The organism is Desulfatibacillum alkenivorans DSM 16219, assembly GCF_900142135.1.
Lineage (GTDB): Bacteria > Desulfobacterota > Desulfobacteria > Desulfobacterales > Desulfatibacillaceae > Desulfatibacillum > Desulfatibacillum alkenivorans.
In genome coordinates, this window is sequence record NZ_FQZU01000001.1 from 450,009 (window position 1) to 504,904 (window position 54,896).

At 56.1% G+C, this 54,896-nt stretch carries 44 protein-coding genes (1 of these 44 only partly in view); 35 read left to right on the plus strand and 9 right to left on the minus strand.

Features of this window, described 5'->3' with window-relative positions; translation table 11 throughout:
- Window positions 1–2,967 carry the 3' portion of a choice-of-anchor I family protein gene (locus BUE18_RS01800; protein WP_073472243.1) on the plus strand. 804 nt of this gene lie to the left of the window's left edge, so only the last 2,967 of its 3,771 coding nucleotides appear in the window; its start codon lies off the left edge, out of view; its stop codon occupies window positions 2,965–2,967.
- Window positions 2,968–3,232: 265 nt separating this feature from the next.
- Window positions 3,233–5,278, plus strand: coding sequence for an acyltransferase family protein (locus BUE18_RS01805; RefSeq protein WP_073472245.1), 2,046 nt, complete (start codon window positions 3,233–3,235; stop codon window positions 5,276–5,278).
- Window positions 5,279–5,935: 657 nt separating this feature from the next.
- Here BUE18_RS01805 and BUE18_RS01815 read toward each other — a convergent pair.
- The 5 genes from BUE18_RS01815 to BUE18_RS01835 all read right to left on the minus strand — a co-directional run bounded on the left by BUE18_RS01815 (window position 5,936) and on the right by BUE18_RS01835 (window position 10,314).
- On the minus strand, window positions 5,936–6,757 hold the full coding sequence (locus BUE18_RS01815) for a crotonase/enoyl-CoA hydratase family protein (RefSeq protein WP_073472248.1): 822 nt from the start codon (window positions 6,755–6,757) through the stop codon (window positions 5,936–5,938).
- Between the two features lie 8 nt (window positions 6,758–6,765).
- A complete protein-coding gene (locus BUE18_RS01820) occupies window positions 6,766–7,440 on the minus strand; it encodes a DUF3617 domain-containing protein (protein WP_073472250.1) in 675 nt (224 codons plus the stop codon).
- A gap of 162 nt (window positions 7,441–7,602) precedes the next feature.
- The gene (gpmI, locus tag BUE18_RS01825; RefSeq protein WP_073472252.1) at window positions 7,603–9,279 is read right to left on the minus strand and encodes a 2,3-bisphosphoglycerate-independent phosphoglycerate mutase; all 1,677 of its coding nucleotides are present in this window, start codon (window positions 9,277–9,279) and stop codon (window positions 7,603–7,605) included.
- Between the two features lie 52 nt (window positions 9,280–9,331).
- Window positions 9,332–9,931, minus strand: a complete 600-nt coding sequence (locus BUE18_RS01830) for a DUF3786 domain-containing protein (RefSeq protein WP_073472254.1) — start codon at window positions 9,929–9,931, stop codon at window positions 9,332–9,334.
- The gene (locus BUE18_RS01835) at window positions 9,928–10,314 is read right to left on the minus strand and encodes an inorganic pyrophosphatase Ppa (protein WP_073472350.1); all 387 of its coding nucleotides are present in this window, start codon (window positions 10,312–10,314) and stop codon (window positions 9,928–9,930) included. Before BUE18_RS01835 ends, BUE18_RS01830 begins: the two co-directional genes overlap by 4 nt.
- 428 nt (window positions 10,315–10,742) lie before the next feature.
- On the opposite strand from BUE18_RS01835, the gene BUE18_RS01840 reads away from it, so the two are divergent.
- From BUE18_RS01840 to BUE18_RS27410, 21 genes are all read left to right on the plus strand, one after another.
- Entirely contained in the window at window positions 10,743–12,044 is a 1,302-nt protein-coding gene (locus tag BUE18_RS01840; protein ID WP_073472256.1) for a phenylacetate--CoA ligase family protein, read from the plus strand.
- A 15-nt stretch (window positions 12,045–12,059) separates the two neighbouring features.
- Window positions 12,060–12,491 (plus strand): ACT domain-containing protein, encoded by a 432-nt coding sequence (locus tag BUE18_RS01845; RefSeq protein WP_073472258.1) that lies wholly within the window; start codon window positions 12,060–12,062, stop codon window positions 12,489–12,491.
- Between the two features lie 45 nt (window positions 12,492–12,536).
- Window positions 12,537–13,694, plus strand: coding sequence for an ABC transporter substrate-binding protein (locus tag BUE18_RS01850; RefSeq protein WP_139264580.1), 1,158 nt, complete (start codon window positions 12,537–12,539; stop codon window positions 13,692–13,694).
- 156 nt (window positions 13,695–13,850) lie between these two features.
- On the plus strand, window positions 13,851–14,729 hold the full coding sequence (locus tag BUE18_RS01855) for a branched-chain amino acid ABC transporter permease (RefSeq protein WP_244549261.1): 879 nt from the start codon (window positions 13,851–13,853) through the stop codon (window positions 14,727–14,729).
- Between the two features lie 25 nt (window positions 14,730–14,754).
- On the plus strand, window positions 14,755–15,747 hold the full coding sequence (locus tag BUE18_RS01860) for a branched-chain amino acid ABC transporter permease (protein WP_083610698.1): 993 nt from the start codon (window positions 14,755–14,757) through the stop codon (window positions 15,745–15,747).
- Window positions 15,704–16,483, plus strand: coding sequence for an ABC transporter ATP-binding protein (locus BUE18_RS01865; RefSeq protein ID WP_073472259.1), 780 nt, complete (start codon window positions 15,704–15,706; stop codon window positions 16,481–16,483). Before BUE18_RS01860 ends, BUE18_RS01865 begins: the two co-directional genes overlap by 44 nt.
- A 471-nt stretch (window positions 16,484–16,954) precedes the next feature.
- The gene (locus BUE18_RS01870; protein WP_073472261.1) at window positions 16,955–17,698 is read left to right on the plus strand and encodes an ABC transporter ATP-binding protein; all 744 of its coding nucleotides are present in this window, start codon (window positions 16,955–16,957) and stop codon (window positions 17,696–17,698) included.
- Window position 17,699: 1 nt separating this feature from the next.
- Window positions 17,700–18,986 (plus strand): phenylacetate--CoA ligase family protein, encoded by a 1,287-nt coding sequence (locus BUE18_RS01875; RefSeq protein ID WP_073472263.1) that lies wholly within the window; start codon window positions 17,700–17,702, stop codon window positions 18,984–18,986.
- Window positions 18,987–19,028: 42 nt separating this feature from the next.
- Window positions 19,029–19,460, plus strand: a complete 432-nt coding sequence (locus BUE18_RS01880; protein ID WP_012610834.1) for an ACT domain-containing protein — start codon at window positions 19,029–19,031, stop codon at window positions 19,458–19,460.
- Between the two features lie 90 nt (window positions 19,461–19,550).
- Window positions 19,551–19,925, plus strand: coding sequence for a PilZ domain-containing protein (locus BUE18_RS01885; RefSeq protein WP_073472264.1), 375 nt, complete (start codon window positions 19,551–19,553; stop codon window positions 19,923–19,925).
- Window positions 19,926–19,998: 73 nt separating this feature from the next.
- Window positions 19,999–21,396, plus strand: a complete 1,398-nt coding sequence (locus tag BUE18_RS01890; protein ID WP_073472266.1) for a nucleotide sugar dehydrogenase — start codon at window positions 19,999–20,001, stop codon at window positions 21,394–21,396.
- Entirely contained in the window at window positions 21,393–23,111 is a 1,719-nt protein-coding gene (locus BUE18_RS01895; protein ID WP_073472268.1) for a bifunctional sulfate adenylyltransferase/adenylylsulfate kinase, read from the plus strand. The genes BUE18_RS01890 and BUE18_RS01895 overlap by 4 nt, the downstream gene beginning before the upstream one ends.
- A gap of 62 nt (window positions 23,112–23,173) precedes the next feature.
- Window positions 23,174–24,181: an NAD-dependent epimerase gene (locus tag BUE18_RS01900; protein ID WP_073472270.1), complete on the plus strand. Its 1,008-nt coding sequence runs from the start codon at window positions 23,174–23,176 to the stop codon at window positions 24,179–24,181.
- Window positions 24,182–24,260: 79 nt separating this feature from the next.
- Window positions 24,261–25,934 carry a nucleotide sugar dehydrogenase gene (locus BUE18_RS01905; RefSeq protein WP_211482774.1) on the plus strand — a complete coding sequence of 558 codons (1,674 nt, stop codon included), beginning with the start codon at window positions 24,261–24,263 and terminating at the stop codon, window positions 25,932–25,934.
- Window positions 25,935–26,256: 322 nt separating this feature from the next.
- A complete protein-coding gene (locus BUE18_RS01910) occupies window positions 26,257–27,252 on the plus strand; it encodes a GHMP family kinase ATP-binding protein (RefSeq protein ID WP_073472271.1) in 996 nt (331 codons plus the stop codon).
- A gap of 22 nt (window positions 27,253–27,274) precedes the next feature.
- Window positions 27,275–28,405 carry an NAD-dependent epimerase/dehydratase family protein gene (locus tag BUE18_RS01915; RefSeq protein ID WP_073472273.1) on the plus strand — a complete coding sequence of 377 codons (1,131 nt, stop codon included), beginning with the start codon at window positions 27,275–27,277 and terminating at the stop codon, window positions 28,403–28,405.
- 28 nt (window positions 28,406–28,433) lie between these two features.
- Window positions 28,434–29,012 (plus strand): D-sedoheptulose-7-phosphate isomerase, encoded by a 579-nt coding sequence (locus BUE18_RS01920; protein WP_073472275.1) that lies wholly within the window; start codon window positions 28,434–28,436, stop codon window positions 29,010–29,012.
- A gap of 24 nt (window positions 29,013–29,036) precedes the next feature.
- Complete coding sequence (locus BUE18_RS01925; RefSeq protein WP_073472276.1) at window positions 29,037–29,939, plus strand: nucleotidyltransferase family protein; 903 nt, start codon at window positions 29,037–29,039, stop codon at window positions 29,937–29,939.
- A gap of 22 nt (window positions 29,940–29,961) precedes the next feature.
- Window positions 29,962–30,882, plus strand: coding sequence for an SDR family oxidoreductase (locus BUE18_RS01930; protein WP_073472278.1), 921 nt, complete (start codon window positions 29,962–29,964; stop codon window positions 30,880–30,882).
- 198 nt (window positions 30,883–31,080) lie between these two features.
- Window positions 31,081–32,118, plus strand: coding sequence for an alkane 1-monooxygenase (locus tag BUE18_RS01935; RefSeq protein ID WP_073472280.1), 1,038 nt, complete (start codon window positions 31,081–31,083; stop codon window positions 32,116–32,118).
- Window positions 32,119–32,325: 207 nt separating this feature from the next.
- Window positions 32,326–32,625 (plus strand): hypothetical protein, encoded by a 300-nt coding sequence (locus tag BUE18_RS27410; RefSeq protein ID WP_139264581.1) that lies wholly within the window; start codon window positions 32,326–32,328, stop codon window positions 32,623–32,625.
- Window positions 32,626–32,679: 54 nt separating this feature from the next.
- On the opposite strand, the gene BUE18_RS01945 is transcribed toward BUE18_RS27410, so the two are convergent.
- Window positions 32,680–34,923: a hybrid sensor histidine kinase/response regulator gene (locus BUE18_RS01945; RefSeq protein ID WP_073472284.1), complete on the minus strand. Its 2,244-nt coding sequence runs from the start codon at window positions 34,921–34,923 to the stop codon at window positions 32,680–32,682.
- A 126-nt stretch (window positions 34,924–35,049) separates the two neighbouring features.
- Between BUE18_RS01945 and BUE18_RS01950 the strand changes: the two genes are divergently transcribed.
- The 8 genes from BUE18_RS01950 (at window position 35,050) to BUE18_RS01985 (ending at window position 47,251) form a co-directional block, all read left to right on the plus strand.
- Entirely contained in the window at window positions 35,050–36,441 is a 1,392-nt protein-coding gene (locus BUE18_RS01950; protein ID WP_073472285.1) for a CoA-binding protein, read from the plus strand.
- Window positions 36,442–36,493: 52 nt separating this feature from the next.
- On the plus strand, window positions 36,494–37,591 hold the full coding sequence (locus tag BUE18_RS01955; protein WP_073472287.1) for a tRNA-queuosine alpha-mannosyltransferase domain-containing protein: 1,098 nt from the start codon (window positions 36,494–36,496) through the stop codon (window positions 37,589–37,591).
- 137 nt (window positions 37,592–37,728) lie between these two features.
- Entirely contained in the window at window positions 37,729–40,755 is a 3,027-nt protein-coding gene (locus BUE18_RS01960; protein ID WP_073472289.1) for a PAS domain S-box protein, read from the plus strand.
- Between the two features lie 7 nt (window positions 40,756–40,762).
- A complete protein-coding gene (locus BUE18_RS01965) occupies window positions 40,763–43,051 on the plus strand; it encodes an efflux RND transporter permease subunit (protein WP_073472291.1) in 2,289 nt (762 codons plus the stop codon).
- A 41-nt stretch (window positions 43,052–43,092) separates the two neighbouring features.
- Window positions 43,093–45,438 (plus strand): PAS domain-containing hybrid sensor histidine kinase/response regulator, encoded by a 2,346-nt coding sequence (locus BUE18_RS01970; protein ID WP_139264582.1) that lies wholly within the window; start codon window positions 43,093–43,095, stop codon window positions 45,436–45,438.
- Between the two features lie 132 nt (window positions 45,439–45,570).
- A complete protein-coding gene (locus BUE18_RS01975; RefSeq protein ID WP_073472295.1) occupies window positions 45,571–46,092 on the plus strand; it encodes a gamma carbonic anhydrase family protein in 522 nt (173 codons plus the stop codon).
- Window positions 46,093–46,106: 14 nt separating this feature from the next.
- Window positions 46,107–46,592 (plus strand): YchJ family protein, encoded by a 486-nt coding sequence (locus BUE18_RS01980; protein WP_073472296.1) that lies wholly within the window; start codon window positions 46,107–46,109, stop codon window positions 46,590–46,592.
- A gap of 299 nt (window positions 46,593–46,891) precedes the next feature.
- Window positions 46,892–47,251 carry a YyaL domain-containing protein gene (locus BUE18_RS01985; protein WP_073472298.1) on the plus strand — a complete coding sequence of 120 codons (360 nt, stop codon included), beginning with the start codon at window positions 46,892–46,894 and terminating at the stop codon, window positions 47,249–47,251.
- On the opposite strand, the gene BUE18_RS01990 is transcribed toward BUE18_RS01985, so the two are convergent.
- Together BUE18_RS01990 and BUE18_RS01995 are read right to left on the minus strand one after the other, a co-directional pair.
- The gene (locus BUE18_RS01990; protein ID WP_211482775.1) at window positions 47,252–48,388 is read right to left on the minus strand and encodes a YibE/F family protein; all 1,137 of its coding nucleotides are present in this window, start codon (window positions 48,386–48,388) and stop codon (window positions 47,252–47,254) included.
- A 153-nt stretch (window positions 48,389–48,541) separates the two neighbouring features.
- On the minus strand, window positions 48,542–50,026 hold the full coding sequence (locus BUE18_RS01995; protein ID WP_073472300.1) for an alkaline phosphatase: 1,485 nt from the start codon (window positions 50,024–50,026) through the stop codon (window positions 48,542–48,544).
- A gap of 579 nt (window positions 50,027–50,605) precedes the next feature.
- Here BUE18_RS01995 and BUE18_RS02005 point away from each other — a divergent pair.
- Window positions 50,606–51,763 (plus strand): MFS transporter, encoded by a 1,158-nt coding sequence (locus BUE18_RS02005; RefSeq protein ID WP_073472360.1) that lies wholly within the window; start codon window positions 50,606–50,608, stop codon window positions 51,761–51,763.
- 98 nt (window positions 51,764–51,861) lie between these two features.
- On the opposite strand, the gene BUE18_RS02010 is transcribed toward BUE18_RS02005, so the two are convergent.
- Window positions 51,862–53,274, minus strand: coding sequence for a GGDEF domain-containing protein (locus BUE18_RS02010; protein WP_073472303.1), 1,413 nt, complete (start codon window positions 53,272–53,274; stop codon window positions 51,862–51,864).
- Between the two features lie 102 nt (window positions 53,275–53,376).
- Between BUE18_RS02010 and BUE18_RS02015 the strand changes: the two genes are divergently transcribed.
- The 3 genes from BUE18_RS02015 to tnpA all read left to right on the plus strand — a co-directional run.
- On the plus strand, window positions 53,377–53,649 hold the full coding sequence (locus BUE18_RS02015; RefSeq protein WP_073472305.1) for a Smr/MutS family protein: 273 nt from the start codon (window positions 53,377–53,379) through the stop codon (window positions 53,647–53,649).
- Window positions 53,646–54,317 (plus strand): 16S rRNA (guanine(527)-N(7))-methyltransferase RsmG, encoded by a 672-nt coding sequence (gene rsmG / locus BUE18_RS02020; RefSeq protein ID WP_073472307.1) that lies wholly within the window; start codon window positions 53,646–53,648, stop codon window positions 54,315–54,317. Before BUE18_RS02015 ends, rsmG begins: the two co-directional genes overlap by 4 nt.
- Before the next feature lie 307 nt (window positions 54,318–54,624).
- Window positions 54,625–54,896 (plus strand): IS200/IS605 family transposase (gene tnpA, locus BUE18_RS02025; RefSeq protein WP_139264584.1); only part of this gene is annotated, 272 nt, incomplete at its 3' end.

Sequence of the window (54,896 nt, forward strand, 5' to 3'; positions counted from 1 at the left end):
CTGAACGCATTGGACGACCCCGCCGCCCTGGAAGCGGCTCTGCAGGCCGCCGCCGCCAAACTCGCCAATGAGGATGCGGACGGCGCCATCGGAGAAGGCATGGGCGCCGCCGCCGTGGCCAACCTGGGCGCGGAAGCCGATACCTCCGGCGCCAAAGCCCGCTTGGCGACCTCTTCTCCAGTAGCCGTGCAACTGGCGGTTTTGGGAACTTACGATCCCGATCCGAATGCGGATATCTCGGAAGCCTATGCTGAAATCGTTGCTTACGATCCCGCGACCCAGCAGGTTTACGTCACCAACGCCGGCGAAATGCCGGACCGCAAAGACGATTACGTGAAGGTGGATATTATTGACGTGTCTGATCCCACGGCCCCGGCTTACGTTGACAGCATCGACGTTTCCGGCATGGGCGCCGGGGTCAACTCCTGCGCGGTGAAAAACGGCGTGGTGGCCATCGCCATCGAGTCCGACCCCAAGCAGAATCCCGGCGTGGTCGCCTTTTACCAGACCGACGGAACTTACATCAATCATGTGACGGTGGGCGCCTTGCCCGACATGGTCACGTTTACCCCGGACGGCGCCAAGGTCCTGGTCGCCAACGAAGGCGAGCCTAACGGCGACTACACCACGGACCCTGAAGGCTCCGTCTCAATCATCGACATTTCCGGCGGGGCCGCCTCCGCCAGCGTATCCACTGCCGGATTCGCCGGCTTCAACGGCGACAAGGAAGCCCTCATAGCTTCCGGCGTTCGCATCTTCGGCCCCAACGCCGCCGTGGCTCAGGACCTGGAGCCCGAGTACATCGCCGTCAACGCCGATTCCACCACGGCTTACGTCACTTTGCAGGAAAACAACGCCATTGCGGAAATCGACCTGGCTACCGCAACGGTCACCGGTATTTTTCCCCTGGGATACAAGGATCACAGCCTGGAAGGAAACGGCCTGGACGCCAGCAACAAGGACGACGCCATCAATATTGCAACCTGGCCTGTCCTGGGCATGTACATGCCCGACTCCATCGCTGCGTATAATCTGGGCGGAGAAATCTTTCTGGTTACGGCCAACGAAGGCGACGCCAGGGAATACGACGCCTTTGAGGAAGAAGAATCCATCGAGGATCTGGATCTGGATGAAACCGCCTTCCCCAACGCATCCACCTTGCAGGAAAAGGAAAACCTGGGCAAACTCAGCGTCACCAATACCATGGGCGACGCGGACAACGACGGCGACTACGATGAACTCTATTCTTTCGGCGCCCGTTCCTTTTCCGTATGGAAAGTCGGCGCCAGCGGCCTGGAGCTGGTTTTCGACTCGGGCGATAAGATGGAGCAGGTCGTAGCAGCCATGTTCCCGGAAGCCTTCAACACCACGGACGACGAAATCAAGTTCGACAACCGCTCCGACAACAAGGGCCCCGAACCGGAAGCCCTCGCCATCGGCGAGATCGACGGCCGCGTTTACGCCTTTGTGGGTCTGGAACGCATGGGCGGCATCATGACCTTTGACATCACCATTCCCGAAAATCCGGTTTACTGCCACTACATCAACAACCGGAACATGACCTGGGACGAGGACGACGAAACCACGGGCCCGGCCCTGGACATGGCGCCCGAAGGCCTGATTTTCATCCCGGCTTCCGACAGCCCCAACGGCAAGCCCATGCTGGCCTGCGCCAACGAGATGTCCGGAACCACCACCCTGTATTCCGTGGACAGCGCCTCCCGTAAAGCGGAATTCGCGGTTTTTACCGACCCCCATTATTACGACTCTTCCCTGGGAACCGAAGGCGCCGCCTTTGAAGCCTATCTGCTTCAGGACCGCAAGCTCATCGCGGAGAGCGAGGCAATCATGGATTCCACCGTCCGGATGATCCGTGCGGAAAACCCTGACTTTGTGCTGGTGTGCGGCGACTTGACCAAAGACGGCGCCTTGGCCAGCCATCAGGAATTCGCCGAGGGCATCGCCAAGATCGAGGCCGCCGGCGCCCAGGTGTACGTGGTTCCCGGCAATCACGACGTGAACAATCCCCAGGCGTACGGCTACGAGGGCGACAACGAAGTGGCCGTGGACAACATCAGCGCCGAAGACTTTGCAACCATTTACGCAGACTTTGGGTACAGCGAAGCCATCGCACGCGACCCCAACTCCCTGTCTTATGTGGTTCAGCCCAATGACTGGCTGCGCATCATTGGCATGGACTCCTGCAAGTACAGCGCCGAAGACAATGCCGAACACGCGGAAACCAGCGGCGCTTTTTCCGCTGAAACCCTGGCCTGGATTAAAGCCCAAACCGGGGAAGCCATGGACGCGGGCTTCACGGTCATCGGCTTCCAGCATCACAACCTGGTGGAGCACTACACCGGCCAATCCGTGGACGCCATCGGCGCGGACTACGTGATCGACGACTACGAAAACGTCGCTGAGACCCTGGCCGACGCCGGCATGCACGTCGTCTTTACCGGCCACTACCACGCCAACGACATCACCAAGTTCGCCACGGAAGCCAGCTTTGTGTATGACGTGGAAACCGGCTCCACGGTGACAAGCCCCTGCCCCTGGCGCACGGTCTCCCTGGACGGCTCCGAACAGACCATGGAAATCGCCACCCATCTCATTGAGTGGATCGACTACGACCTGGACGGCGAATACTTTCAGGATTACGCAGCCGAATACCTGGAAGACGGCCTGGAAGTGGTGGCGACCGTCCTGCTGCAGTCCCTGTTCGGCGTGGATGCTGCCACGGCCCAGGCTTTGGCCCCGGACGTAGCCGCCGCCTACGCCGCGCACTACGCCGGCGACGAAACCCCCACGGCGGAAGTCCTGGCGAAAATCAACGCCTACCTGGCCGATGAAAACACCGCGACCCTGGGCCAGATGATGGGAACTCTGTGGACGGACCTCAATCCCTCCGACGGCGCAGTTTTTATTGACCTGGTAACGGGAGAGAGCGTGGACCTTTCCAAATAGGATTTTTGGGCAACAAAAAGCTCTCCCGCTTGAAGCTCCGGGAGTGCGAAGAATAACCTGAGCCCGCCAGGACCGGAACAACCGGTTTTGGCGGGCTTTTTTTTATCATAAATAAAGGTTAACATCCTTGGTTTCAGGCGGATGGATTTATCCTTTGATCTGTGATACTCCTATGCCTGCAGTGCGGCTTTTTACGGCCCTTTGCAACCCTCAAAACATCTTGCCGCTCGTCCGGAGTTAATGCGTCCATTGCATCCGAGGTTTTATGGAGTATCGTAGAGAAATTGATGGAATGAGGGCCGTCGCCGTCATACCGGTTATCCTGTTTCATGCAGGGCTCAATCTGTTTCAAGGCGGATACGTCGGCGTTGATATCTTTTTCGTCATCAGCGGATATCTGATCACTACGATAATTCTTAACGACCTGACCAAGGACAATTTTTCCATCGTCGCCTTTTATGATCGAAGAGCGCGCCGGATTTTGCCCGCCTTGTTTTTTATAACCGCGGCTTGCTTCCCCTTTGCCTGGATGTGGCTGTCTCCGCATTATTTGCAGGAGTTCTCCCAAAGCGTGATGGCCGTCGCCTCATTTTGCTCCAATTTCCTGTTTTACTCCCAAAGCGGATATTTCGACACAGCCGCGGAATTAAAGCCCCTGCTCCATACCTGGAGCCTGGCGGTGGAGGAGCAGTTTTACCTCTTTTTTCCGGTCTTCCTATTTTTATTATGGAAGTTTGCCAGGAAGATTCTATTCGGAGCCTTGCTTGCCGCCGGCCTAGGCAGCTTGCTTTTGGCCCAGTGGATGGCGCATCATAATCCGTCCGCCGCTTTTTACTTGCTGCCCACCCGCGGCTGGGAGCTGGCCATCGGCGCATTGCTGGCCTATTATTTTGTGTTTAAAAAGGATCAAAAATCCTTTGCAGAGTCCGCAAAGAAATTAGGCGGGCCGTTGGCGTTCGTGGGCTTGATTTTAATCGTATACGCGGTTTTCGCCTATGACAAAACAACGCCTTTTCCCGGGCTATACGCCCTGGCGCCCACAGTGGGCGCGGCCCTGGTCATCGCTTTTGCAACCCCGGGCAATGCGGTGGGGCGACTTTTGGGCGCCAAACCTCTGGTTGGGCTTGGTTTAATCAGCTACAGCGCCTATTTATGGCATTATCCGCTTTTTGTTTTCGCCCGTCACAGACTATTGACCGAGCCCAGCCGGAATGTATTCCTGGGTTTGGCTGCTGCGTCCCTGGTTCTTGCTTATTTAAGCTGGAGATTTATAGAGACTCCATTCAGGAACAAAGCAAAGGTCCAAAGAAAAACGATCTTCACTTTCGCCGGCATAGGATCCGTTTTTTTAATCACTGCCGGATTTTTGGGGTATTTTGGCTACGGCTGGCCCACAAGAATGCCTGATGGGCTCATAAGCGCTTTATCCAGTGCGGTGAATAAAGGCCCCCTGGTTGATAAATGGCATATCATGGGGCCGGGGCAGCCCGATGACGTCCGGCACTCGTTTAAAAATGTCGTCCCCGGCAAAAATGACGATAATATCATGTATCTGATTGGGGATTCCCACGCGGGGGCCATTGCGGAAGGCCTGATGCAGACCCTGGAAAACTCCGATTACGGCTTCATGTACATCTCGTATACGGCGTGCCCTCCCATTGAAAACGTCTACAGGCCGGATAAGGGAGACGACCACAGGTGTTATGAGCACAACCAGGATTTGTACAATTACATCCTTGAAAACGATCAAATCAAATACGTGGTGTTGGCCGCCCGGTGGACCCTATACCTTGAAAAGGAAAGGTTTAATAATGGAGAGGGCGGCGTGGAATACGGAGAGCCGGGCGGCTTGGACGTTATATCGGACACTCGGAAAATTGTCAGCCGGGAGGAAGACCGAAAAAGCAATCTTGAAGCAGCCTACCGGGAATCGATACAGAAGCTCTTGGACGCTGGCAAAAAGGTGGTGATCGTCTATCCCATTCCGGAGGTCGGGTGGAACGCGCCGGCGTATATCAACAAATGGGCGTTTATCCACGGCGCGGAAGCGTCCGGCCTGGATAATAGCGTGGGCTCCACCGACTACCAGGCCTTTCTTGAACGCAATAAAGGGGCCTGTGAAATGCTTGATTCCTTGGGTCAACATCCCAATTTGCACCGAGTGTATCCCGAGCACATCTTTTGCGACACGTTCGTTAAAGGACGATGCGCCGTCCAAAGCAACGGCCATATTTTTTATCGGGACGACAACCATTTATCCCTTTTTGGAGCAAGGCTTGTGGCCCGGGAAATCCTGAAGGTTCTCCGGTAGCTTCATGTGGTCAAAAACAGTGGACGGGCGGGACCCTCGGACCGGTCCTGAAAGCCCGGGCGCCGTTGGCAGGCATGGAAACCCTTCGCCCCACAAATCAAACATTCAACCCATGGCGTATCAAAAGGCAGTGCGGCATCAGGGCTTGCCCTGCGTATTTTTGGGCGGCCCATACGGGTCAGTAGGAAATCCGGGAGTAGGGCGCGAATTCATCCAGGCAGGGTGGCCCAGGCATGCAATGCCTGGGGCCGGAGGCCAAAAGGCGCGACCCACGAAGAATTTTCAAATTGAGGATGGCCGGCGGGCGCATGGCGCTGGTTGAGTCCCTGTTTTTGTTTGGTTTTGGGTGGATCGTCCGTTCGCTTGAGATGCAAGGATTCTATGGCCGCAAAAGGTCGTACCTACTGTGCTGTCGCACCCGGTCAGGATACTGCTCTGACCGGGCCGCCCCACAAAAAGAACTGGGAAACCCTGCCCCTACAAACCAAATTCAACCCATGCTGTTTCACAAGGCAATGTAGCCTCAGGGCTTGCCCTGCTTATTTTTTGGAGCCCCGCTAAATGCCGGGAGACCACCCGTGCAACAAACTGTCAGGCAAAAAAAGGGCCGCGGAATAGTCCACGGCCCCTTGTAAATCATGCAGAAAGCTGGAAAGGCTATTTCCCCGTATATTTGGGTTTGCGCTTTTCGGCGAAGGCGCCCACGGCTTCGTACAGATCGTCCGACGGGATGATGTCCGTGCTGATGAGGCCCACGTATTTCAGGCCGTCCTCCACGGTCTTTCCAATGCCGTAGTTCAATACGTTCTTGCAGGCCATGACCGCCAGGGGCGCGTTGTCGGCCATTTCCACGGCCAGCTTTTCGGCCGCTTCCATAAGCGCCGCTTGATCTTCGTACACGTCGTTGATCAGCAGGATATCCTTGGCGCGCTGGGCGTCGATGAGCCGGGCGGTATAGGCAAGCTCCCTGGCGTGGCCCTGGCCCACGATGTGGGGGATGCGCTGGAGCACGCCCACGTCCGCCACGATGGCCACGGCGGCTTCCTTCAGGGAGAATTTGGCGTCCTGGGAGCAGATGCGGACGTCGCAGGCCGTGATCATGTCCAGGCCGGCGCCGATGCAGTTTCCGTGCACAGCCGCGATGACCGGTTTGCGGCATTTTTCAATGCAGGTGATGCTTTCCTGGAGCTTGTAGATTTTATGCACCAGGCTCCATTTGGTTCCGCCTTTCTGATTGGGATCCAAGAGTTCCGGAAGCTCGTTGGTCATGGCCATGAGGTCAATGCCTGCGCAAAAGCAGTCGCCCTTGCCGGCCACGATGATCACCCGGATTTCCGGATCCTGGTCCAGGTCTTCGAAAATAATGGGCGCCTCGCTCCACGCAGGCGGATTCATGGCGTTTTTCTTTTCGGGCCTGTTCAGGTACACCCAGGCGATGGGCGGCTTTTTTTCCACAACGTAAAACTGCAGATCATCCATGATGTCTCCTATTCCGGGCAGGGACCCAGGTATTGGCCCTTCATGCTATTATTCATCGTCATCATGCCCCCCTCTTTGGGCTTTACGGTAATCACCACGGTTCCTTCAAACGTTTTGCCGTGGTAAGTGATTTCGCCCCGCGAGTATGTGGCGGATTCCTGGTCAATGCATTCCATGGTCCAGTATACGGTGTCGCCTTTGGCCTTCAAACCGGTGATTTTGCATTCGCCGTCGTCCGGTTTTTCCTGGGGTACGATGTTCTCCCGGGTCAGGCAGGTGGTGTAATTCTGGGGCGGCATGGTAAAGCCGTTGGCCTGCATGATCATGGTGGTCTTCCAGTTTCCCTCTTTCATGTTGATGGAGTTCCGGTCGATTTCCTCGATCACGCCTTGCGCCGGAGAGGGTTCAATCGCTGCGGTCCGGCCCTGGGGTTGATAGCTCTGGGCGGCCTGCTGCTGGTATGCGGCCGGCAGTTCCTCAGCCTCATCCTCCTCTTCCTGCGCTTCTTCCATAGCCTCTTTGCCGGCGTTTTTTCCGCCCTCATAGGCTCCGTCAACAGCCTCTTCAATGCCCCGCTCCCCGGCTTTTTGCAGGGCGCCCTTCAGTTTGTCGTCAAACCAACCGGCCTGGGCGATGCCGGCCAAAAATACAAGGGTGAATAAAATGGCAAAAATTCGTTTCATTAAAAAATGTCCTTTCTAAAAAAAAACCTTTCCCCCAATTGAAAAAAACGGAGTTGGGATCGCCCGCCGCTCCACACTCATCAAGTCGCAGGAAACCCAATCTCCATTGCTTCATATAAAACATCCCCTCAGGAGAACAGGCGCTCCCCTTTATATCAGCGCCTATTCTTCCATTTCACAAGGCTTAAGCAGGCTTGTCGCCGTCATTTCCCCGGGTACAGGCAATTGCATAAGCTCCAAAATCGTCACGGCGATGTCCGACAGCTTGCCGTGGTCCACCAGGCTGCAGGAATCCGCGTCGTTGGCGACCCAGAAAAAATGCACGGGGCTGGTGGTGTGAGAGGTCTGCACTCCGCCGGTGGCCGGGTCGATCATCTGCTCCGCGTTGCCGTGGTCGGCAGTGACCATCACAATCCCGTCTACGGCCAGAACCGCATCGCAGACCTTTTCCACGCATTCGTCCACGGCTTCCACGGCCTTGACCACGGCGTCAAAGTCGCCGGTGTGGCCCACCATGTCGCAGTTGGCGAAATTGATGGCGATGAAGTCGTAGCCCTTCTTTAGCCGGTCCCCGCCGTCCACGGAGTTTTCTTCCACGCTCAATGTGGTTTTCTCCGTATTCTGCGCCTTGCTCCTGAGCGAATCGATGCTGCCGGTGACGGCCTCCAGGACCAGGTCCGCGACTTCGTACACGCTCATTTCAGGCTTTTGGTTTTCCGGAATGCTGATGGACTCCACCAAAACCCTGTCCTCCTTGGGAAAGGGCGCAACCAGCTTGCCGTTAAAGAAACTGGTGACATGGCGGTACTTCTGGTATTCGGAAATCCTGAGCTGCCACAGGCCGTGGTCCGCCAGCACCTTGCCAAGCAGGTTGGCCATGTTCATGGGCGGGATGATGGCCTGGGTGAACTCGTCGTAATACCTGGTAAGCCCGGCGAAAAAAACGTCCGGGACCGGCCCCCGGTCGAACTCCTTGAAGTCCGGCTCCACAAAAGCCTGAGCCAACTGGATGGCCCGGTCCTGCCGGAAATTGGTATGGATGACCGAATCTCCGGGCCGGATCATGCCGCAGCACTCCCCGCAATCGTCCTCGATCATGGTGGGCTGGATGAATTCGTCGGTTTCCGGCGGAACGTCGCCTCCCTGTTGGGTTTTGGCGCGTTCGTAAGCCTGTTCGATGGCTTCTCTGGCGGATTTGGCCCTGAGCCCCGTTCCCTGCATGAGGGCGTCATAGGCTTTTTGGGTGCGGTCGTAATTCCGGCCCCGATCCATGGCGTAATACCGGCCCATGACGCTGGCGACCCGGCCCACGCCCAGTTCGGCCATTTTGTTCTCCAGCCTTTCCAGGTAGGTGAGGGCGCTTTGGGGCGGCGTGTCCCTGCCGTCGCTGAAAAAATGCACATAGACCTTTTTAAGGCCGTTTTCGGCGGCCCATCCCAAAAAAGCGTGCAGATGATCCTGCACCGCGTGCACGCCCTGGTCCTGGACCAGGCCCATGAGATGGAGGGCGGAGTCGTTTTTTTGGCAGTTTTCCAGGGCCTCCTTGACCCGGGGCGTTTCAAACAGCTCCCCGGATCGGATCATCTGGTCCACCCGGACGATTTCCTGCATGACGATCCTGCCGGCCCCCATGTTCAAATGCCCCACTTCCGAGGACCCCTGGGCGCCCGCCCGAACCCCGACGGGCTCTCCGGAGGCGTCGATGGTGCAATGGGGATAGGTCTCCAGCAAATGCTTGAAGTGCGGCGTCCTGGCGGCGGCCACGGCGTCGCCTTTCCCGCCGTCTCCGATGCCCCAGCCGTCCCTGATCAGCAGAACCACAGGTCTTTTGGTATGCATTGTATTATCCTGATTTTTCGGGATGATAATCCCCGGAGGCGCGCCTCCCTGTTTACAGCAAGTTTAAAATCGTCCGGGAGGTGTATTCTCCCACGTCTGCCAGCCCGTCCGTGGGCATATGACTTCCAGCGTTGTTGGAAAACAAGCATGTAACGGAAGCAGGAAAATCATCGTCCGGCAAGTAAAAAATGTAGCACAGGCGGATTTTCGGCAAAGGCTGGACCACCATGGAAAAATCGCCCGGCATATCGTCCGGTCCGGCGGTCCCGTCCAGCTTCTCCAGAATCCCGTCCAGCCTGGCTTTGATGGCCTCCACCTTGGGGACCAGGATGTTTTCCGTATGCGTGGCGAAAGCCCCTGCGTAGGGCATGCTGTCGTCCATTTCCTTGAAAGCCTTGAAGGGCTGCTCCTTCATGGGCGTTTCCACGGCGTGAAGCGCATAGAGCGAGACCACCACCCCGGAGGGATCGGTCAGGGGCCGGCCGTCCAGAGAAATGCCTTCGGGGGTGATGACGCACTGGCCTCCAAAAGCCTTGAACAGGATTGCGTCGCCGTTCCTTTCCGCCCCAATGGCCGCTTCGGCGTTTCTGGTTTCGTTCTTGTACAGGGCGTTAATATTATCCAGAATGATAGCCGCGTAATTTCCGCTCATATACCGTTGTCCTCTTTGATCAGCCATCCGTGGGGGATGCCTGCTTCCTTCATTTTTTGCCTGGTGTCCTCCACCACAAAGGGCGTGGCGCGGACGGCCAGGCTGCCTTTGCGCACCCAGATGCGAACCATGGTCACGCTCTCCCCCTCCGAATTGACCAGGCTGGGGAGCTTCTCCGCATGATCGATATCCGCCATGGCGAACTCATAATAAAAAGTATTGGACGAAAACGGGTCCACGATCAAAATCAATTTTTCCGAGTCCAGGGAGTGCTTTTGGGGCGCTCCGGTATAAGGGACGTGGGTTGCCGGAAGGTTCCTGACTTTTTTATATGGTTCAATTTCGTACTTGGCGGCTTTTTCCAGCAAAGTTTTTACGGTCATGATGTCCTCCACAATCAACAATGAGAAAATGAAAACAAACATGGGCGCAATGGCTTGGCGATATCACAAGGGGGAAATCCTGGCAAGGCCGGCGGAACACCCCTCCATTTTTTTCTTGACAGAGCCTTTTGCTCCTGGTATCGAACCGTTAACCTTAATGGTTATTTATAAAACATATAGCTACGAATCGGGCGGCAGATGTCTGGTATCTTTTTTTTCTTTTTTTATTTTACCAGGTCTGCTCGTGAGATGGCAACATGATCAATAACTGACAGATTGCCAGCCACGGGTAGACAGCACGCCTCCCGTGGCTATGTAGTAGTTTATTATAGGCCGTGGGAAGCTAATCCCACGGCCTTTTTGCATTTTAAGGGTTTTAAACGTTTAACAAACCCATGTTTCATGGGCGACGAAGGAGGACTAAGGGTATGATTTTTAACATGGAATTTGAAACGCTTCCCAGGGAGGCTATTGAAGCCATCCAGTTGCGCAGGCTCAAGGCGGTAGTGGAAAGAGCCTACAACAATGTGCCTTTTTATCGGAAAAAATACGATGAAGCGGGCATAAAGCCAGCCGATATCCAGAAGCTGGAGGACATCCAAAAACTGCCCTTCACCACCAAGCAGGACCTTCGCGACAACTACCCCTTCGGCATGTTCGCCGTACCCATGGACAACGTGGTGCGCATCCACGCTTCCTCCGGAACCACCGGCCAGCCCACGGTGGTCGGCTACACGGCCCGCGACATCTCCACCTGGGCCGAGCTCATGGCCCGTTCCCTGCAAGCCGGCGGCGCCACCCGGGACGACATCATTCACAATGCCTACGGCTACGGTTTGTTCACCGGCGGCCTGGGCGTGCATTACGGCGCGGAATGCCTGGGCGCCTCGGTCATTCCCATTTCCGGCGGCATGACCGAACGCCAGGTGCTGATCATGAAGGATTTCCGTCCTTCCATCCTCACATGCACCCCGTCCTACGCCCTCCATCTGGCCGAAGCCGCCGTGGAAAACGGCATGGACTTCGCCGATTTCAACTTCCGCGCAGGCATCTTCGGCGCCGAGCCCTGGTCTGAAGCCATGCGTCAGGAAATCGAGAAGAAGCTGCATCTCTCCGCGGTGGACATCTACGGCCTCTCCGAAGTTCTGGGGCCAGGCGTGGCCATGGAATGCCAGGAGGCCAAAGCCGGCCTGCACGTGTGGGAAGACCATTTCATCCCTGAAATCATCAATCCGGACACGGAAAAGAACGTGGCCGCCGGAGAAACCGGCGAGCTGATTTTCACCAGCCTGACCAAAGAGGCTTTCCCGGTCATTCGTTACAGAACCCGCGACATCTCCAGCCTCAACTACAGCCCTTGCGTATGCGGACGCACCCATGTGCGCATGAACCGCGTCAGCGGCCGCACCGACGACATGCTCATCATCCGGGGCGTGAACGTGTTCCCCTCCCAGATCGAGTCCGTGCTCATGGAAGTCTCCCAGGTGGAGCCCCATTACCAATTGGTAGTGGACCGGGAAGGCGCCATGGACACCCTTACCGTCAAGGTGGAAGTGGGCGAAGGCTTTTTCTCCGACGAAGTCAAGCAGCTCCAGAGCCTGCAGGCCGAAATCGCCGGCCACATCAAGGAGCTTTTGGGCGTGTCCGTCAAGGTCAAGCTGGTGGAGCCCAAAACCATTGCGCGCAGCCAGGGCAAGGCCGTTCGCGTCATCGACAACCGCAAAATTTAAGCCAGGAGGCTAATTATGTTTGCAGATCAAATTTCCGTGTTTCTCGAGAATAAAGCAGGCAGGCTGGCGGAGGTCACCAAAACCCTGGCCGGCGCCTCCGTCAATATCCGGGCCCTTTCCCTGGCCGACACCTCGGACTTCGGCATTCTCCGCCTGATCGTGGATAACAACGACAAAGCGGAATCCGCCCTGAAAGAGGCCGGCTTCACCGTGCGCACCACCCGGGTGGTCGCCGTGGAAGTTTCGGACAAGCCAGGCGGCCTGATGAGCATCCTGGAGTTTTTGGATTCCAAGCAGATCAACGTGGAATACATGTACGCGTTCGTGCGCCAAAGGCACGACAACGCGGTCATGATTTTCCGGTTCGACAACACCGACAGCGCCGTGGAAGCGCTGACTTCGGAAGGTTTTGCAGTGATCAAAGGAGATGAGTTGTACACCATGTAGTTAACCCATAAGCAGTTAACCCAAACGACCCAACAAGGAGGCGGCATGAAAGCAGGAAAGATGAAAACATTGGCGACATTGGCAGTTTGCATTGTATTGGCGGGCTTGGTATTTGCGCCTGGAGCTTTTGCGAAAGACACATACAAGATCGGCGGCATCTTTTCCGTGACAGGCGGAGCTTCCTTTTTGGGCGCCCCTGAAAAAATGAGCATGCAGATGGTGGTGGACCAGATCAACGCCGCCGGCGGCATTGACGGCCACATGCTGGAAGCCGTGATCTACGACACCAAGGGCGATCCCACCGAAGCGGTCAACTTCGCCAACAAGCTGATCAACAAGGACAGGGTCCTGGCCATCGTCGGCCCCAGCACCACCCCCACCACCATGGCGGTGATTCCCCTGTGCGTGCGCGCCCGGCTGCCTTTGATCAGCTGCGCCGCTGGCAACGGGATCGTCAACCCCATCCAGCCTTACGTGTTCAAAACCGCTCAGAGCGACATCCAGGCCGTGGCGACCATCTATGCCTACATGAAAGAGCAGGGCATGAAAAAAATCGCTATCCTGTGCGTGGATAACGGGTTTGGCGCCAGCGGCGCCGTGCAACTGCGCGAGCAGGCCGCCAAGTTCGGCCTGGAAGTGGTCAGCGATGAAAGCTACGGCGGAAAAGACACCGACATGACCGCCCAGCTCACCAAGGCCCGCAAGGCCGCCCCCGACGCTCTGGTCTGCTGGGGAACCAACCCCGGACCCGCGGTCGTCGCCAAGAACGCCCAGCAGCTCAAGCTGGACTTTCCCCTGTTCATGAGCCACGGCGTGGCTTCCCCCAAGTTCATTGACATTGCCGGAGACGCCTGCGAGGGCATCATGCTGCCTACGGGCGCCGTGCTCATCGCCGACACCCTGGCCGCTGACTACCATCAGAAAGCCGCTCTGGACAAATACATCAGCGATTACAAAAACGCTTACAATGCCGGCGTTTCCGGCTTCGGGGGATACGCCTACGACGCCATGAAGATTCTGGAAATCGCCCTTAAGGGAACCAACGGCGACAAAGCCAAAATCCGCGACAACATCGAAGCCATTCAGGGTTACATCGGCGTAACCGGCACGTTCAACTTCTCCCCCACGGAGCACAACGGCCTGGGCGCCGACTCCTTCCTCATGGTGGAGATCGCCGATGGAACCTGGAAGGTTATGAAATAATTAACCATGCCGGAATAATCCCCCCGGAGACGGGGGGATTTTTTCAGTGCATTCCATCGTGAAATATGGTAGCACCCCAAGGGGAGGCTCGCCCATGCTGCGGCCTCCCCTCTAAATTATAATCAAAATATTTTCAGTATATTTGGACAATCCGCCATGATGCAGGAACTCTTACAGTATCTGTTCGGAGGCATCACGAACGGCGCTATATACGCCGTTATTGCTCTGGGCTTTTCCACCTTGTACAGCGCCACGGACCTGATTAACTTCGCCCAGGGCGAGTTCGTCATGCTCGGGGCTTTGCTGCTGGTCACCCTGTGGCTGAACCTGGGCCTGCCCCTGCCTTTGGCCTTTGTGCTTGTGGTGCTGGCCGTAGGGCTGGCGGGAATCATCTTTGAGCGGCTGGCCATTCGCACGGTGAGCAAGCCCGACCCCATTGTCTTGGTGATCATCACCGTGGGCGCCTCGATTTTCCTGCGGGGACTCGGCATGGTGGGGTGGGGCAGGGACCCCCTGGCCATTCCCTCCTTTTTCAAGCTGGATTCCATTGAAATCGCCGGCGCCTACTTGCTGCCCCAAAGCCTGTTTATCGTCATTACAGTCACAATTCTGGTGGCGGCTCTGACCTTTTTCTATAAAAAGACCCTGACCGGCAAGGCCATGAGCGCCTGCGCCATCAATAAAAAGGCTGCCTCCCTGCTGGGAATCGGCACGGAACGCATGACCCTGATGGCTTTCGCCCTGGCCACCGGCCTGGGCGCCGTGGCCGGCGTTATGATTGCGCCCATCACCATGGCCACTTACGACATGGGCTCCATGCTGGGCCTGAAAGGCTTTTGCGCCGCCATGCTGGGCGGCTTGGGAAGCCTGTGGGGCGCTTTGATCGGCGGCCTGCTTTTGGGCATAGCCGAAGCCTTGGGGGTGGGGTTTGTGTCTTCGGGCCTGAAAGACGCCATCGCCTTTTTACTTTTATTACTCATCCTGTACATCCGGCCCACGGGCATCCTGGGAGCAAAGTCCAGCCATCGGTTCTGATGCGCCCGCGGCTGCGAAGGCCGGAATGAATGAAAACTGGTTTGACGCCATGAAACAATCTTGGAAAAAAGGCTTGGCCTTCTTCGTCTTTGCAGGCGTGATTTTTTTCGCCGGGCTTTTCCTGGACAATTATTTTTATCAACAGCAGCTCACGTTCATCGGCATATTCACCCTGCTCGCCGTGGGGCTGAACATGCTCATGGGCTACGCCGGGCAGATTTCCCTGGGGCACGCGGCATTTTACGGCATCGGAGCCTATACCACGGGCGCCCTCACCGTGCACCTGGGGTGGTCCCCCTGGGCATCCCTGCCATGCGCCCTGGCCGCGTCCGGAATCATCGCCTACATCGTGGGCAAGCCGACCTTAAAACTTTCGGGCTACTACCTGGGCATGGGAACCCTTGGGTTCGGCATGATCATGCATGTCCTTTTCCGGGAGTGGGGAAGCATCACCGGCGGCCCCAACGGACTCGTGGGCATCCCCTCCCTCAGCCTGTGGGGGATAGACCTTTCCACCGGCCGCAATTATCTGTGGGTGGTGTGGGGCTGCGTGCTCATAACCTTCTTTATTTGCGACCGCCTGGTGAACTCCCGCGTGGGACGAGCCTTGCGGGCCATTCACTTCAGCGAGCAGGCGGCCTCCGCAGTCGGTGTGGATACGGCCAAAGCCAAGCTGCAGGTCTTTGTGTTCAGCGCCATAATCGCCGCATTGGCCGGTTTTTTGTACGCCCATCTGGTCATGTTCATCAGCCCCGGCAGCTTTAACTTTCTGGTTTCCGTCAAGTTGGTGGCCATGGTGGTCATCGGCGGCATGGCGAGCATCTGGGGCGCCTTGCTGGGCTCGACCCTGCTGACCATGCTGCCTGAATGGCTGCACGCGTTTTCCGATTATGAAATGGTAATTTACGGGGGCATCCTCATGGGCGTGATGATTTTTCTGCCCCAGGGACTTACCCGGGGAGTATTGGATATCTATGAAAAATTCCGGATCGAACGAAAACAGCCTGCTAAGGATTGAGAACGCTTCCATATCCTTTGGGGGCGTCAAAGCGGTCCGGGACGTGTCTTTTGAAGTGCAAAAAGGCGCGATCCAGGCGCTTATCGGCCCCAACGGCGCCGGCAAGACCACGCTTTTCAACCTGATTACCGGGGTATTCCCCCTGGATTCGGGCCACATTTATTTTCAGGGCCAGGACGCCGCCAAACGGAAAAACTTCCAGAGGGTGTCCATGGGCATAGCCCGAACCTTTCAGAACGTGGAATTGTTCACCGGAATGACCGTCCTGGAAAACGTCATGGTGGGCCAGCACGTGCGCACCAAAACAGGCTTTTTGGGCGCCATCGCCAGACTGCCCAAATCCAGGCGCGAAGAAGCGGAAATCCGCGAAAAAGCCATGCATTGGCTGAAATTCGTGGGGCTGGACCATGCGGCGGACAGCAGGGCCGGAGACCTGGCATTCGGATGGCAGCGCTCCGTGGAAATCGCCCGGGCTTTGGCTTCCGAGCCCCAACTCCTGCTCTTGGACGAACCGGCTGCCGGGTTGAACGCCAACGAAACCGGCCAGTTGGGGGATCTCATGCGCCAGATCAGGGACCTTGGCGTGACCCTGCTTCTGGTGGAGCACGACATGAGCCTGACCATGGAAATTTCGGACCGCATTGTGGTATTGGACCAGGGCGCCAAGCTGTCCGAAGGCGCGCCCCGGGAAGTCCAGGCGGACGAAAAGGTCATCGCCGCCTATCTGGGGACCTAGGGAATGGGGTCAAATCTACGTTTGACGTTTGAGACCCGGCAAGGCGGGCTTTTAGGGAGCTGATGGGTGATTTTTGTTGGGTTTCGCAGGCTCAACCCAACCTACGTCGCAACAAGCAAAGCTGTAGGTTGGGTTGCGAAGTCCGGCTATGCCGTTACAAGGCGCCAATAATGCTATTGGACTTCAAACCCAACATGAAAGGGTTCATGGGACCAAATTGCTTGAAATAGAAGCGGCAAGGGATCATTTTGTTTGGGTTTCGCAGGCTCAACCCAACCTATATGGCGCCAAGCAAATCCGTTGGGTGGTTCTGCGCAAGAGGACATTTGCTTAGGAAGGCATTTATCCTTCTTTCAATGGCAAATATGATCCATTTATGATCACGCGCAGGTTCGCCCAACAAAATGATGGATATAAAACCGGGCGTCACCCGCCCGGCAATAATACGGCCCATCTGGGGCTGGAGGCAAAATGCTTCAAATTAGAAATCTCAAATGCTATTATGGGGGCATACGGGCCTTGTCCGGGGTAAGCCTTTCGGTCTCCCAGGGGGAATTGGTGGCCCTGATCGGCGCCAATGGAGCGGGAAAAAGCACCCTGCTCCAGGCCGTTTGCGGCCTGTTGCCCTCCTGGGAAGGGGAGATCCAGTTTGACGGAAAATCCCTGACGGGCCTCAAACCGCCGGCCATCGTGGCCCGGGGCGTCTCCATGGTTCCGGAGGGAAGGCTCATCTTTCCGCCTCTGTCGGTGCTGGACAACCTGAAATTGGGGGCTTATTTGCGTTCCCGCCAAAAGGACCATGCAGGCGTTCAGCAGGACCTGGAAAAGATGCTGGACCTTTTTCCCGTCCTGCGGGAGCGGGCCAGGCAAAACGCGGGCACCCTGTCCGGCGGCGAGCAGCAGATGCTGGCCGTGGGCAGGGCGCTTATGGCCAACCCCAGGCTTTTGCTTCTGGACGAGCCTTCCATGGGCCTGGCGCCCCTGGTGGTTCGCAAAATATTCGACACCCTCACCGAATTGAGAAAGACGGGCCTGACCATTCTGATTGTCGAGCAAAACGCCCAGGCCGCCCTGGAAATTGCGGATCGCGGCTATGTGTTGGAAACCGGCCGCATGGTCCTGGCCGGAGAAGCCTCCCAGTTATTGGAGGATAAAGAGGTCAAGCGGGCGTATTTGGGAAAAGATTATTCCAAGTTTTACGAAGGGAGAGGATAATATGGCCGTCCCTGGTTTTCCTGAGAATCCGGATTCACAGCAAAGATCCCAACATCAATTGGAGCGTTTGCAGGAAACCCTTAATCGCGCCTACCGCAGCGTTCCTTTTTACCAGGCGGCGTTTAAGGAAAAGAATATAGACCCTCTGGACGTTGGCGGCCTGGAGGATCTGGCCAAGCTCCCTTTCACCGAGCGCAGGCATTTGGCCGAAAACTATCCTTACGGGCTGTTCGCCGTGCCGCTTCGCGACATTGTGCGCATTCACACCGCTCCCGGCGAAGGCCAGGCGCCTTCGGTTTCGGGATATACGGCCCAGGACCTGGACCTTTGGAGAGGCCTGGTGGCCCGCGCCCTGGCGGCGGCCGGAGTCAACGCCAACGACATCATGCAGATTTTTCTGGATCCCGGCCTGGCCTCCTGGGGCAGGGGATACAAGGACGGCGCCGAGGAACTGGAGGCCAGCGTGATTCCGCTGACCGCCCTTCCTCTGGAAAAGCAGCAGATGGTTTTGAAGGATTACAAAACCTCCGTGGTGGTGACCACGCCCTCCTCGGCCGAGGAATTGTGCCAGGGGCTGTACGCCAAGGGCATCAATCCCAACGAACTGGCCTTGAAAACCCTGATTTTCGCGGGCGAGCCCATAACCCTGGAAGACAGAAAGGTCATCGCCGGCAAACTCCACGTGGACACCTGGGTGCATTACGGCCTGTCCGAAGTTCCGGGACCGGCCATCGCCTTTGAATGCAAGGCCCATGAGGGCCTTCACGTGAGCGAAGATCATTTTTATCCCGAAATCATCAACCCCTCCACCGGAGAGCCCGCCGCTCCCGGAGAGGAAGGCGAATTGGTCCTCACAACCCTTACCACACGGGCTTTTCCCCTGATTCGCTTCCGCACCGGGGACCGGGTTTCGTATATCCAGGAGCCATGCTCCTGCGGCCGCACCCTGTGCCGGATTAACTGGCATCAGGAGCGCACGGACAATATTGTTGTCATTAAGGGCGTAAAAGTGCATCATGCACAAGTGATGGCCCACATCAGCAAGGCCTTGGGCTTTACCCCGACCTGCTGCCGTCTGCTGGCGGGCAAAAAAGGCGACAGGGTGGGGCTGGAGGTTTGGCTGGGTATGGACGAAACCATTTTTTCCGACGAAATCAAGGAGTTGGAGAAAGTGGTGGATAACGTGGAAAACGCCCTGATTCAGGAGCTTGGCATTACCGCCCGCGTGCGTTTGGCGGAAGGCGAAGTGGAGTGCGCTGAGCCCGGAAGACGGGAAGTGGCGCCCTGAAGAAAAATCGGTTATGAATGATCCGGCCACAGGAGGTTTTTTATGCAGGCTGAACAGATTTCCATCTTTATTGAAAATAAGGCGGGCAGATTAGCGGAAGTAGCCAGAATTCTATCGGATTCCGACGTAAACATCAGGGCCTTGTCCCTGGCCGATACATCCGACTTCGGCGTGTTGCGTTTAATTGTCAATCATACGTCCCGCGCCCGGGACGTGCTTAAGGACAACGGTTTTACGGTGCGCCGCACCTCGGTGGCGGCCGTGGAAGTGATGGACCAACCCGGCGGCCTGCTGGCTGTTCTGGACCTGTTGAACGGCGCCGGCGTTAACATCGAATACATGTACGCTTATGCAAATCCTCCCGGAGGCAATGCGGTCATGATTTTCCGCTTCGACCGCATGGAAGACGCCATTGAACTCCTGAAGAATAATAATATGAGGATATTGGAAGCCGAAGAACTTTCCGGCATATAGCAGGATAAATCCCCTTGATTCCCAGTTATGCACCTGATAAGGATAAGGCTTATCTTTACACATAATTTCGGAGTCACAGGAGGCATCCTAATGAGCGGGAAGGAACGCAGGCGCCACAGGCGTCACAAAACCCCGGACAGTTGTTTCGCCGCTCTCCGTGCGGAGTCAACAACTGTCGGACGCATACGGGATATCAGCAAAGGCGGCCTGTCTTTTGAATACCTGGAAGACGTGGACGCCCCAGTCCCCTGGCACGGCGGGGAGAGCGTGGATCTTTTTATGGCCGGCGGCGGCCTTTTTGTGCGTCAAATTCCCTGCCAGACCGTGCGGGACAATCTGGCCGCACACGACGGCCTGACCTTTTCAGGCCTTGGGGTCCGGCGCCGCGGCTTGCAATTTGAAGAACTGAACGAACAGGCCTCCGGCGAAGTGGAGGCCTATATCGCCCTGTGCTCCAGGGATTGAATGACGCACGCTGGGGGGCTGTGTTCATTTTTGGAGCCGTAACCAAGGACAAGCTATTTGGGACTAAGAGTTTATGACGGATTTTGAAAAGAAGATTTTGTGCATCGGAGCCGGCTATGTCGGCGGCCCCACCATGGCGATGATCGCCCTCAAGTGCCCCCAGTACAAAGTGCATGTGGTGGATATCAACCCGGACCGCATCGACGCCTGGAATTCCCAGGAACTGCCCATTTACGAGCCGGGCCTGGAAGAAGTGGTTTTTGAAGCCCGGGGAAGGAACCTGTTTTTTTCCACGGACATCCAGGAAGGCATTGAAGAAGCGGACATCATTTTCGTCAGCGTCAACACCCCGACGAAAACCTTCGGCGAGGGCGCAGGCATGGCGGCCGACCTTCAATATTGGGAAAAAACCGCCCGCCAGATCCTGGAGTGCTCCAAATCCCCCAAGATCATCGTGGAAAAAAGCACCGTGCCCGTGCGCACGGCCCAGGCCATGGAACGCATCCTGGGAACCGACGGATCAGGCAAGTTCCAGGTGCTTTCCAATCCCGAGTTTCTGGCCGAGGGCACGGCCATTGAAGATTTAAAATGCCCGGACCGGGTGTTGATCGGCTCCCGGCTCACGGAAGAAGGCCTGAAAGCCCGGGATGAACTGGTCTCCATTTACGCCAACTGGGTGCCCAAGGAAAATATCGTCACCTCCGACACCTGGAGCAGCGAGCTCTCCAAACTGGTGGCCAACGCCTTTCTGGCCCAGCGAATTTCGTCCATCAACGCCATTTCCGCTTTATGCGAAAAAACCGGCGCCGACGTCAGCCGGGTGGCTTACGCCGTTGGCAAGGACGGCAGGATCGGCGACAAGTTCCTCAAGTCCAGCGTGGGATTCGGAGGCTCCTGCTTTAAAAAGGACATCCTGAACCTGGTGTATCTGTGCCGCAGCTACGGCCTCCAGGAAGTGGCGGATTACTGGGAGCAGGTGGTCAAGATCAACGAGTACCAGAAGGAACGCTTTGTCCTGAACATGCTTCACACCATGTTCGACACCCTGGCCGGCAAGAGGATCTGCCTCCTTGGCTTTGCATTCAAGGCCGACACCGGCGACACCCGCGAAACCCCGGGCATCTACATCGCCCAGCGCCTCGCCGAGGAGCATTGCCGGGTTGTGGTTTCCGACCCCCAGGCTTTGGACAACGCCAAAATTGACCTCAAAGATTTGGGAGACGCGGTAAGCTACGTGGAAGACCCCTACGAAGCGGCCGCAGACTGCGACGCCCTGGCGGTTCTCACCGAGTGGAATCTTTATAAAGAATTGGATTACACTAAAATATACAACAGCATGACCAAACCCGCTTTTGTGTTTGACGGCAGGAACATTCTGGATCATCAGGCGCTGCATGACATCGGCTTCAATGTATTTCCTATTGGTAAGCCCGCGCTTACCCATTACCGGATGAATGGGCGGACAAGATGAGCAATCCCCTGATCGGAGCGCCCCATGGCGGGGAACTGGTTGACCTGATTGTTTCGGAAAGCCGGGCGGAGGAACTGCGCGAGCTTTCTCTGGATATGGAAAGCGTGGTCCTTACGGACCCGCAGCTTTCGGACCTGGAGCTTTTGGCCAACGGCGCATACTCCCCGTTGACGGGCTTCATGTGTAAAAACGATTGCCGGCAGGTTCTGGAAACCATGCGGTTGTCGGACGGCCTGCTCTGGCCCATCCCCATTTGCCTGGACGTGCAGGAGGATGCGGCCGCCAATCTTTCCGTGGGCCAAACCGTTGCTTTGCGCGACGCCGAGGGCTTCATGCCCGCGGTCATGCACATTAAAGACATATGGCCTGTGGATCGCCAGGCCTATGCGCAAGGCGTGTTCGGAACGGCGGATCCGGCTCACCCGGGCGTGGATCGCATGTTTAACACCATGGGAAGCCACTTTATAGGCGGGGACGTGGAGGTTCTCACCCTGCCGCTGCGTTTTGGATTCCGCAGGCTTCGCCACACGCCCCAGGAAATCCGCACCTTGTTCAAAAAATTGGGGTGGCGCAGCGTAGTCGCCTTTCACACGGAAAAAGTGCTGCACCGGCCTGACTACGAGCAAACCATCCGGGCCATGGCCCACGCCCGGGCCAATTTGCTGCTGCACCCGGTCATCGGCAGAATCCGCCCCGGCGATATGGACACATACACCCGGGTTCGATGTTATTTGGCGGCTTGCCAAAAATACTCACCAGGCTCCATGATCACCCTCAGCCTGCTTCCCTACACCATGCGTTACGCCGGCCCCCGGGAAGCGCTGCTTCACGCAATAATCCGTAAAAATTACGGATGCACCCACTTTATTGTGGCGCCGTGCCACGCCGGCCCGGAAGCCGGCGAGTCCTGCACCGCGTTTTACGATCCGGACGCCGCATTCAGCCTGGCCGCCTCCTACGCCGGAGAGTTGAATCTGTCCGTCTTGCAATTCGAAGATTTGGTCTACGTGGAAGAGGACGGAGCTTATGTGCCTAAAAAAGAGGCCAACGGCCGAAAAATCCGGTCCATGACGGAGGAAGAGTTTATCAAGCGGATTCAGGACGGCAAAAAAGCCCCTGAATGGTTCACATTCCCCGAAGTGGCCAAGGAGATGGAACGATCCTATCCGCCCAAGTCCGTCCAGGGTTTCACTATCTTTTGCACCGGCCTCTCCGGCGCCGGAAAATCCACCATAGCCGGCCTTGTTTGCGCCCGCTTGCAGGAGATGGGCGGCCGCCCCGTCACCTTTTTGGACGGGGATATCGTGCGAAAGAATCTATCCAGCGAGCTGGGCTTTTCCAAGGAGCATCGGGACATCAACGTGCGGCGCATTGGTTTTGTGGCCAGCGAAATCACAAAAAACCGGGGAATCGCCATTTGCGCCCCCATTGCGCCTTACGGGGCCACTCGCAGGCAAATTCGCAGGAATATTGAAACCCACGGCGGATTTATAGAAATCCATGTGGCCACTCCTTTGACCGTTTGCGAAAAAAGAGACCCTAAGGGCTTGTATTCCAAGGCAAGGTCTGGTTTGATCAAGGACTTTACCGGGATCGACGACCCTTACGAGGAGCCCGAACGCCCGGAAGTGACTTTGGATACAACGGATATGACTCCTGAGGAAGCCGCCCAGGAGGTCCTCTTGTATCTGGAACGGACCGGGTACATCCGCTAACCGGTTTGGATCCTAAAACATATTATAGAAGAAAGCCTCGGCTTTCTTGAACGGAATAGTCCATGACGCAACTAATTACCGGCGCTGCCGGATTTATTGGTTTTCATTTAAGCAAACAGCTTTTGGAACAGGGCGAGACGGTTGTGGGCCTGGATAATCTCAACGATTATTACGACCCCCAACTGAAGATGGACCGCCTGAAAATTCTCCAGGATTACGACAAATTTATCTTTGAAAAAGGAGAAATGGCGGACCGGGAATTCATGCCCGCTCTTTTTGAAAAATACGGGTTTGAAAAGGTCACCAACCTGGCCGCGCAGGCCGGGGTGAGATACTCCCTGAAAAATCCCCACTCCTATGTGGACAGCAATCTGGTCGGCTTCACCAATATCCTGGAAGGCTGCCGCCATACCAAGGTCGCGCACCTGGTATTTGCGTCCTCCTCCTCCGTCTACGGCGCCAACACGGACATGCCCTTTTCCGTGCACCAGAACGTGGACCACCCGGTTTCCCTGTACGCCGCTTCCAAAAAGGCCAACGAACTCATGGCTCACGCATACTCCCACCTGTACGGCCTGCCTGTAACGGGGCTCCGGTTTTTCACCGTGTACGGACCTTGGGGACGGCCCGACATGGCTTTATTTCTTTTTACCAAGGCCATTCTGGAGGGCAAGCCCATCAATGTGTTTAACAACGGCGAAATGCAGCGGGATTTCACCTATATAGACGACATCATCCAGGGGGTGGCCAAAGTGTTGGACAACATCCCCGATCCCGACCCGGATTGGATGGGAGACGATCCGGATCCGGCCACTAGCTACACGCCGTACAGGCTGTACAACATCGGCAATAACCAGCCGGTCAAGCTGCTGAAATTCATCGAGTTGATCGAGAACGCCCTGGGCATGAAGGCGGAAAAAAACATGATGCCCATGCAGGCCGGGGATGTTCCCGCAACCTACGCGGATATCGACGATCTCGCCAGGGACGCGGGATACTGGCCTCGCACCTCGGTGGAGGACGGCGTTCGAAACTTCATAAATTGGTACCGGGAGTATTACAAAGTCTGATCACGCTCCCCGTTCGTCAACCCCAGTTATAAACTGAAAAACAAAGCGGCTTACAAGCCGTAATCGCAAGGAAAAGGAAATGCCAGACACCCAAGCACAGGCAAAAGAAATGAATGAGGCCAATGTTTCCGTGTGCCCGGCGGGCGAAGTCTTTCCCCTGCCCACAGAGGCGGAGTACGAGAAGGAATTCGTCAGACTGCAGGAATTGGTAAAGGCCCAAAGGGAAATGGGCCGTGAAATCGTAGTGGTTATGGGCGTGGGCTTCGTCGGCGCCGTCATGGCCGGAGTCGTGGCCGACAGCACCGACAAAAAAAACGGCGAACCCAACAAGTTCGTCATCGGCATGCAGCGCCCTTCAGTCCGCTCTTATTGGAAAATCCCTTACCTGAATCGCGGCGTGGCCCCGGTTGAGGCGGAAGACCCGGAAGTGGCTCCGCTCATCGAACGCTGCGTCAAGGAAAAGAAAACCCTCATCGCCACCTACACCTACGACGCCCTGACCCTGGCCGACGTGGTGGTGGTGGACGTTCAGTGCGATTACGACAAAGAGTCCTTCGGCGACTGCCGGAACGGCAAGGCCGACATCGCCGCCCTGGAAGCCAGTTTGGCTATCATCGGCGAAAAGGTTTCCCCCGACTGCATGGTTTTGATCGAAACCACCGTGCCTCCCGGAACCACCGAGCACGTGGCCTATCCCATCATGAAAAAGGCCTTTGAGAAGCGCGGCCTCAAAGACGCCGAACCCCAACTGGCCCATTCCTTTGAACGGGTCATGCCCGGCCGCGATTACGTGGCCTCCATTCGCGATTTCTGGCGGGTGTGCAGCGGCGTGAACGACACGGCCCGGGCCAAGGTGGAAGCCTTCCTGTCCGACGTGCTCAACGTGGATAAATTTCCCCTGACCGTTCTGGACAGGCCCATTGAAAGCGAAACCTGCAAGATCGTGGAAAACTCTTTCCGGGCCACCATCCTGGCTTTCCTGGACGAGTGGAGCGTGTTTGCGGAGCGCAACGGCGTGGACCTCATCAAGGTCATTAATGCCATCAAGGTGCGCCCGACCCATAACAACCTGATCTTTCCCGGCCCGGGCATCGGCGGATACTGCCTGCCCAAGGACGGCGGTCTGGGCGTGTGGGCTTATCATACGCTCATGGGCTTCGAGGACGACATCTTCAAAATCACGCCCATGGCCATTGACATCAACGACACCCGCTCCTTGCGTGTGGCAAGGCTGGTGCGCGACGGCCTAAGGAACGTAGGCAAGATCGTGGCCGCCTCCCGCATTGTGGTATTGGGCGCCTCGTACCGCGAAGACGTGGGCGACACCCGGTACAGCGGGTCCGAAATCGTGGTGCGCAAGCTGGCTGAAATGGGCGGGGACATGGTCATCCACGATCCCTACGTTACCCATTGGTGGGAGCTGGAAAAGCAGGACACCTATCCGGCCCCCGGCCATTCACGCGCTCGCTTTTTCCGCAACCAGGAAGAGGTCAAGGACCTGCGCATGCACAAGGATCTCCAGGAGGCCCTCAAGGGCGCCGACGCCGTGGTCCTGGCCGTGCGTCATCAGGCATACATGGAACTGACGCCTGACCAAGTGGTGGAGATGGTCGGGGGCCCCACGGTGGTTGTGGATTGCTTCGGCATGCTCGACGACGACAAGATCGCCCGGTATTTTGAGCTTGGCTGCGAGGTCAAGGGCCTGGGCCGCGGGCATGTGAAGCGGATTAAGACCAGGGTGCTGGAAAAGTAATGCATTCATGGGGTCAAATCTACGTTTGACGTGCATTCATGGGGTCAAATCTACGTTTGACGTTTGAGACCTTGCGAGCCGGACTTTTTGAGGCATGATTGTGCATTCATGGGGTCAAATCTACGTTTGACGTTTGAGACCTTGCGAGCCGGACTTTTTGAGGCATGATTGGGTTACGAAGTTCGGCTATGGCGCTTCAAGCTGGCAGTGACGCTGTTGGACTTCAAACCCAACATGAATGCGTTCATGGGGCCGACTTGCTTGAAATAAAAGCGGCAGGGTTTCCCTGCCCAATATGATGGTTTTTTCATAGGAACTGATTATGCTCATTGTCCGTACGCCTCTTCGCATCGGCTTTGTCGGGGGCGGCTCCGACCTTCCCGCGTATTATGAAAAAAAGCCGGGGATGGTGGTGAGTTCGGCCATCGACAAGTTTGTCTATGTGATTGTCAAGGGCCGCTTTGACGACGAGATTTACGTGAACTATTCCAAAAAGGAGTGTGTGGACCACGTGGACGAAATCAAGCACGATCTCGTCCGGGAGGCCATGCGCATCACGGGCGTGGAAAAGGGCGTGGAAATCACCACCCTGGCCGACGTGCCGTCCGCCGGGTCCGGGCTGGGCAGCTCCAGCTCCGTAACTGTGGCTCTTCTGCACGCTTTGCACTCTTATAATTATCATCTGGTCACGGCCGAGCAACTGGCCCAGGAAGCCTGCCGCATTGAGATTGACATCCTTGGCAAGCCCATCGGCAGGCAGGATCAATACGCCGCGGCCTACGGCGGGGTGAATCAGTTCATCTTCAACAAAGACCATACGGTGGACCGCATTCCGTTGAATTTGGACAACGAGGTGTTCCGGGCCTTTTATTCCAGCCTGCTGCTTTATTATACGGGAATCACCCGCAAGGCGGACGCCATTCTTTCGGAGCAGTCCCGCACCACCTCGGATGAAGAAAAGTTTGCGGCCATGACCGAGATGGTCGGCCTGGTGGAGCCTTTTAAGGCGGCGGTGGAAGCCGGGGACATCCGGGAATGCGGCAAGCTGCTGGATAAAAACTGGGAGCTGAAACAAAAAATGGCTGCCGGCATATCCAATCCTCAGATCAACGATATGTACCAGGCGGCCAAGGACGCCGGCGCCCTGGGCGGCAAGATTGCAGGCGCCGGCGGCGGCGGCTTTCTCATCCTGGCGGTTCAGCGGGAAAGCCAGCAAGCGGTTTTTCAGGCCATGCGCGACTATCGGGAACTGCCCTTTATGCTGGAGCGCAGCGGCAGCCAGGTTATATTCGATCACCGAGGATACCCCACCAAGTAAACGGGATAGGGATGGATAAAACATGAAAATTCTGGTGACAGGCGGCGCAGGCTTTATAGGCTCCCACACCGTGGATGCTTTGGTGGAAAATGGCCACGAAGTGCGGGTTCTGGACAACCTTCAAAAACCCGTGCATCAAATCGGAATGCCCCCCTGGTTGAACCCCGGGGCCGAGTTCATGCTGGGCGACGTGCGGTCCAAGGACGATTGGAAAAAAGCCCTCCAAGGCCGTGAGGCGGTGTATCATTTAGCCGCGTACCAGGACTACTTGCCGGATTTCTCCACCTTTTTCCATGTAAACAGCGTGGGCACGGCCCTTATGTACGAAACCGCCGTGGAAACAGGTCAGGACCTGGCAAAAATCGTGGTGGCCAGCAGCCAGTTCGTGGCCGGGGAAGGCCTGTACCTGTGCGATTCCTGCGCCCGCAAGTCAAGCCCTGTGCTGAGGCCCGAATCCCAGCTTGCGGAAGGGAAGTGGGAGCACGTCTGCCCCATCTGCGGCGAAGAAATGTATTGGCAGTGGACTCCCGAAACCCATGTTTCTCCGCCCAACGCCTATGCCATGGCCAAGTATTCCCAGGAAATTCAGGCCATGACCTTCGGGCAGCGCTACGGCATTCCCTCCACGGCCATGCGCTACTCCATCGTGCAGGGCCCCAGGCAGTCATTCTACAACGCTTACAGCGGGGCGTGCCGTATTTTTTCGCTCCATTATTATTTTGACAAGGCCCCGACCTGCTACGAAGACGGCGAGCAATGCCGGGACTTTGTAAATATTCACGACGTGGTGCGGGCCAATGTCATGGCCCTGGATAATCCGGAAATGGAGTACAGGGTGTTCAACGTGGGCGGAGGCAAGGCCTATACGGTCAGCGAGTTCGCCGGCATTGTCCAAAGGGAGTTTGAAGACCGCAAGAACAAGCATCTTGCCGATGCTTTGATTCCGGGAAAATACCGCTTCGGCGACACCCGGAACGCCTGCTCCGACATATCGGCCCTCAAAGCCCTGGGATGGGAGCCCCAAAACACGCCGGAGCAAAGCGTCAAGGAATACGTGGACTGGCTGTACGAGCAGGACAACGTGGAAGACATTCTGGATTTCGCCAACAAAACCATGAAAGACCTGAACGTGGTGCGTGACGTCAAGGCCTGAGCCGGACAAAGCCCCAAGGGAGACGGATATGCAATATTTTTCCCAACAATACCTTGAAGGACTCAAGGCCGTGCTGGACGATTTTCCCCACGAGGCCTTTGAAAAAATGATCGCCGCCATGCTGGACGCCTATGAAAACGGCCGCAGGATCTTTGTCATGGGCAACGGCGGCAGCGCCTCCACGGCCTCCCATTGGGTGTGCGACATCAACAAGGGATGCTGCCTGAACCTGGAAAGAAAGTTCAAGATGATCTGCCTGAACGACAGCATTTCCACCATGATGGCCTACGCCAACGACCTGTCCTACGACGACGTTTTTGTGGAGCCCCTGAAAAACTTTTTCGAGCCGGGGGACGTGGTCATCGGCATTTCCGGCTCCGGCAACTCAACCAATGTGCTCAAAGCCATTGAATACGCCAACCGGAACGGCGGCGTAACAATCGGGCTTTGCGGATTCGGCGGCGGCACTCTGAAGGATCTGGCGTCCATTCCGGTCCACAGCAATGTCAACGACATGCAAATGACCGAGGACGCCCATATGATAGTGGTGCACATCAGCATGCAGCGCATCATGAAGGCCCTGGGCCAGGAAGGCGCCGCCTGTTAAAAAAAGAACAATAAGGATAGAAACATGACTTTGGTTATTTTGGCTGCGGGCGTGGGATCGCGGTACGGCGGACTCAAGCAATTGGACGCCGTCGGCCCCCACAACCAAAGCATTCTGGATTACTCCATATACGACGCGCTGCAGGCGGGCTTTAAAAAAATCGTCTTTGTCATTCGCCGTGAAATCGAAGCGCCCTGCCGGGAGTTTATTGAAGAACGCTACGCTAAAAAGGTTCCGTGCGAACTGGTCTTCCAGGAACTGGACGCCCTGCCCGAAGGCTTCACTGCGCCCGAAGGACGCGCCAAGCCCTGGGGCACCGGCCATGCCGTCCTGGTATGCAAGGACGTGGTGGACTCGCCCTTTTGCGTGATCAACGCCGACGATTTTTACGGCCGCGCCGCTTACCGGGAAATCGCAGGGTTTCTTAAAACCTGCCATGACGCGGATGATTTGAAGCGTTTCGCCATGGTGGCTTTCTCCCTGAAAAACACCCTGTCCGAGCACGGGACGGTCTCCCGCGGCGTGTGCAAGGTGGATCAGGACAACAACCTGATTTCCGTCACCGAACGCACGGGAATATGTCGCCGGCAAAATGGCGTGACCTGCGAAATGGAAGACGGCGAAACCGCCTCCCTGACCGGCGACGAGCCCGTGTCCTTGAATTTCTGGGGATTCACCCCGGATTTTTTTCCTCATCTGGAAGAGCAGTTCAAGGAGTTCATGGAATCCGGGCTTAAGGATTTGAAAACCGAATTTTATCTGCCCAGCGCCGTGGATCGGCTGATCCGGGAGAACCAGGCGGCGGTTTCCGTGCTGGAAAGCTCCGAACGGTGGGTGGGAGTGACCTATAAGAACGACAAGGCCCTGGTCATGGATTACATCAAAGGCCTGACCGACCAGGGCTTATATCCGGAAAAATTGTGGTAGTGGATTTGGAGGGAAGAACAGCATGCAATACCTGGTGACCGGCGGATGCGGTTTCATAGGTTCCCATATCAGCGAAGTTTTGTCGGAAAAAGGCGAAAAGGTGCGCATTCTGGACGACCTGTCGTCCGGCTACGAAGCCAATATCGCGGAGTTCGCCGATAAAGTTGAGTTCATCAAAGGCGATATACGCGATTCCGAAGCCGTTGCCAAAGCCATGAAAGGCGTGGACGGGGTGTTTCATCTGGCCGGCATGGTTTCGGCCTTTGACTCCGTGGAAAGGCCCATGGTCTGCCACGACATCAACGTCACCGGAACCCTGAACATCCTCAACGCAGCCCGGGATGCGGGCGTCAAACGCGTGGTCTTTGCAAGCTCCTGCGCGGTTTACGGAAACAACCCCGAGTCTCCCAAAGTGGAGGCCATGACCCGGGCGCCGGCCTCTCCTTACGCGGCGTCCAAAGCGGCCAGCGAGCTGTATATGCGGGTTTTCGCCGAGCTTTACGGCGTGCAGACCGTGTGCCTCCGCTTTTTCAACGTGTTCGGCCCCAGGCAGGACCCTTCCTCCCAATACTCCGGCGTGATTTCCCGGTTCGTCAACGATACGGCCGAAGGATACGCCTGCATCTACGGAGACGGGCTCCAAACCCGGGACTTCATCTTCGTCCGGGACGTGGTTCAGGCCAACCTGCTGGCCATGACCTCGGACAAGGCCGGAGCGGGCGAGCCCATCAATGTGGGAACGGGCGTGGAAATCAGCCTGTTGGATCTGCTGGATTATGTCAGGGAATTGGGCGATCGGGAGTTTGAGGTCATGTTCAAGGAGGCCCGGGCCGGCGACGTGCGCCATTCCCGCGCAAACATTTCCAAGGCCCGCGAACTCCTGGGCTTTGAACCCGCCTACACCATCCGCAACGGCCTGGCGGAGCTGCTGTTTCAGCATTAGTTTTTCTCAGCAATTTTGCCAATCCAGATCGAAAAATGACATACAAAGAATCATTCAAGGGCGGCGCCTTTAGCCGCCTTTTTGAATTCTCAAAAAAAACTTGCCCCGAAGATCTACGAACGGTAAAATTAATCAGGTGGAGGAAATTTTTTGATAATCAGACCCTGTTAGCGTGCATCTTCAATCCCGGGAGGAAAAATGCAGCTCGTCCGTTTTTGCCTGGTTTTCCTGGTTCCTTTGGGAGCAGTGATTTCGTATTTCAATGGAGGATATCATTTGCTCATACCGCCTTTGGCGGTCTTTGTACTGCTTCCTTTGTTTGATTATGTGTTCGGCCTGAATGTTTACAACCCCGATCCCGGCGAGGAAAAAATCCTGGAGCTGGACCGCCGGTATCGCTGGATTACCTTTGCTGCGGTCCCCGTGCAGGTAGGGCTGGTGTTCTGGGGCGCCTGGGCTTTCACCCACGGGTCCTTGAACTGGTGGGACAGGCTGGTTTTCGCCTATGGCGTGGGGCTGAGTTCGGGCATCATGGGCATCAACCTAAGCCACGAATTGATACACAAGGTGAACAACAGGGTGGAGCCTTTATTGGGCCGGATCATGCTTTGGACCGTATTGTACTCCCATTGGGCGGTGGAGCACGTGGCCGGGCATCATCGTTATGTGGCTACGCCGGAAGATCCTGCCACGGCCCGTTTTGGCGAGAGCTTCTGGCAATTTCTGCCCCGCACCGTGATCGGCGGCATGGAAAGCGCCTGGCGCATCGAGTCGGAAATGGTGGAAAGCCGGGGGGGAAACAAGTACGGCTGGGACAATCGCATCCTGCGCTATTTCACGGCTCAGGGAATTCTGATCGCCTTCATGGCGTATTGGCTCGGGCTGCCCGGGGTGATTTTTTTGCTGATACAGGCTGCCACGGCGGTGCTGCTTTTGGAGCTGGTCAACTACGTGGAGCATTACGGCCTTGTGCGGGAGCAGAATTCAGACGGCTCCTACGAGGAGGTGAAGCCGCACCATTCATGGAACTCCGCCCACAGGGTCACCAATTACTTTTTGTTCAACCTCCAGCGCCATTCGGACCATCATTACAGGCCCAATCGGAGATACCAGATTCTTCGCCATTGGGAGGACGCCCCGCAATTGCCTTCGGGATACGCCGGCATGCTGGTTTTGGCCTATTTTCCGCCCATTTGGCGCAAGTTCATGGATCATCGCGTGCCGCAAAGGCATTGACGCCAGTTTGCTATTATTCGAGTAGTTTTATTTTCAGGCATTCAAAACATATTTTGGAAGGATTTCGGGGTGACGCTGGGTCACCCTTTCCAGGAGTGCAGAGGTCGAGGGGACACGATCCTTATCTCAGCCTGATCGCCTGGAGAATTCAGCGCTTCCGTATCGATAAGGTCACGTCCCCCTATCCCAATCCCGCCGCCTCCCGCCATGTGGATGGGGGACAGCGGCTGCGGCCTGTATGGGGTGGCCCAGGCAAGGCTTTTTTTTGCCTGGGTTCGCAAGAACAAAAGGCGCGGCCCGGAAAGAAAGCAGAAATTGGGTATGGTCGGCGGGCGCACGGACCTGCTTGAATCCATGCTTTTGTTTGGATTTGGAAAGGGCTTTCGTCCGCAGGAGATTGATGGTTTCTATCATCCTAAAGGTCTCTCCTATTGCGCTGGCGCACTCCCGCAAGCCGGGACACAGCGTTATTTTGAACTTCCCTTGGAATATAATTTACTTGTTTGAGGGCAAATTGGTATGCGTGGTGGATTCTGAGTCAAGAAACACGCCCTCAAGGCGCTATGCTGCGGGAGATTTCCTTTGTTGCATGATTTCTGCAATTTTCTGGGAAAGATCCTCGGCGGTGAAGGGTTTCTGAATAAAGCCGTTGGCGCCCTTTTTCATGATTTCCGAACTTTTGCCGTCCGAGGCGTACCCGCTGGAAATCAGCACCTTTACGTTGGGGTTCAGCTCCTTAATTTTGTCAAACACCGCCCCCCCGTTCATGTCCGGCATGACAATATCCAGCACCACCAGATCGATGGTCTCCCGGTTGGCGCCGAACACCTCCACGGCCTCTCTTCCTCCTCCGGCGGAAAGGGCCTTGTAACCCAGATTTTCTAAAATTTCCGCTCCGGTTTTTAAAAGATCCTTTTCGTCGTCCACCAGCAGGATGGTTCCTTCACCGCGAATCACGGGGGAGTCGATCCGGCTTTCCGGGTTGACGGATTTTTGGGAGGAGGGGATGAAAATGGAAAAGGTGGAGCCTTCGCCCAATCGGCTCCAAACGGAGATGAAGCCCCCGTGATTCTTGATGATGCCGTACGCGGAGGAAAGTCCCAGACCCGTGCCCCGGCCCATGCCCTTGGTGGAAAAAAAGGGGTCGAAAACCCGCTTGCGGGTTTCGTCGTCCATGCCTTCCCCCGAGTCGGTAACGGTGGCTTTGGCATACTGTCCGGGCTTGACCCCGTTCGCAATAGCCAGGGCTTCGTCCATGGACACCACGCAGGTCTTGATTTTCAGATCTCCCCCGCCGGGCATGGCCTGCCAGGCGTTCACGTATAAATTGAGAAAAACCTGCTCCACCTGCCCCTGGTCCACCTCCACCACGATGGGGTGTTCCGGCAGATCGGCCTTGATGACCACTTCCTTATGGGTCCGGCCGAACATGCTCGCCACCCTCAGCACCAAGTCGTTCAGGTTGGTGGGTTTGGGATCGTACTTGCCGCCCCTGGCCAGGCCCAAAAGCTGCTTGGTGAGGCCCGCCGAGCTTTGCACCAGCTCGGTGATGGTTCTTAGATGCTCCAGGCTGGGGTCCCCCTTGGGGAGGTTTAGCATCATGATGGAAGCCCGGCCCTGAATGCCCATGAGGATGTTGTTGAAGTCGTGGGCTATGCCCCCGGCCAGGGTGCCGATGGCCTCCATTTTTTGAGCGTGCTGCAGCTTGGCTTCCAGGTTTTTTTGCCGGTTTGTATTTCTTGCAACGCCGTACTCCCGTTCATACTTGCCGTTCCTGTCGTAAAAAATCCGGGCGTTGAGGGAAAGCCATACAGGCTTCCCCCAAAAGTCGATGCAACGGAACTCCAGGCCCGAAACCTGGATTTCCCCGTTGGCGAAAATCCGTTGATAGGTCTCTAAAACCATGGGCAAATCTTCGGGAACGATCAGGTCGCTCCAGGTTTTGCCGATGATGTCCTTCATTTTGTAGCCGAGCATGCTCAAGCCGTATTCATTGGCCCACTCCAACCGGCCCTTCCGGTCGACGGAAATAATCAGGTCCTGGGCGTTTTCCACAAGCAGCCGGTATGACTCCTCGCTTTTGGCCAAAGCCTGGGTGCGTTCCTGCACTCTTTTTTCCAGATCGTCGCGGGCTATTTTCAACTGGTCCTCAATATGCCTGCGCTCTTTCATTTCCTGGGCGAGCTTTTCCTTTTCCGCCTCAAGCTGCCTGGCCTCCTCCTTCATGCCGTCCCGGTACCAGATGCGAGTTTTTTCAAACAGATAAACGCCCACCATGATCATGAACATGACGGAAAAAAAGCGGACTTTGAACTCGTGGACGTAGGGAAAGGTTCCCAGAGCTTCGGGATACAAGAAGAGAATCAGGCAGCCGGCCAAAAAAATCAAGGTCCAGGCGGCGCCCTCTGTCACCCCCAGCAGAAAAAAGGTCAGCAGGGGATACACAAAGGCCCACAATACAATGGAAGGCTGGCCCTGGGTGCCGCCTGCACTCGTCCACAAAAGAAAAATCGCCCCGGCAAAGGCGGAAGTCACTCGGAATATGAATCTCATGCTGGAAAGGCGGGACTGAAGAATGATGGAGGCAATGAGAAAAAGAGCGAACAGGGTGTCCAAAACCCAGAACAGGTATACTCCTTTCAGGAAATGCATGAAGCCGAAGCCTAAAAGCGCCGGGAAGCCCGCCAGAGAAAAATAAAAGAAAAAGCGCCGTCTGAACTGCTCTTCCATGTCCAACGGCTGTCCGCCGGGGATGCTTAAAGGGCGGGGCTTTGTCTTATTATTGCGTTCGGAGCCGTCTTTCATATTTACATTATCCGCTTTTTGGTGGAAAACTGTCAAGGCGGCGGACACGGGCTTCGCGTCTCACCGCACTCGCAGGCCTGCTGATTTTATCCTTGATTCTCACTCTATTCAATGAAATATTTGGCTATGCAGACTACAGAACAAATCCAGACCTTGATGGAAACGAAGTCCGTCGCCATTGTCGGACTTCCTCGTGGCATGAAGACAGGCAAGCTGTTTTTAATCGCCATTCAGGATATGGGCTTCAAAGGCCCCATCTATGCGGTTAATCCTTTTACCGAAGAAATTGACGGCCTCAAATCATACCCCAGCGTGGAGGCCCTGCCCGAGCCCGTGGACATGGCCATTATTCTGGTCCCCAACTCCCAGGCCAAAGAGGCTGTTGTGCAATGCGCCGAAAAAGGGGTGAAGGGCGCCGTCCTGTTTACGGCCGGGTATAAGGAGACCGGCGAAGCGGAAGGGGCGGCCCTGGAGGAGGAAATGGCCTGCATCGCCAAAAAGGCGGGCATGCGGCTGATCGGCCCCAACGGCATGGGCTTGTACAGCCCGGAGGCGGGGATTTCGTTTTTCCCCGGACTTCCGGCCAAGCTAGGCCCCATCGCCTTGTTGTCTCACAGCGGCTCCATGGCCAATATTCTGTGCCGCATGGGGCCGGAAAAAGGATTGTATTTCCGGTTCGCGGTCAGTCTGGGCAACGAATGCGACCTCACCGCCGGGGATTTTTTGGAGTATTGCGCCCAGGATTCAAAAACAGGCATTGTGGCCGCTTACCTGGAAGGCATCCGAAAAGGCGGCGTCTTTTTGAAGAATCTGAAAAAGGCCTCGGAAACCAAGCCGGTCATTTTGTGGAAAATGGGCCTGAACCCCGAAGGCGCTTCCGCCGCCGCCTCCCATACCGGGTCCATGGCCGGCGACGAACGCATATGGAACGCCGTGGTGTCCCAGGCCCGCGCCGTTTCTGTGAACGGCTTTGAAGAGTGGGTGGACGCCATGATGGGTTTTTCGCTTTTTTCCAGGGGGATGGGTCGCAGGGCCGCCATCATTTCCGGACCCGGCGGTCTGGCCGTCTCCGCCGCCCAGGCTTGCGGCAGGGCCGGCCTTTCTCTGGCGGAGCTCTCGCCGGAATCAAAGGCGAAACTGGCGGAGTTCGTACCCCAAACCGGCACCAGCCTGAAAAATCCCGTGGACATCGGCATGAACTCCTCTTTGGACATGAGCCTGTATATCCGGGCCGCCCAAATCATGGCCGAAGATCCCAATGTGGATATTGTCATGGCCGCGCCCATCGGGCTTGACCTGGAAACCAACCACGCCTTGACCCAGGCGCTGATTGACGTGTACAAAGCCGCTGACAAGCCCTTTGTCATGATCAAAATTCCGGGGTTCGAAGCGGAATGCGCCCAGGAATTCTGTCAGGCGGGCATTCCGTTTTTCGACTCCGCCGAACGGGCCGCCGCAACCTGCGGCATGGTGTATAACTGGCAAAAACAGCGCGGACTGCATAAGCAGACGCCCTGAAACCAATAGGCGCGGGGGCTTTGCAGCCCCTGTTCGAGTATTCGGAATAACCATGAAGTTTTTGTTTTTGGAGCCCTTTTACGGAGGCTCGCACCGGGATTTCGCCCGGGGATTGGTGGAAGCCTCCAGCCACGAAATCGATCTTGCAACCCTTCCCGCGCGTTTCTGGAAGTGGAGAATGCGGGGCGCGGCCCTTCATTTCATCAAAAAGATTCCCGACCTTTCCGCCTATGACGGAATCATCGCCACGGACCTGCTGTCCTTGTCCGATTTCAAGGCTCTGCACCCTCAAAAAGTTCCGCCCTGCCTGGTATACTTTCACGAAAATCAGATCACATACCCTCTGGCGCCCGGCGAAAGCATGGATTTTCAGTTCGGATTCACCGATATTTCAACCGGCCTGGCCGCGGACCGCATATTGTTTAACTCCCGGACCCATTTCAACGCCTTTTTCGACGCCCTGCCCGGGTTCATAAACATGATGCCCGAATACAATCCCAAGTGGGTGACCCAGGCCATTCGGGAAAAATCCCACGTCATCCAGCCGGGCTGCCGGTTTCCCGGAGGAGACCTCTCCCTGGAATCCCCCCGGGAACCGCCCCTGATTATCTGGAACCACCGTTGGGAGTTCGATAAAAATCCAGAGAGCTTTTTTAAGGCCCTGTATTCCCTGGACGAGAAAGGCGTGGATTTTTCCGCGGCCCTCATGGGCGAAAACTTTCAGGTTCAGCCCAAGGAGTTCCTATGGGCCAAAGAGCGCATACCCCATCGCATCGCCGTGTTCGGGTTCGTGGAAAGCCGGGAGGCCTATTTTGACTGGCTGAAAAAGGGCTTGGTGATTGTAAGCACGGCCAATCAGGAAAATTTCGGCATTTCCGTGGTGGAGGCCATGCGCAGCGGATGCCTGCCTTTGCTGCCCGACAGGCTGGCCTACCCCGAGGTTTTGCCCAAAGAATTTCATGCAAAATACTTGTACGACGGCCAGGATGATTTGGAAGCCAGGCTGGAAGCCATGCTGACCAAACCGCAGAACTTCATCCAGGACCGGCCCTTGATCTCCTCCGCCATGGCTTGCCATGCATGGGAAAACCGTGTGCTGGAATTCGACCGGGAGCTCACGCAATTAGCCGCTTTGCATGACAAAGAATAATAGGTAGCCAGGAAAACTGAATTATGTTAGGTTTAGTCTTACGTAGATCATATGCCAAACACACCAGATAGATGCGTCTGACGCGTCCATTATAACCCGCAATGATGGGCTTTGGAGGTTTGGCCGGGGCTCAATCCATGCACATTCTATCCGTACCAGCGGCGGCCGCAGCAGCTGTAATTCTTTTTTCCGGGCTGTTTCATCTGTTCATTTACGACAGAGACAGGCGCCACAGACAAAACCTGACATTCGCCCTCACATGCGTTGTGTTTTCCCTTTATGGAATCGCTTGTGCAGGCCTTTACAGCTCCACTTCCGTACCAGAGGGCATGGCCTGGCAGCGCGCTCAGATGTATTTGCTTTTTCTGAGCATGATTTTCTACCTGTGGTTTGTTCACGATTTCACCCAAATGGTGCCGCCCAAGGCCCTTTGGTTTTTCACCATGGTAGGAATAGTGTGCCTGTCCGTGGGCTATTTGTATACCGGAGACCTTATTTTTTCCTTGTCCCACCCCCTGGTAAAAACAAAAAATCTCCCCTTTGGAATTACAGCCGTTTATTATGAGGTCGAATTGGGGCCGGTCATGCTCGCCGCCAACCTGGCGGGGCTCATTTGCATGGCCTACATTTTATTCGTGGGGTTCCGGTTTTACAAGGTTGGGCCGAAAAAAAAGGCCCGATTTCTGGCCCTGGCGCTTTTCATAATGTTTTCATGCGTGACCAGCGACATCTTTGTATCCCTTGGCATGTCCCCGCTTCCGTACACCCTCGAGTACGGGTTCCTGGCCATTACCGCGTTCATGACCGGCTATGCGGTGGATCAGGTCGTAAAGGCCTCCTTCGCCCAGGAGCAGCTTAAGCAAAACGAGGAAAGATATCAGGTCCTGGCGGATAACGCAGGCTTTACCATGTGGACGGCGGACCTGGACCTGCGCCTCACCCACATAAGCCCTTCCATAGAGACCTTGACGGGCTTCACGCCGGAAGAGGCATTGACCATGGGCTTTGAGGAAATTCTCACGCCGGATTCCGCGTCTCTGGGCATGACCGTTTTGAGAACCCAGCAAGCCCTGGAATTGGAAGATCCGGTAAAAACTCCCGCCTCCGTTCAGTTTGAAGTGCAGATTAAACGCAAAAACGGGCCTCCTTTTTGGGCGGAAACCACCGGCGCTTTTCTGCGCGACGGTTCAGGCCTCCCTATAGGCGTTGTGGGCCTGACCCGGGACATCTCCTCGCAAAAGGCCGCTGAGGAGGAACGCCTTTTTATCCAGAGGGCCGTGGAAAGCTCTTCCGACGCCATCGCCATGTGCGACGCGGATTTCGTCCATTTTTATCACAACGAAGCCTTTGCCAATCTTTTTGGGTACCGCCGGCCCAAGGATCTGGTGGCCGCCGGGGGGCTGCTATCGGTTTTTGCGGATCCCAGGCAGGGGGATGAGGCGGCGGCCGGCCTGATAGAACAAGGCTCCTGGACCGGGGAAGTCATGACCCGTTCCAACAGAGGCCGGCATATCCTGACGGACTTGCGCGCCAATGTGGTTTCCGACAAGTTCGGAAACCTCCTGGGCCTGATCGGGATATATACGGACATCACCGAGAAAATCGCCGTGGGAAAGGCCCTGCAGGGCAGTGAAGAACGGTACCGGCTGGTGGCGGAAAACACCAACGACGTTATCTGGACCACGGACCTGAACCTAAAATGGACCTATGTCAGTCCCTCCGTGTTTCGCATGCGCGGTTACACGCCCGAAGAAGTCCTGCAGCAGGATTTTTCCGAAGTCCTTACCCGGGAGTCCACCCGGGACGTCCTGCATATTTTTACGGAGGAGTTGGAAAAAGAACTTACGGACCCGGAGCCTGAACCCAGGAGCATCGTCCTGGACATGGAGTTTTTGAAAAGAGACGGCGGAACGGTCTGGGGCGAGTCCGCCTGCTCTTTTATGCGGGAAGACGACGGCCAGGTGGTCGGCATCCTGGGCATTTCCCGCGATATTACCGAACGCCGCAAGGCCGAGGAGGACAGGCTCAAGCTGGAGGAGCGCCTGCAACAGGCCCAAAAGCTGGAGGCCATGGGCACCCTGGCCGGGGGCGTGGCCCATGATTTCAATAACCTGCTCATGGGCATCCAGGGCAACCTGAGCCTTATGCTCCTTAAACTGGAGCCCTCCAACCCCTTGTACGGCCGCATCAAGAACATCGAGCAGCACATCAAAAACGCCACGGGCCTGACAAGGCAACTGCTCGGATTCGCCCGAAGCGGCAAATACCAGGTCACGGCCGCCAATCTGAACGACTTGGTGTCCCGCACGTCCTCCATGTTCGGCAGGACGCGCAAGGAAATCCGCATCAAGGAGAATCTCCAGGCTGACGCCTGGCCCGTTGAGGTGGATCACGGCCAGATAGAGCAGGTTCTGCTTAACCTTTTGGTTAATGCGTGGCAGGCCATGCCCGGCGGAGGCATTATTTACATCCGGTCCGAAAACGTGGTCCTGGACCAAAGATTCGCCTCATCCTACGGCATACCGCCTGGAAAATACGTCAGGCTTTCGGTCACGGACACCGGCTCCGGAATGAGCCCCGAGGTCCGGAAAAGGGTTTTCGACCCCTTTTTCACCACCAAGGAGATTTCCCGGGGAACCGGGCTGGGCCTGGCCTCGGCTTACGGCATCATCCAGAACCACGGCGGGGTCATCAACGTATACAGCCAGGAAGGGCAGGGCGCCACGTTCAACATCTACCTGCCCGCGTCCTCCAAGGATGTGGTGGAGGAAATCGAGCCTGAATCCAAGGTGGTTAGGGGAACGGAAACCATCCTTCTGATAGACGATGAAGAAGTCATCATAACAACCGGGGAAGAAATCCTCCAAGCCTTGGGGTATAAGGTCTTTGTCGCCCGATCCCCCCACGGCGCCCTTGAAATCTTTCGGGATAACGCCTTAAAAATCGACCTGGTCATCATGGATATGATCATGCCCGAAATGCAGGGCATTGAACTATACGACCACCTGAAGGAAATCCGGCAAGACGTCAGGGTTTTGCTTTCCAGCGGCTATTCGCTGAACGGCCAGGCCTCATCCATCATAGAAAAGGGTTGCGACGGCTTTATCCAAAAACCGTTCAACCTGGAAGAACTCTCGCAAAAAATCAGAGAAATCCTGGATTAGGAATTCCATGAACCGGTATATCCGCTTCGTCCTGAATCATCGATTAATTGTTGTTTTGCTCTTTGCGCTGGTTACTGCGCTTTTCGGGCGGTACTTGTTTGACGCGGCTATCTCCTCCAGCGTGGGGGAGCTGTTTTTCTCCCACAATCCCGACTATGAACGGTATATCCAAAAAAATCTGGAATTCGGCGGGGATAACCTCATCCTGGCAGCCTACGCCGAGAAGGACGCCCTGACGCCGGCCGGCATTGCCAGGCTGCGCAAGGCCGTGGCTGACATAGAGTCCCAGCCCGGCGTCGTCAAAGTGGATAGCATCGTCTCCGCCCAGCACATTGAATCGGTTGGGGACGATTTGATGATCGAGGATTACGCCGATTTGATGGAGGAGCAGCCCGAAAGGCTGCAAGAGGTCGTCCTTACCCTGGTCAACGATCCCATAACAAAGGACTGGCTGCTGAGCCGAGACGCCGGAACCGTGCTGGTTGTTGTGGAGTTCGCCTCGGAGGACCAGGGCCTTGAAACAGCCCCTCAGATGTTTTACGGGGTTATGGACGCTTTTGAAAAACAGGGCTTTGACGTGGCAAATTTTCACCGCGGCGGCCTCATGGCGGTTTTTTCCTATATCTATGAAGAATCCATGTTTTCCGTCCGGACCATCCTTCCTTTTTCAGCGATCATCCTCCTTTTTTTCGTGTATCTTATGTTCCGGCGCTTGTGGTCCGTCCTCATCACACTGGCCATTACCTTTTTATCCATCATCTGGACCATGGGCCTGGCCGTTCGCCTTTACGGACACTTGAACATCTTCACCACCATGGTTCCCACCCTGGTGCTTATAACCTGTTTTGGAGACGTCGTTCACCTGTGCAGCGCCTATTTGCTGGAGTTGGCAAAGGGCCTGGATAAAAACGAGGCCATTTTACGCTCCGGCGAAGAAGTGGGCGTGGCCTGCGCCTATACCTCCGGCACCACCTTTTTGGGCTTTGCATCCATGACCCTGGTGCCTTCCCCGGTCTTCAAGCAGGTGGGGCTGCTCATGGGCTTTGGCGTGGCCGCGGCCCTGTTTACGGCCCTAACCCTGGTTCCCATCTTCTTTTCCATAATCCCCCGGCCCAAGAAATGGAGAACAGGCTCCGTCTCCAAGGTGCAGGGCCTGCTGGACGGCGCCCTGGACGCCTGCTTTTACCTGAGCACCAAGTACTCCCGCTCCGTCGTGTTTGCCTTTTTCGTGCTCATGGCCGTTTCCGTTTACGGACTCACCCAGGTTCATTTCGAAACCCAGTTTTCCAAGCGTTTTTCCCAAGACCATCCTTTGCAAACTTCGCTAAGATATTTTGAGGATAAATTTCCTGGGGTGATTCCCTTGAGCATCTATGTGGAAACCGATGAGCCGGAAGGGCTTCTTAACCCGGAGACCTTCGCCGAAATCGCCGGTTTTGAGGTTTGGATCGAAACCCTGGAGCCGGTGAACAACGTGGTTTCCGTGGTGGATCTGGTGAGAAAGCTGTACCGGGAGATCAACCCGGAAATGGCGGCGGAGCATCCCCTGCCTCCCACCAGGGAAGGGCTGGCGCAATTGCTTTTGCTGTTTGAAATGCAAGGCGGCCGGGATCTGGAGCGGTTCATCAACTACGAACACACAAGCATGGTCCTTAAAGCCCGGTTGGTGGACAACGGGGTTATCGCCGCGTCGGAGACGGGCCGGGCCATCGCCCGCGAAGGAAAGGCCCGTTTCGGCGATCGTCTGACAGTGGATCCCCTGGGCCTGGATTTTCTCCTGGGCGACTGGGTGGACGACATCCTTTCGGGCCAGAGAAAGGGCCTGGCTTTCGCCCTTTTGACCATTGCCGTCATGATGGTTCTGGCCCTGAAAAAAATCGGCGCAGGCCTCCTGTCCATGCTCCCGAATGTCTTGCCTTTACTAGTCCTGCTCGGGTACGTGGGCCTTTGCTGGGATATAGTGGACACCGATACTCTCAGCGTGTTAATGGTTGCTTTAGGCATTGGAGTAGACGACACCATACATTTCTTGTTGCGTTTACGTTTGGAAGCCGTTAAAATGGCTAATCCCCTGGAAGCAATAAGAAATACTTTGCATTATTCCGGCCGGGCCATCATCATGTCGTCGGTGATTTTGGCGGCCGGTTTCTCGACCTTTTCTTTCGCAAGCTATTTCAGCGTGCAGATTTTCGGAACCCTGCTGCCTTTGTGCCTGATCGCGGCCCTGGCTGCAGACGTTCTGCTCGTTCCTGCAATGGTCAACTTAGGTTGGTTTCGTTTTTTTAAGGCAGTATAATTTGGTTGTCTCCGGGCATCAGCCAGGCCAAGGAGAAAAGCATGCCGGGTAAGCCGACTTACGAAGAACTGGAAGTCCAGGTTCAAAGGCTGCAGCAGCAAGTTGCAGACCTGGAGGAGGAACTTCACCAGGCCCAATGGGACGGGGAGTTTTTTTCCAGAAGCATGCTGGAAAATCTTCCGTTTGATTTCTGGGTGCAGGATCTTCAGGATCAGATCATCCTGCAAAGCAATCTTTCCAGAAGACATTGGGGCGAAGCCTTGAAAGGCTCCGACATCACCAAGGGACTTCCCGAGTCCGGCGTAAAGCTCCTCAAAGAAAATAAATCCAAGGTCGTCAAAGGCCAGACCGTCGCCTGGGAGATGCAAACCGGGGAAGGGGATTTGGATACAAGGGTTTTCTACAATATCCTGTCCCCCGTGTACTCCCGCGGCGTACTCAGGGGGATGCTGGGCATCTTTTTTGACGTGACGGACCAAAGGATAGCCCAGGAAGCGCTTAACGATTCCCGGCTGCGTCTGCGCGTCCTGTTGGCGCAAATGCCCGGCGCCATGATGTGGACCACGGACGTGAATCTGCGCAACACCCTGTCCCTGGGCGCCGCCTTGGGCAGTATAGGCCTGGAATCCACCCAGACGCCAGGGATGAGCCTGGAGGATTTTTTCGCCGTTTCCGATCCCGATTTTCCCCCCATCAGAGCCCACCAGGCGGCCCTGAAAGGCATATCCAGCGCTTACGAAATCGTCTGGTCCCAAAGGACTTTTCAGGCCCATACGGAGCCCCTCAGAAAGCAAAGCGGAGAAATTGCCGGCGTGATCAGCGTGGCCATTGACGTCACCGAACGCAAGACCATAGAAACCGCCCTGCGCGAGAGCAACGAAATGGCCCGGGCCCTGCTTAACGCGTCTACGGACTCGGTGGTGCTCTTGGACCGCCAGGGGGCCATCCTGGCCCTTAATCAGACCTGCGCATCCAATTTACGGAGCTCCGTGGACGACGCTTTAAGCGAATGCGTTTGGGACCTGCCTCAAAAATACATGCCCAACCTGGAGCGGGCTCAAATCCAGGCGGTTTTGGACACGGGCAAATCCCTCCGCTACTCGGATGAAAGAAACAACCGGTTTTACGACGTTTTGGTTTACCCCATACACGACCAGGAAGACCATGTGGACCGCGTGGCCGTGTTCGCCAGGGACGTCACCGCCCAAAAACAGGCCGAAGAGGAAAAGCTCCGCCTGGAGTCCCAATTGCAGCAGGCCCAAAAAGCGGAGGCCATCGGCACCCTGGCGAGCGGCATTGCCCACGATTTCAATAATATCCTTTCGGCCATCATGGGGTACACGGAAATGTGCACCATGGAAATCCCGGAAGGCTCCATGGCCCACAACAATCTGCTGCAGGTCCTGAAAGCCTCGCATCGGGCCAAGGATCTCGTGGGGCAGATTTTAACCTTCTCCCGGCAAAAGGGGCAGGAGCAAAAACCCGTCCAAATGGACCTTGTGGTCAACGAGGCCCTCAAGCTCCTGCGCGCCTCCCTGCCTTCCACCATTACCTTCCGCCGTTACATAAAAAAGGAGATGGGCAAGGTGCTGGCCGACCCCACGGCCCTGCACCAGGTGCTCATGAATCTTTGCACCAACGCCTTCCACGCCATGCGCAACGCAGGCGGCGTTCTGGAAGTGCGTCTGGAAAGCAAGGCGTTTGAGCCGGATGAACCCATGCCGGACCCGGGAATGGCGCCTGGGCGGTATTTACGCCTGACCGTATCGGACACCGGGCACGGCATGGACGCCCAAACCATGGAAAGGATTTTCGACCCTTATTTCACCACCAAGGAAATGGGAGAGGGCGCCGGCCTGGGCCTGGCCGTGGTCCAGGGGATTGTCAACAGCCATGGAGGCGTTATTACCGTAAAAAGCACCCTGGGCGAGGGCTCCTCCTTTCGGGTCTATTTGCCGGAAACCGATACCTGCGACGTGGATGACCAAGACGAAATCCTCCCCGCGCCCCGCGGCCAGGAACGCATTCTTTTCGTCGACGACGAGCCCGATCTTCTCCAGCTGGGCAAGCAAATGCTGGAGCACCTGGGGTATCAAGTCGTCACCTTTATCAATCCCAACGAAGCCCTGCAGGAGTTCAGGCAAAACCCCGGCGCCTTTGATTGCGTGGTCACGGATCAGACCATGCCTTATATGACGGGCGGCGTGTTGGCCCAAAAGATTTTGGAGATAAAACCCGATACCCCCATTGTGCTTTGCACCGGATACAGCGAGATCATGTCCGAGGAAAAGGCGAAAACGCTGGGCATCCGGGGGTATATGATGAAGCCGCTTGAATTGTTCCGTTTTTCCAGCATCGTCAGGGAAGCCCTGGACGCCTCAGAATAATCCCGCGTAAAAGCAATTATTTATCCCGTCAGTTAAAAAACCTCTTTCCCCGGCCTTGAACAGCGGTGGCGACCGTGATAAAGCTCCTTGCCAGATTTACCCTGTGTTGCATTTTGCCAAAAGGGAGACGTCATGGAACAGGAAAAATTGAAGCCGGCGGTTCATGAAACCGCATTTATAGCAGACGGCGCCAGAGTGCGGGGGGACGTGGTCATCGCCCAGGGCTCCGGGGTGTGGTACAACGCGGTTATGCGCGGCGACGAAGGCCGGATTTCCGTGGGCGAAGGCACCAATATCCAGGACTGCGTGGTGGTTCATTCCGATCTCGGCATGGGGGCTGATATTGGAAACGGATGCACCGTCGGCCACGGCGCCGTCATCCGGGGCGCAAAAATCGGCGATAACGTCATGGTAGGCATGAACTCCACCATAATGACCGGGGTTGAAATCGGCCGGGACAGCATCGTTGCAGCCAATGCTTTGGTTTCCTACAATAAAAAGTTCCCGCCCAGGTCCCTGATACAAGGCGTGCCTGCACGGTTCGTGCGGGAATTGACGGATGATGAGGTGGAATCCAACGTCATGGCCGCCAAACTATATATTGAATTGGCAAGACGCTACTCCTCCGGCCAGATCGCCGGACTGGAAGACTGAAAGGAATATAAAACATGAGTCAGTGCCCTTGCGGGTCCGAAAAAGAATATGCACAATGCTGCGAGCCCTTTATCAAAGGCGGCGACCATGCAAAAACCGCCGAGCAATTGATGCGCTCCAGATATACCGCCTACACCCTGGCTGAAATAGACTACATCAGGGACACCATCGACCCTGAAGCCAACGACGACTTTGACGAGAACAGCGCCAGGGATTGGGCGGAAAACTCCGAATGGCACGGCCTGGAAATCGTCTCCACCTTTCAGGGCGGCGAGGACGACGAAGCCGGCCAGGTGGAGTTCATCGCCAATTACAGCCAGAAAAACGCCAGGACAAAGCACCACGAACTGGCTGACTTCCGCAAGATTGACGGCAAATGGTATTTTGTGGACGGCGAAGCCGTAGCGCCCAAACCCGTCAAACGGGATAAACCCAAGGTGGGCCGCAACGACCCCTGCCCTTGCGGAAGCGGAAAAAAATATAAAAAATGCTGCGGATAAGGCTTTTCGTCCGGTTTTTTCTGCACGAAAAAACTAACTGGACGAAATGCGATCCAATTCATATATTATTACAACAATTTGGTTTTGTTGGGCTTTACACCCTCAATTCAATCCGGGTTTTAGAAGGCCGGGGTTGGGTGGTTTTTTACAGGGTTTGCCCCTAAAAAACCGCTTTATCGCTCCGATTGGACCATGGCGCCCAACAGCAGGCCGCAAGGCCGGGCGCGTCCAATTTTACGGCGGGACTAAGCCCGCCAATCGGAGTAAACCGGATCACCCAATCATCGGAGGCGAAAATAATGAGCGATCAAGGCTTGGACATCGATTTCACCGTAGACGAAAGCAACCTGTACCGGGAAGAGTCCATCACGGACATGAAGGTGGCGTCCATCAGGAGAATGATCCCCATCAAAACGGACGGGTCCGAAGACCCGGACAGGAAAACCATCTACATCGGCCACACCCAGCTTATGTCTTCCCAAGGCCCTGTGCCCATCCAGGAAACCCTGGAAGTGGACTCCCTGGAAGAAGCCATCAAGGCCTTTCCCGCGGCCATGGAAAAGTCCCTCAAAGAAATGGTGGACAGAATTCAGCAAATGCAGCGCGAACAGGAAATCATGCAGCGGGAGGAATCCCGGATTATCGTTCCCGGCCGTTAATCATTCGGCTGTCTGCAGATTTGCGCCGCTTTTCCGGCCCCTGGTGAAAACCAGGGCGCCGGCGAGCGCGGTGAACGGCGCCACCGTAATCAGCCCAAAGCTGCCCACCAGCGTATTCAAAATTTCCGCCGACACGTAGTTGAGGTTAAACAGGTTTCCCAAGGCCACGCCCTGGGCCATGAACACCATCAACAGGGTGATGTATCCGCCGGAATAGGCGAAAAGCAGGGTGGTGGTCATGGTTCCCACAACAGCCCTGCCTACTGCCAGGCCTGACTTGAGAGACTCCATAAAGCCCATGTCCGGCCTTTTGAGGGCCAGTTCGTTCATGGCCGAAGCCACGTCCATGGCCAGATCCATGACCGCTCCGGACGAGGCGATAAACACAGAAGCCAAAAAAACCTGGGTAAGGGAGATATCGGCGAAGCCGCAGTAAAGCAGGGTTTCGCTGAACGGCCTCACCGCGCCGTGCAGCTTAAAAGCCCCTCCGAAAGCCAGGGCCAGCACGCAGGTTGTGACCACCCCGGCAACCGCTCCGGCGAAAGCGACAAACCCTTGCTTGCTCAACCCACCCACAAGGAAGATCACCGCCGCGCTCACCACAGTCACCACGGCCACGGCCGTCACAATGGGATTGTACCCCTTGAGGAACATGGGGACCATGATCTGCCAGATGACGGCCGCCGAAAAGATAAACGACAATATGGCTTTGGCGCCGGTCCAGCCTCCGAACAATACCAGCAGCAAAAAGAACAAGGATAAAAGCACCAACTCCACGTCCAGCCGGTAGTGGTCCATGGCGTTGGCGTAGGCCACGGCCCCGTCCTTGATCGTCAAGACCATATAGGCTTTGTCGCCGGGCAGGAAAATTTTGTCCAGGTCCATCTTGCCGGTCACATGATTTTCAGCCGAAACGATTTCTCCCTTGAACGGTCCGTTCAGGAGTTCGACCTCCAGGGATTGGGCGCCCATGCGCACGATGCCGTATTGGTGCAGCAGGGAGTTGTCCGTCTCAAGCACTTTCCCTTTGCACCGGACCGCCTTGGCGTCGCCCCGGTCCGAAAATCCCGTGGGCAAAGCCATGACAACCAGGGTCATGACCACAAAAAACAGGGTGAGAATCAGGTCTCGCTTCACAAAATCCCCCTGACAGAGATTAATAACAGAACCAATAATAAGACCGCCGGGAAAGGCGCATCATCGCCCAACCCGGCGGATTTGTAAAGAAGCCGCTGCCTCAAATCAGTATGGGACTAAGCGCCCCGCGCTGAAATTCATACTTCGTTCCAATTACAGCTCCACGCCCATGATGGAGGCGATTTTCTTGGGAATGTCCGTGTTGTCGTAAAAGCCGTTGAAGATTTCGCATCCCACGCCCATGGCGGAGGTGGTGATGGGCACGCCCGTATGGGAGTAGGAGGTCCAGCCGATGCCGGCTTTCTGGTTCAGGATGTGGGTGATCTTCATGGTCAGGGGATCGTAAGAGCCGTAAAGCAGGTATTCCTGGGTTCCGGCCTTGATCTTGTCGCCCTTCATGGTTTGCCGGAAGGCCTTGTTCAGTTCCGCCAGTTCAAAATCCTTGAGGACCATGGGGCCTTCGCCCTGGGTTTCCAGGCCGAAGTAGTAGCTCAGCATGGGGACGATGTCGTTGAAGTCGCCGCCGTCCTTGGCGTGTTCTTTCTTGTATTTGTCCACAATGTGGTCGGTGAAAGCCTGGAAGGACAGGCGCTGCTTGCTCAGCACGTCAAACTGGGTGGAGTACACGGTGCCGGCGAAGCCCAGGGTCATGCCGCCGCATTCATGGTCGCCGGTGACGATGATCAGGGTGTTTTTGGGGTGTTCCTTGTAGAAGTCCAGGGCGGCCTTGACGGAGTTGTCAAAAGCCAAGGTGTCTTGAATTGCGGAAACCGCGTCGTTGGCGTGGCAGGCCCAGTCGATTTTGCCGCCTTCCACCATCAGGAAAAATCCTTTTTTGTTCTTGCTCAGGATGTCGATGCCTTTTTGGGTGAATTCCTCCAGGCTGATGTCCAGGGCGGAGTTGTCAATGGCGTAGGGCAGGGCCTGTCCGTCGGGCAGCCTGTTATTGTAGGCGATCAGCTTGCCGCCGTCATAATTCATGAATTCGGTTTTGTCGGTGATGATGGTGTAGCCGCGCCTTTTGGCGATTTCCAGGGCGTCCCCCTGGGGGGCTTTGGATTTTTTTCCCGTGGGGTCTACCAATCCGCCGCCGCCAAAGTAATCGAAGCCGCTGTCAGCCAGGTCCACGTCGATTTCGTGATACATCTTGCGGGTGGGCTGATGCGCGTAAAAGGCGGCCGGAGTGGCGTGGTCAATGGAAACGCTGGAAACGATGCCCACGGACATGCCTTTTTCCTTGGCGACTTCAGCAATGGTGGGGACGGGATTCAGCTCGGGGTCCACGCCGATGAAGTTGATATTGGTCTTGATGCCGCAAGCCATGGCAGTGGCGGAGGCGGCGGAGCCGGTTATAAAACGGTTGGCGGCGTGGGTGGTGGTTACGCCCTGGGCCGGAAACTGGTTCATGGCCAGCAGTTTCTGGCTTCCGCCGTTGGCTTCGTCGGAAAGGTACACCTCCGCGGCCGAGCGCTGGGGCATGCCCATGCCGTCTCCGATGAACAGGAACACGTATTTCGCCTTCCTGAAGCCCTTGTACATTTCCGCTTCCGCGCAAACCGGGCCTGCAGCCATAATAAAAAGGGCCGCCGCCATAAGTAAACAGCCTGCAATTCTTCCAAATTCTGATCTTGGTTTCATCTCGTTCTCCTTAGCGCATAATATGGTCGGGTTTTGTCGGGAAAACGCCCAAAGGGCTGAGTCGAGATTGCCTCAGTTGTGTTGGAATTATGTTTGGCTCTCGTTAAATTCGTATTGGTACGCCGCGCGCTCAAAGTTTTCCCTGGTTCCTGTTAGAATTCCAAGCCCATGATGGAGGCGATTTTCTTGGGGATGTCCGTGTTGTGGTATAAGCCGTTAAAATTTTCGCAGCCCAGACCCATGGCGGAGGCGGCGACGGGCACACCGTATGAGAGTAGGAAGTCCAGCCGCCGCGGATAAAAAGGAGCACGTACCTGGCTTTTGGGGCGCCCTTACAAAGCTCCGGCTTGGCGCCGGCGGGGCTTGTCGCCATGACAAACAATACCGCCGCAACCAGCATGCAGCCGCGATTTTTCCAAATGCCGCGCTTGGTTTCATCTCGCTCTCCTCAATGCAACACCTGGTTGGGTCCGGACGGGAAAACCGGGAAAAAAAGAGGCTCTTGCCTATAGGATTGCTTTTTCCGGGCTATACTGGCAAAGTGATTTCTTTTATTTGAAACAAAAAAGGTCTTTCAGCATGTTTTTCCGCTTCGCCTTAGCCACATATTGCCGCTTTCTGCTTAACGTGTCACGGCGATTCGCCTATCCATTCGCTCCGGTCCTGGCCAGAGGGCTGGGCGTCCCCCTGACTGCAATCAGTTCCATTTTGGCGTTGAACCAGTTTACCACATTATCCGGCGTGGTCATAGGCCCGGCCACGGACCGGATCGGTTATAAGCCCATGATGCTGACGGCCATGGGTATGCTGTCCCTGGTGCTTTTGGCGGGAGGCCTAGTCCCCCAATACGGCATGGTTATGGCCGCTCTGTTGCTGGTGGGTCTGGGAAAGAGCATTTTCGACCCTGCGCTGCAGGCTTATGTGGGCAAGCATATCCCCTTTGAAAAACGGGGCATGGTCGTGGGCCTGCTGGAAGTGGCCTGGGCCGCCAGCATGCTGATCGGCATTCCCCTCATAGGATACGCCATTGAAACATGGGGCTGGCGGTCTCCTTTCATTATTTTAGGCTGCCTGTGCCTGGGCGGGCTGGTTCTGCTGTTTTATTTCATCCCCGGAGAAAAAGCGCCGGCGGCTTCCGGCAGGGGCGTGGGATATAAATCCGCCTGGAAAGCCCTGGTGCGGGAGCGTGCGTGCCTGGGCATCCTGGGCTTCTCGTTTTTGCTTTGCGCGGGCAACGACTGCCTGTTCATAGCCAGCGGCGCCTGGATGGAGGAGTCCTTCGGCCTGGGAATCGCCGCCCTCGGCATGGGCGCGGGAATCATCGGGCTGGCCGAGCTTTGCGGGGAGGGCCTGACCGCCAGCCTGTCCGACAAGATCGGGCTGCCCCGGGCCATCATGCTGGGCGGGATTTGCTGTGCAGCCAGTTACTGCCTGTTGCCGGTGCTCAGCTTCTCCCTGCCTTCGGCGCTATCCGGAATATTTCTGGTATTCATGGCCTTTGAATTCACCATCGTCTCCACCCTGGCCCTAAGCACCGAACTGCTGCCGGCCTACCGGGCCACGCTCATGAGCGGATTGTTGTCCTTTGCAGGTTTGGGCAGGTCCTTCGGCACCCTCATGGGCGGTTTTTTATGGGAGCGGATGGGCATCCCCGGCATCGGCGCGTTTTCCGCCGCCATGACCGTTTCCGCCGTCCTGTTTCTGGCCTGGAGCCTCAAGGGCTGGAAAAAAGAATGATTTCTTAGGGGGGGGCTAAGCCCGCATCGGTCAAATAAAATGACGCCAAAAGCGATGCCCTGGCGCCATGCGGAATCTTCAAAGAATGATGCGTTTGCTCAATCCTGCCAGATCATGCGGTTTCGGCCGGATTCCTTGGCCTGGTACATGGCTTCATCAAGGCGGATGAAAAGATCGCTGGTGTCTTTATCGGTCTCCCTGACCTTGGTTCCTCCCACGGAAATGGTGACGTTCACTTTTTCTCCGTCGTAGACGAAGTTGGCCTTTTCCACTTTTTTGCGCAGCTTTTCTCCGGCCATGACCGCTCCTTCCTGGGTGGTGTCCGGCAGGATGATCACAAATTCCTCGCCGCCGAACCGGGCCAGAAAATCCGAACTGCGCAGGTTGGGCTTCAACAGGCTCACCACGCCTTGCAGGCAGGTGTCTCCCACGGCGTGGCCGAAGGTGTCGTTGATGCTTTTGAATCGATCCAGGTCCACCATTAGCATGGAGAACGCGCTGCCCGAGCGCTGATAGCGGGACCACTCCTGGGCCAGGCGCTCTTCGTAAGCCCGGCGATTGGGAATTTCCGTCAAGGCGTCCACCATGGCCTGTTCTTCCAATATCCGCGCCCTGCTTTGGGCCTCGCCCACCTGCTTCATAAGGGACTTCAGGCTTTTTTTCAGCTTGGTCATACGGCTGTTGGCGCTGTTCAGGCGCTTGACGTCCCTGGCGTGCTTTTCCTCCAGGGCTGCTTTGATAAGCTGCATTTTTTCCAGCAGATTAACTCGGAACTCCGGCGAATCCGTCCCGGAAGACAATGTCTGGCTTACGTCTTTCACCTTGCCGTCCATTTCTCCGAAAAAGGCTTGATTGTCTTCGTGGGATTGTTGGTTTTCGGCATGGGTGTCAAGAACTTGGCCTTCAATGGCTATAAGATTGTCATCCACGGCTTTTAAAAACTCGGCGTTTTGTTTGCGCTCGTCATGGACGACTTCCAGGCGCGACTCCACCAGATCCAGAATCCGGTCGGCCACACGGGAGAGCACTTCGCTGCTATCCGCCCTATGGGCCTCTTGAGCCAGGGCGTCCAATTCCTCCAGCTTGCCCAGGCCCATGTCCAGGCGGACTATGTTCAAAAAGGAGATCAGCAGAAAACGAAACCGCCGCGGGCAAACTTTCGCCTCCGAGCTTTCGTCCGCCTCTTCCACTCCCTGAACCAGAATTTCCTTTTTGTATTTGTTCAGTTTTTCCGCCAGGGAGTTTCGTTCGTCCGTGAGGGTTTGGATTTCGCTAAGCAGGATTTCCTGCTCCGTCAGGGAAACGCCGTCCGACTCCACCCTGTCCTGAATGGCTTTTTCCAGGGCTTCCTTGTATTTGGGGTCCTCCATCAGCAATTCCGCGAGCATTTCCGGCGTCAAAGGCTCGCCGCGTTTGGAAATAAGCTGGAGAGTCTTGAACACCAAGCCGGACATGGCGCTGGTGAATTCTTCCCGCGAGATTACAGCTTCGTTCTGTTCCTTGGTTTCCATACGTTCGACTATCCTTGCTCTATGTGTAATACCCCTTGCCAAACGCCTCCGGTTATGAAAGGAAAATTCCTGTAAACCTTAAACCCAAGGCGCTGTTGGCATATGGAACCTGTCATAATCCCCATTACCGATGAGTTGGACCTGCATACCTTTCGTCCCGGCGAGGTTTCCGGCCTGCTTAAGGATTATCTGGAGGAATGCCGCAAAGCCGGTATCTTCTCCGTCCGGATCATCCATGGCAAAGGAACCGGAGCCCTGGCCAAAAGCGTTCATTCCTGTTTGTCAAAAAATCCCAGGGTGCGCTCGTTCCGCCTGGCGCCGCCGCAATTCGGGGGATGGGGCGCCACCATAGTGGAACTGGAGACAAAAAAATGACGCTCATCAAACCCGGAGACTCCCAATGGAGGGATCTGCTTTCCAAAGGCGCCAAAGCCCTGGGCCAGGCCCCGGATGAAAACGCTTTGGAAAAATGCGCCGCCTTCGCCCGCCTTTTGGCCCAGGCCAACAACCGGGTGAACCTGACCTCCATCAGGGACCCGCAGGACATGGCCGTCAAGCATTTCGCCGATTCCCTGGCGCCCATTCCCTACCTGCCCGAAGGCGCAAAAGTCGCCGATATCGGTTCGGGCGCCGGATTTCCCGGGCTTGTGCTGGCCATCTTCAGGCCGGACCTGCAAGTGGTCTCCATTGAAACCATCCGGAAAAAAGCCAATTTTCAGAGGCACGCCGCCCTGGAACTGGGTCTCTCCAACGTAAAGATATACAATATCCGTGCCGAAAACTGGAAAACAGAGGGGGAGAAAGGCCTTCTTTTTGACGCCGTGGTGTGCCGGGCCCTGTCCGATCTTTCGGCTATCTTAAGCTGGGCCTGTCCCATGCTGGCGCCAAAGGGGCGAATCATCGCCATGAAAGGCCCCAAAGGCGCCCAGGAACTTGACGAACTGGATAAATCCCCCCTGAACAACCCGCCCCTGAAAGCCCGGGTGGAGGAATACTCCCTGCCCATCGAAAAAGCCAAACGCAGCCTGGTTATTTTTTCCTGATAATCAAAGCAAACACCGCAAGAAAAAGAAAAGACAAAAGAAAAACTGCCCCTGCGGCGACGAATCCCTCCGGCCAGCCCGGGCAAGAATTGTCCGGGTCCGTCAGGAAAATGGGGCGGCCTGACGCGTCTTTCGAGTCTGCGGAGGGCATGCGTCCCATAGGAGCATCAAATTGAGAAAGGCCGGCGGGCGAACGGCGTTGGTTGCGAGAGGCATTTATTAGTCTGAAAAAAGGTTAAAACCTCCGCCTTTAGGCGGATAGATTTATCCGTTGGTTTATGTTAGTTCAAAGCCCATAGGAGGTCATATGGACTATCGCTATGGGAGTCATACGGTATTCAACATAGAATACCATTTTGTATGGGTGACCAAATACCGCTACAAGGCGTTGCACGGTGAAGTAGCGTTGCGAGTGCGGGAACTGGTCCGTCAAACGTGTGAATCGTTTGAAATTCGAATTATCAAAGGGGTGGTGAGTAAGGATCATGTCCACATTTTTGTGTCTGCGCCACCCACAATGGCCCCCAGTGAGATAATGCGAAGGATAAAAGGGCGAAGCGCGACAAAGTTGTTTGAAGA

Bases quoted from the DNA above. Each gene is read 5' to 3' on its own strand.
- BUE18_RS01950 (WP_073472285.1), top strand. From the start codon at position 35,050: ATGCAGACTACAGAACAAATCCAGACCTTGATGGAAACGAAGTCCGTC.
- BUE18_RS01980 (WP_073472296.1), top strand. From the start codon at position 46,107: ATGAGTCAGTGCCCTTGCGGGTCCGAAAAAGAATATGCACAATGCTGC.
- BUE18_RS01905 (WP_211482774.1), top strand. From the start codon at position 24,261: ATGCCAGACACCCAAGCACAGGCAAAAGAAATGAATGAGGCCAATGTT.
- BUE18_RS01900 (WP_073472270.1), top strand. From the start codon at position 23,174: ATGACGCAACTAATTACCGGCGCTGCCGGATTTATTGGTTTTCATTTA.
- BUE18_RS01965 (WP_073472291.1), top strand. From the start codon at position 40,763: ATGAACCGGTATATCCGCTTCGTCCTGAATCATCGATTAATTGTTGTT.
- BUE18_RS01870 (WP_073472261.1), top strand. From the start codon at position 16,955: ATGCTTCAAATTAGAAATCTCAAATGCTATTATGGGGGCATACGGGCC.
- BUE18_RS01845 (WP_073472258.1), top strand. From the start codon at position 12,060: ATGTTTGCAGATCAAATTTCCGTGTTTCTCGAGAATAAAGCAGGCAGG.
- BUE18_RS01865 (WP_073472259.1), top strand. From the start codon at position 15,704: ATGAAAAATTCCGGATCGAACGAAAACAGCCTGCTAAGGATTGAGAAC.
- BUE18_RS01915 (WP_073472273.1), top strand. From the start codon at position 27,275: ATGAAAATTCTGGTGACAGGCGGCGCAGGCTTTATAGGCTCCCACACC.
- BUE18_RS01875 (WP_073472263.1), top strand. From the start codon at position 17,700: ATGGCCGTCCCTGGTTTTCCTGAGAATCCGGATTCACAGCAAAGATCC.
- BUE18_RS01975 (WP_073472295.1), top strand. From the start codon at position 45,571: ATGGAACAGGAAAAATTGAAGCCGGCGGTTCATGAAACCGCATTTATA.
- BUE18_RS01995 (WP_073472300.1), bottom strand. From the start codon at position 50,026: ATGAAACCAAGATCAGAATTTGGAAGAATTGCAGGCTGTTTACTTATG.
- BUE18_RS01925 (WP_073472276.1), top strand. From the start codon at position 29,037: ATGACTTTGGTTATTTTGGCTGCGGGCGTGGGATCGCGGTACGGCGGA.
- BUE18_RS27410 (WP_139264581.1), top strand. From the start codon at position 32,326: ATGTGGATGGGGGACAGCGGCTGCGGCCTGTATGGGGTGGCCCAGGCA.
- BUE18_RS01815 (WP_073472248.1), bottom strand. From the start codon at position 6,757: ATGGATGATCTGCAGTTTTACGTTGTGGAAAAAAAGCCGCCCATCGCC.
- BUE18_RS02010 (WP_073472303.1), bottom strand. From the start codon at position 53,274: ATGGAAACCAAGGAACAGAACGAAGCTGTAATCTCGCGGGAAGAATTC.
- BUE18_RS02015 (WP_073472305.1), top strand. From the start codon at position 53,377: ATGGAACCTGTCATAATCCCCATTACCGATGAGTTGGACCTGCATACC.
- BUE18_RS01890 (WP_073472266.1), top strand. From the start codon at position 19,999: ATGACGGATTTTGAAAAGAAGATTTTGTGCATCGGAGCCGGCTATGTC.
- BUE18_RS01970 (WP_139264582.1), top strand. From the start codon at position 43,093: ATGCCGGGTAAGCCGACTTACGAAGAACTGGAAGTCCAGGTTCAAAGG.
- BUE18_RS01840 (WP_073472256.1), top strand. From the start codon at position 10,743: ATGATTTTTAACATGGAATTTGAAACGCTTCCCAGGGAGGCTATTGAA.
- BUE18_RS01910 (WP_073472271.1), top strand. From the start codon at position 26,257: ATGCTCATTGTCCGTACGCCTCTTCGCATCGGCTTTGTCGGGGGCGGC.
- BUE18_RS01835 (WP_073472350.1), bottom strand. From the start codon at position 10,314: ATGACCGTAAAAACTTTGCTGGAAAAAGCCGCCAAGTACGAAATTGAA.
- BUE18_RS01920 (WP_073472275.1), top strand. From the start codon at position 28,434: ATGCAATATTTTTCCCAACAATACCTTGAAGGACTCAAGGCCGTGCTG.
- BUE18_RS01935 (WP_073472280.1), top strand. From the start codon at position 31,081: ATGCAGCTCGTCCGTTTTTGCCTGGTTTTCCTGGTTCCTTTGGGAGCA.
- BUE18_RS02005 (WP_073472360.1), top strand. From the start codon at position 50,606: ATGTTTTTCCGCTTCGCCTTAGCCACATATTGCCGCTTTCTGCTTAAC.
- BUE18_RS01855 (WP_244549261.1), top strand. From the start codon at position 13,851: ATGATGCAGGAACTCTTACAGTATCTGTTCGGAGGCATCACGAACGGC.
- BUE18_RS01955 (WP_073472287.1), top strand. From the start codon at position 36,494: ATGAAGTTTTTGTTTTTGGAGCCCTTTTACGGAGGCTCGCACCGGGAT.
- BUE18_RS01830 (WP_073472254.1), bottom strand. From the start codon at position 9,931: ATGAGCGGAAATTACGCGGCTATCATTCTGGATAATATTAACGCCCTG.
- BUE18_RS01895 (WP_073472268.1), top strand. From the start codon at position 21,393: ATGAGCAATCCCCTGATCGGAGCGCCCCATGGCGGGGAACTGGTTGAC.
- BUE18_RS01985 (WP_073472298.1), top strand. From the start codon at position 46,892: ATGAGCGATCAAGGCTTGGACATCGATTTCACCGTAGACGAAAGCAAC.
- BUE18_RS01860 (WP_083610698.1), top strand. From the start codon at position 14,755: ATGAATGAAAACTGGTTTGACGCCATGAAACAATCTTGGAAAAAAGGC.
- gpmI (WP_073472252.1), bottom strand. From the start codon at position 9,279: ATGCATACCAAAAGACCTGTGGTTCTGCTGATCAGGGACGGCTGGGGC.
- BUE18_RS01850 (WP_139264580.1), top strand. From the start codon at position 12,537: ATGAAAGCAGGAAAGATGAAAACATTGGCGACATTGGCAGTTTGCATT.
- BUE18_RS01945 (WP_073472284.1), bottom strand. From the start codon at position 34,923: ATGAAAGACGGCTCCGAACGCAATAATAAGACAAAGCCCCGCCCTTTA.
- BUE18_RS01820 (WP_073472250.1), bottom strand. From the start codon at position 7,440: ATGAAACGAATTTTTGCCATTTTATTCACCCTTGTATTTTTGGCCGGC.
- BUE18_RS01805 (WP_073472245.1), top strand. From the start codon at position 3,233: ATGGAGTATCGTAGAGAAATTGATGGAATGAGGGCCGTCGCCGTCATA.
- BUE18_RS01930 (WP_073472278.1), top strand. From the start codon at position 29,962: ATGCAATACCTGGTGACCGGCGGATGCGGTTTCATAGGTTCCCATATC.
- BUE18_RS01885 (WP_073472264.1), top strand. From the start codon at position 19,551: ATGAGCGGGAAGGAACGCAGGCGCCACAGGCGTCACAAAACCCCGGAC.
- BUE18_RS01880 (WP_012610834.1), top strand. From the start codon at position 19,029: ATGCAGGCTGAACAGATTTCCATCTTTATTGAAAATAAGGCGGGCAGA.
- BUE18_RS01960 (WP_073472289.1), top strand. From the start codon at position 37,729: ATGCACATTCTATCCGTACCAGCGGCGGCCGCAGCAGCTGTAATTCTT.
- rsmG (WP_073472307.1), top strand. From the start codon at position 53,646: ATGACGCTCATCAAACCCGGAGACTCCCAATGGAGGGATCTGCTTTCC.